This is a genomic window from Desulfovibrio legallii, from assembly GCF_900102485.1.
In the GTDB taxonomy this organism is placed as follows: domain Bacteria; phylum Desulfobacterota; class Desulfovibrionia; order Desulfovibrionales; family Desulfovibrionaceae; genus Desulfovibrio; species Desulfovibrio legallii_A.
On the sequence record NZ_FNBX01000003.1, the window covers coordinates 1 to 57671 of the forward strand.

The 57671-nt window shown below is 65.7% G+C and carries 34 protein-coding genes and 1 tRNA gene (1 of these 35 running past the window's edge); 16 read left to right on the forward strand and 19 right to left on the reverse strand.

Annotation, left to right across the window (positions count from 1 at the left end; genetic code table 11):
- From BLS55_RS02385 to ftsH, 6 genes are all read right to left on the reverse strand, one after another.
- The coding region (locus BLS55_RS02385; protein WP_143339500.1) for a transposase family protein at positions 1-267 on the reverse strand (267 nt) is incomplete at its 3' end.
- Positions 268-348: 81 nt separating this feature from the next.
- Positions 349-1701 carry a phosphoglucosamine mutase gene (gene glmM / locus BLS55_RS02390; protein ID WP_092152774.1) on the reverse strand — a complete coding sequence of 451 codons (1353 nt, stop codon included), beginning with the start codon at positions 1699-1701 and terminating at the stop codon, positions 349-351.
- A 21-nt stretch (positions 1702-1722) separates the two neighbouring features.
- A complete protein-coding gene (locus BLS55_RS02395) occupies positions 1723-2670 on the reverse strand; it encodes a CdaR family protein (protein WP_092152775.1) in 948 nt (315 codons plus the stop codon).
- Positions 2657-3394: a diadenylate cyclase CdaA gene (gene cdaA, locus BLS55_RS02400; RefSeq protein ID WP_092152776.1), complete on the reverse strand. Its 738-nt coding sequence runs from the start codon at positions 3392-3394 to the stop codon at positions 2657-2659. The genes BLS55_RS02395 and cdaA overlap by 14 nt, the downstream gene beginning before the upstream one ends.
- A gap of 118 nt (positions 3395-3512) precedes the next feature.
- On the reverse strand, positions 3513-4391 hold the full coding sequence (folP, locus tag BLS55_RS02405) for a dihydropteroate synthase (RefSeq protein WP_092152777.1): 879 nt from the start codon (positions 4389-4391) through the stop codon (positions 3513-3515).
- The gene (gene ftsH / locus BLS55_RS02410) at positions 4378-6393 is read right to left on the reverse strand and encodes an ATP-dependent zinc metalloprotease FtsH (protein WP_092152778.1); all 2016 of its coding nucleotides are present in this window, start codon (positions 6391-6393) and stop codon (positions 4378-4380) included. Before ftsH ends, folP begins: the two co-directional genes overlap by 14 nt.
- A gap of 400 nt (positions 6394-6793) precedes the next feature.
- Between ftsH and BLS55_RS02415 the strand changes: the two genes are divergently transcribed.
- Positions 6794-6887, forward strand: a tRNA-Sec gene (locus BLS55_RS02415).
- 113 nt (positions 6888-7000) lie between these two features.
- Here BLS55_RS02415 and BLS55_RS02420 read toward each other — a convergent pair.
- Together BLS55_RS02420 and ppk1 are read right to left on the reverse strand one after the other, a co-directional pair.
- Positions 7001-7927, reverse strand: a complete 927-nt coding sequence (locus BLS55_RS02420) for a Ppx/GppA phosphatase family protein (RefSeq protein ID WP_092152779.1) — start codon at positions 7925-7927, stop codon at positions 7001-7003.
- Complete coding sequence (gene ppk1, locus BLS55_RS02425) at positions 7924-10044, reverse strand: polyphosphate kinase 1 (RefSeq protein ID WP_092152951.1); 2121 nt, start codon at positions 10042-10044, stop codon at positions 7924-7926. Before ppk1 ends, BLS55_RS02420 begins: the two co-directional genes overlap by 4 nt.
- Before the next feature lie 333 nt (positions 10045-10377).
- On the opposite strand from ppk1, the gene BLS55_RS02430 reads away from it, so the two are divergent.
- Positions 10378-12135: a methyltransferase domain-containing protein gene (locus BLS55_RS02430; protein ID WP_180365373.1), complete on the forward strand. Its 1758-nt coding sequence runs from the start codon at positions 10378-10380 to the stop codon at positions 12133-12135.
- 445 nt (positions 12136-12580) lie between these two features.
- Here the strand turns inward: BLS55_RS02430 and BLS55_RS02435 are convergent, their stop codons facing one another.
- From BLS55_RS02435 to BLS55_RS02445, 3 genes are all read right to left on the reverse strand, one after another.
- Positions 12581-13744: a serine hydrolase domain-containing protein gene (locus BLS55_RS02435; RefSeq protein ID WP_180365374.1), complete on the reverse strand. Its 1164-nt coding sequence runs from the start codon at positions 13742-13744 to the stop codon at positions 12581-12583.
- 73 nt (positions 13745-13817) lie between these two features.
- On the reverse strand, positions 13818-17363 hold the full coding sequence (locus BLS55_RS02440; RefSeq protein ID WP_092152782.1) for an AMP-binding protein: 3546 nt from the start codon (positions 17361-17363) through the stop codon (positions 13818-13820).
- Positions 17360-34840 (reverse strand): non-ribosomal peptide synthetase, encoded by a 17481-nt coding sequence (locus tag BLS55_RS02445; protein WP_092152783.1) that lies wholly within the window; start codon positions 34838-34840, stop codon positions 17360-17362. Before BLS55_RS02445 ends, BLS55_RS02440 begins: the two co-directional genes overlap by 4 nt.
- 151 nt (positions 34841-34991) lie before the next feature.
- On the opposite strand from BLS55_RS02445, the gene BLS55_RS02450 reads away from it, so the two are divergent.
- From BLS55_RS02450 to BLS55_RS12055, 9 genes are all read left to right on the forward strand, one after another.
- Entirely contained in the window at positions 34992-36131 is a 1140-nt protein-coding gene (locus tag BLS55_RS02450; protein ID WP_092152784.1) for a KamA family radical SAM protein, read from the forward strand.
- A gap of 15 nt (positions 36132-36146) precedes the next feature.
- Complete coding sequence (locus tag BLS55_RS02455) at positions 36147-36854, forward strand: thioesterase II family protein (RefSeq protein WP_092152785.1); 708 nt, start codon at positions 36147-36149, stop codon at positions 36852-36854.
- 3 nt (positions 36855-36857) lie between these two features.
- Positions 36858-37598, forward strand: a complete 741-nt coding sequence (locus tag BLS55_RS02460) for a 4'-phosphopantetheinyl transferase family protein (RefSeq protein ID WP_092152786.1) — start codon at positions 36858-36860, stop codon at positions 37596-37598.
- 236 nt (positions 37599-37834) lie between these two features.
- A complete protein-coding gene (locus tag BLS55_RS02465; RefSeq protein ID WP_092152787.1) occupies positions 37835-38980 on the forward strand; it encodes an ABC transporter substrate binding protein in 1146 nt (381 codons plus the stop codon).
- Between the two features lie 21 nt (positions 38981-39001).
- Positions 39002-39625 (forward strand): YcjF family protein, encoded by a 624-nt coding sequence (locus BLS55_RS02470; protein WP_092152788.1) that lies wholly within the window; start codon positions 39002-39004, stop codon positions 39623-39625.
- A 131-nt stretch (positions 39626-39756) separates the two neighbouring features.
- Positions 39757-41442 carry an ATP-binding cassette domain-containing protein gene (locus BLS55_RS02475; RefSeq protein ID WP_092152789.1) on the forward strand — a complete coding sequence of 562 codons (1686 nt, stop codon included), beginning with the start codon at positions 39757-39759 and terminating at the stop codon, positions 41440-41442.
- Entirely contained in the window at positions 41439-41918 is a 480-nt protein-coding gene (locus BLS55_RS02480) for a hypothetical protein (RefSeq protein WP_092152790.1), read from the forward strand. Before BLS55_RS02475 ends, BLS55_RS02480 begins: the two co-directional genes overlap by 4 nt.
- A gap of 59 nt (positions 41919-41977) precedes the next feature.
- Positions 41978-43132: a prohibitin family protein gene (locus tag BLS55_RS02485; RefSeq protein ID WP_180365376.1), complete on the forward strand. Its 1155-nt coding sequence runs from the start codon at positions 41978-41980 to the stop codon at positions 43130-43132.
- A 10-nt stretch (positions 43133-43142) separates the two neighbouring features.
- Positions 43143-43313 (forward strand): hypothetical protein, encoded by a 171-nt coding sequence (locus BLS55_RS12055; RefSeq protein ID WP_180365372.1) that lies wholly within the window; start codon positions 43143-43145, stop codon positions 43311-43313.
- Positions 43314-43630: 317 nt separating this feature from the next.
- Here the strand turns inward: BLS55_RS12055 and BLS55_RS02490 are convergent, their stop codons facing one another.
- Positions 43631-44908 carry a BaiN/RdsA family NAD(P)/FAD-dependent oxidoreductase gene (locus tag BLS55_RS02490; protein WP_092152792.1) on the reverse strand — a complete coding sequence of 426 codons (1278 nt, stop codon included), beginning with the start codon at positions 44906-44908 and terminating at the stop codon, positions 43631-43633.
- Positions 44909-44966: 58 nt separating this feature from the next.
- Between BLS55_RS02490 and BLS55_RS02495 the strand changes: the two genes are divergently transcribed.
- Complete coding sequence (locus BLS55_RS02495) at positions 44967-45965, forward strand: YheT family hydrolase (protein WP_092152793.1); 999 nt, start codon at positions 44967-44969, stop codon at positions 45963-45965.
- 3 nt (positions 45966-45968) lie between these two features.
- Here BLS55_RS02495 and BLS55_RS02500 read toward each other — a convergent pair whose 3' ends face one another.
- Positions 45969-48287 (reverse strand): methyl-accepting chemotaxis protein, encoded by a 2319-nt coding sequence (locus tag BLS55_RS02500; protein WP_092152794.1) that lies wholly within the window; start codon positions 48285-48287, stop codon positions 45969-45971.
- 458 nt (positions 48288-48745) lie between these two features.
- Positions 48746-49825, reverse strand: a complete 1080-nt coding sequence (locus BLS55_RS02505) for a glycosyltransferase family protein (RefSeq protein WP_092152795.1) — start codon at positions 49823-49825, stop codon at positions 48746-48748.
- Between the two features lie 70 nt (positions 49826-49895).
- Between BLS55_RS02505 and BLS55_RS12060 the strand changes: the two genes are divergently transcribed.
- The 3 genes from BLS55_RS12060 to BLS55_RS02515 all read left to right on the forward strand — a co-directional run bounded on the left by BLS55_RS12060 (position 49896) and on the right by BLS55_RS02515 (position 51890).
- The gene (locus BLS55_RS12060) at positions 49896-50147 is read left to right on the forward strand and encodes a hypothetical protein (protein WP_180365377.1); all 252 of its coding nucleotides are present in this window, start codon (positions 49896-49898) and stop codon (positions 50145-50147) included.
- A gap of 121 nt (positions 50148-50268) precedes the next feature.
- Positions 50269-51306, forward strand: coding sequence for a glycosyltransferase (locus tag BLS55_RS02510; protein ID WP_092152952.1), 1038 nt, complete (start codon positions 50269-50271; stop codon positions 51304-51306).
- The gene (locus BLS55_RS02515; RefSeq protein ID WP_092152796.1) at positions 51303-51890 is read left to right on the forward strand and encodes a tetratricopeptide repeat protein; all 588 of its coding nucleotides are present in this window, start codon (positions 51303-51305) and stop codon (positions 51888-51890) included. The genes BLS55_RS02510 and BLS55_RS02515 overlap by 4 nt, the downstream gene beginning before the upstream one ends.
- 287 nt (positions 51891-52177) lie before the next feature.
- Here BLS55_RS02515 and BLS55_RS02520 read toward each other — a convergent pair whose 3' ends face one another.
- The 5 genes from BLS55_RS02520 to BLS55_RS02540 form a co-directional block, all read right to left on the reverse strand.
- Positions 52178-53149 carry a 2-hydroxyacid dehydrogenase gene (locus BLS55_RS02520; protein WP_092152953.1) on the reverse strand — a complete coding sequence of 324 codons (972 nt, stop codon included), beginning with the start codon at positions 53147-53149 and terminating at the stop codon, positions 52178-52180.
- A gap of 23 nt (positions 53150-53172) precedes the next feature.
- Positions 53173-53925 carry an amino acid ABC transporter ATP-binding protein gene (locus BLS55_RS02525; protein WP_092152797.1) on the reverse strand — a complete coding sequence of 251 codons (753 nt, stop codon included), beginning with the start codon at positions 53923-53925 and terminating at the stop codon, positions 53173-53175.
- Positions 53922-54599, reverse strand: coding sequence for a glutamate/aspartate ABC transporter permease GltK (gene gltK / locus BLS55_RS02530; protein WP_092152798.1), 678 nt, complete (start codon positions 54597-54599; stop codon positions 53922-53924). The genes BLS55_RS02525 and gltK overlap by 4 nt, the downstream gene beginning before the upstream one ends.
- Complete coding sequence (locus tag BLS55_RS02535) at positions 54592-55341, reverse strand: amino acid ABC transporter permease (protein ID WP_092152954.1); 750 nt, start codon at positions 55339-55341, stop codon at positions 54592-54594. Before BLS55_RS02535 ends, gltK begins: the two co-directional genes overlap by 8 nt.
- 270 nt (positions 55342-55611) lie before the next feature.
- The gene (locus tag BLS55_RS02540) at positions 55612-56520 is read right to left on the reverse strand and encodes a glutamate/aspartate ABC transporter substrate-binding protein (RefSeq protein ID WP_092152799.1); all 909 of its coding nucleotides are present in this window, start codon (positions 56518-56520) and stop codon (positions 55612-55614) included.
- A gap of 421 nt (positions 56521-56941) precedes the next feature.
- On the opposite strand from BLS55_RS02540, the gene BLS55_RS12365 reads away from it, so the two are divergent.
- Positions 56942-57671 carry the start of an ABC transporter permease gene (locus BLS55_RS12365; protein ID WP_180365378.1) on the forward strand. The gene runs 1832 nt beyond the window's last position, so 730 of the gene's 2562 nt are visible here — the first part of the coding sequence; its start codon is at positions 56942-56944; its stop codon lies beyond the right edge, outside the window.

Sequence of the window (57671 nt, forward strand, 5' to 3'; positions counted from 1 at the left end):
GACGCCATGCTCGGGGCAGTCCACTCGGGGAATCCGAGCATGCAGGAACGTCTTGAACTGGCACGTGTCCAGATGGCGCCAGACACGAGGCTCGGCATGGTCGCGGCAAGCCAGCTCTCGACCACAAGTAGGGCAAAACCAGCGAACACCAGGACCATGCTCCACGCGGATGTCTACCCGACCTTCCGCCGTGTCCAGTTCAACAGCCTCAACAAACCAGGGCTCGGTCAGCCCGAGAATCCGAAAATATAGGTCCGTATCCTTCATTGGTGCCCTCCGGGAAGGACATTAGCAGATCAGCTACCCACGGAAAACCCGGAAGAGCCAAAAACAAAAAGACGCGCGGGGTCAGCGCAGTTCGCGCTCCACCACGGCGGCCAGATCCTGAGCGTACTGCCGGACTTTGTCGGGATTTTCGCCTTCCACCATAACCCGGCACAGGGCCTCCGTGCCGGAATAGCGCAGCAGCACGCGGCCGCGGCCGGCCAGTTCCTTTTCCACCTGGGCCACGGCTTCGCCGATGGCCGGACGCTCCGCAAAGGGCAGGCGTTTTTCCACCCGCACGTTGACCAGGGTCTGGGGCAGGGGCGTGAGCAGCCCGGCCAGCTGTGAAAGGGGCTTCTCCTTCTCGCGCATAATGCGCAGAATCTGCAGGGCCGCCAGCAGGCCGTCGCCCGTGGTGCTGTAGCGGTGGAAAATCAGGTGGCCGGACTGCTCCCCACCCAGCATGGCCCCCTCGCGGCGCATGGCCTCCATGACGTACCTGTCGCCCACCTTGGTGCGCAGCAGCGTGCCGCCGTGCTCGCGCATAAAAATTTCCAGGGCCATATTGCTCATGGCCGTGGCCACCAGCAAATTGCCCGGCAGCTCCCCGCGGGCCATCATGGCCTGGGCGCACATGGCCATGAGCTGATCGCCGTCCAGAACGACGCCGTGCTCGTCCACCACAATAAGCCGATCGGCGTCGCCGTCCAGGGCCAGCCCCACGTCGGCCCGCACCTCGCGCACCTTGGCGGCCACCACTTCCGGGTGCAGGGAGCCGCAGTGCTCATTAATGTTGGTGCCGTTGGGCCCGGTGCCCAGGCGAAAAACCTCGGCCCCCAGCTCTTCCAGAGCCAGGGGGGCCACCTTGTAACTGGCACCGTTGGCGCAATCCACCACGATGCGCAGACCGGAGAGGGTCAGCTGCGGGGGAAAGCAGCTTTTGGTATAGACGATGTAGCGGCCCCCGGCGTCTTCGATCTTGGTGGCCCGCCCAACGCCGCGCGCGTCGGGGTACGGCCAGGCAAAGCCGGGATCCAGCACCATGGCGGCAATTTCGTCCTCGGTTTCGTCAGGCAGCTTGTAGCCTTCGGCGTCAAAGAACTTGATGCCGTTGTCCTGAAAAGGATTGTGCGAGGCGGAAATAACCACGCCCAGATCCGCGCGCATGCTGCGCGTGAGGAAGGAAATGGCCGGCGTGGGCAAAGGCCCGGTCATAATGACGTGCATGCCCGCGGCGCAGAGCCCGGCCGTGAGGGCCGATTCAAGCATATAACCCGAAAGGCGCGTATCCTTGCCGATGACCACCTTGTGCTGGTGCTCGCCCCGGCGGAAGCGCACCCCGGCGGCCAGGCCCAGGCGCAGGGCCACGTCCACAGTCATGGGGGCCGTGTTGACCGTGCCGCGCAGACCATCCGTGCCAAAAAGACGTTCAGCCATATTCTGCCTCTGGATTGCGGTCTAAGGTTTTTTCTCGGCGGGGTTCTTACGGGTCACCGTCGCTTCGTCCGTGACGGGATTGAGCAGGGTCATGCCTTCGGGCAGGCGGAAGCGCAGCTCCACATTTTTGCTCTCTCCGGGGTCCAGGTCCGGCGGGGTGACGCTGACCTCCAGCTGGCCGAGATATTTGCTGCTTTTGGCGAGCGCTTCGGGCACCTCCACCATAACGTTGACTTCGTCGGGCGTAACGGTATAAGCGCGGCGGTTCTCGCCGGAAACTTCAATTTTGCAGCGCCGGTTCACCACCGTACGGCCGCTGGTGATGGTGTACTGCACCCGCACGGAAGAGGGGTTGGCCGTGACCATGCCGGGCGTATCCAGCGGGATGGTCTGGTGCACAGTGGTGCCGGCGGCTTTGGGGTCCAGCATAATGGTCAGGGGCACGTTGGCGATGTCCTCCACCACGGCCTCGGGCCCGCGCAGCACCACGGTGGCCGGCGTCACGCTCACGTTTTCCACAGTAAGCGCCCCGCCTTTGAGGGGGGAATCCACAATGGCCCGCACGGGCACGCTGCGCTCCTGCAGATTGTCCGCTTTGATGACGATGCGCGGGGGCTGCACGTCAATGAGCTCAAAGGCGCGGAAGCCGGGGCCCAGGTGCTCAGCCGTAAGCGGCACCACGGTGGTGCCCTTTTTGATGTTGGAAAGGTTCACCGCCTGGATGAGCTTGCGCTGGGTAACGGAGCGCAGCAAGGTTTCCGGCCCGCGCAGGCGCACGGTAGCCTTGGTGATGAGGCCGTCGGTAATAACCAGGTTGGCGGGGATGCCGTAATAATCCAGGTTGACTTCAAACTGGGCCTCCAGCCTGTCGCGCACGCTGACCATGTACCACATGCCCACGGCGATGAGGACGGAAAGCAGAAACGACAGCAGGTGGGGCGGACGGCGGGAGGGGTCAGACGATTTCATTGAGCACCTGCCTCAAGCGGGCCGCGTCCAGGGCACGCACCAGCTCGCCCTTCATGGCCAGAGAAATTTCGCCCCGCTCTTCGGAAACCACAATGGCCACGGCGTCGCTTTCCCTGGTGATGCCCAGGGCCGCGCGGTGCCGGGTGCCGAAGCTCTGCCCTTTGGCCACGGCCAGGGGCAGGATGCAGGCCGCCGCCATAATCCGCCCGTGGCTCAGGATGACTGCGCCGTCGTGCAGCGGGGCCTTGGGATAAAAAATATTCATGAGCAGCCGCCGGGAAAGCTGCGCATCCACCCGCACGCCCTCCCGCTCAATCATATCGCCCAGGCGCATGCTGCGCTCCACCACAATCAGCGCGCCCACACGCAGGCGGGCCATTTCCACGCAGGCGGCCACCACCTCCTCCACCGCGTCCTGTTGCAGGCCGCGTTTGCGGAACAGATGGCTGGCCCCCATTTCGCCCAGGGCCTGGCGGATGTCGGACTGAAAAATAACGACAATCAGAATAAACAGGGAACTGAAAATGTGCTGCAGCAGCCAGGTGAGGGTGTACAGGCCCAGCATGTTGGAAACAAAATAGAGCACCGTGAGCAGGCCAAGCCCCGTGAGCACGGCCAGCGCACGCGAACTGCGCAGCATCTGAATGACCTGGTAGAGCAGCACGCTGACCACGGCAATGTCCATGGCATCGCGCCAGTCAAAGGCAATTTGCTCCAAACCCATAGTCGATCCTTACTGCGAAGTGAGGGGGAAGGTGGTCCCGTGGCCAGTGCCATACGCGCTCCGCGGCCCCATGTCCAGAGGCAGAGCGAACGCCCGCGCGGCACGACGGCTGGCCGGATTACGGCCTGGCGGTCAGGGCGGTGGCCACGGCAAGGCTGTGCCGCGCCGCCGCCACCCGGTGCACCCGGTGCCAGAAGACGCCCCGCGCCCGCAAAAGGGCCGTGGCCGTATCCGTGGCCGTGCCCCTGGCCGTGGCGGGAAGGCCCAGCAGGCCGCCGAACACGGATTTCATGGAAAGCCCCATGAGCACGGGACGGCCCAGGGCCAGCCAGTCTTCGGGGTGGGCCAGCAGGGTAAGGTTGTGCTCCAGCGTCTTGCCGAAGCCGATGCCAGGGTCCAGCACAATCCGGTTTTCCGGCAGCCCGGCGCGCACCAGGCGGTTCATTTCCCGCTCAAAAAACGCCGCAACCTCACGCCGCACATCCGTATAGCGCGGGTCGCGCTGCATGGTGTCGGGCCGCCCCTGGCTGTGCATGAGCACATAGCCGGGCCTGTACTGCACCAGCACGTCCAGCAGAGCCGGGTCAAAGGCGCAGGCCGAGATGTCGTTGATGATGGCCGCGCCCATGTCCAGCACGGCGGCCGCGGTGGCGGCGTGGTACGTATCCACGGAGAGGACGGCCGTGGGGGCCAGGCGGCGCAGCCCGGCCAGCACGGGCAAAAGACGGGCGAGCTCGTCCTGCGGCTCCACGGCGGCTGCGCCGGGGCGGGAGGACTCCGCGCCCAGGTCCAGGATATCCGCCCCCTGGGCCTGGAGCTTCAGGGCATGGGCCAGGCCCGCGGGTCCGGAAGGGTGCCGGCCGCCGTCATAAAAAGAATCGGGCGTGAGATTGACAATGCCCATGACGCCGAAGGGGGCGGGCGTGGTCAACGCCCTCCCCCCCATGATGTGCCAGGCCGCAGCCGTGACCACGGCTGCACCGTTATTTTTCGTCATTGCTTCCGGGCCCTTTGGTGTCGTGCGGCTGCGGGGCGTCGTCGGGGCCGTCGTGCCCTGCGGGGGCGGCAGTGTCCGGTTCCAGGGTAAAGTCCGCGTCCTTGGCGGGCGCTGCGGCCGCCTGGGGCTGGCCGTCGTGCCCTGCGGGGGCGTTGCCCTTGCCTTCCGGGGCGGCCGTTTTGATGGGCTTGCCGTTGCTGTCCAAAGGGGGCAGCTCCTTGTTATCCAGCAAAAGGTCAAGGTCTTCGCCGGTGATGGTTTCACGCTCCAGCAGGGCGGCGGCAATGCGGTGGAGGGTCTCCACATTGTCCTGCAGGAGTTTGAGGCAGCGACTGTGGGCTTCCTCCACAATGCGCTTGACTTCGGAATCCACCAGGCGGGCGGTGTCTTCGCTGAAATTCTTGTTCTGCACCCATTCGCGGCCGATGAAGACTTCCTCGCCCGTTTCGCCGATGGCGAGCGTGCCCACGGCTTCGCTCATGCCCCACTCGCAGACCATTTTGCGGGCCAGCTTGGTGACGCGCTCAATATCGTTGGAGGCGCCGGTGGTGATGTCGTCAAAAATGATTTCTTCCGCCACGCGGCCGCCCAGCAGCACCACCAGATTATTGCGCAGATACGAGCGCGAGTAGCCGTGGCGGTCTTCTTCCGGCAGCTGCATGGTCACACCCAGGGCCCGCCCACGCGGGATGATGGTGACCTTGTGCACCGGGTCGGATCCGGGCAGCAGACGCGCACACAGGGCGTGCCCGCCCTCGTGATAGGCGGTGATGCGCTTTTCTTCCTCCGAGAGAATCAGGCTGCGGCGCTCGCGGCCCATGAGCACTTTGTCCTTGGCGTACTCAAAATCGCGCATGTCCAGGCGCTCCTGATTGAGCTTAGCCGCCTGCAGGGCCGCCTCATTGACCAGATTTTCCAGATCCGCGCCGGAAAAGCCCGGCGTGCCGCGGGCCAGCACTTCCAGGTCCACATCGGCGGCCAGAGGGGTGCGCTTGGTGTGAACTTCAAGGATGCGGCGACGGCCGCGCAGGTCAGGGGTGGGCACCACCACCTGGCGGTCAAACCGGCCGGGGCGCAGCAGGGCCGGATCCAGCACGTCCGGACGGTTGGTAGCGGCGATGAGGATGACGCCCTCATTGCTTTCAAAGCCGTCCATCTCCACCAGGAGCTGGTTCAGGGTCTGTTCCCGCTCATCGTGACCACCGCCGAGGCCAGCGCCGCGCTGGCGGCCCACGGCGTCGATTTCGTCAATAAAGATAAGACACGGCGCGTTCTTTTTGCCCTGGACAAAGAGGTCGCGCACGCGCGAAGCGCCCACGCCCACAAACATCTCCACAAAATCCGAGCCGGAAATGGAAAAAAACGGCACGCCGGCCTCGCCCGCCACGGCGCGGGCCAGCAAGGTCTTGCCCGTGCCGGGAGGGCCCACCAGCAGCACGCCCTTGGGTATGCGCCCGCCCAGGCGGGTAAATTTTTTGGGGTTGGAGAGAAACTCCACCACTTCCTGGAGCTCTTCCTTGGCTTCGTCCACCCCGGCCACGTCGGCAAAAGTGACGCGCGCGCTGTCCTGGTTAAGCATGCGCGCGCGGGAGCGGCCGAAGCTCATGGCCTTGCCGCCGCCGCTCTGCATCTGACGCATGAAAAAAATCCATACGCCCACCAGCAGCAACATGGGGAACCAGGAAACCAGCAGGGTCATGTACCAGGGCTGCTCTTCCGGCGGCTCGGCCTTGACCTCAACCTTTTTCTCGATAAGCCGGTTGACCAGGCCCAGATCCTGCGGCGCATAAGTCTGCACGGTTTTGCCGTCCGCGGTCCTGCCGGTAAGGGTGTGCCCCTGAATGGTCACGGACATGACCTGTCCGTTATCCACCTGACTGAGGAAGTCAGAATACGGCACCCGCTGCATGACGCCCTGCGGCTGCTGGAACATATTGAAAAGCATGACCATCGCCAGGACGATAATCGCCCAGAGCATCAGGTTGCGGCTTATCTGGTTCAACATTGCCTCCGTAACGTTTTCCGTACGCGGGGGCGCACGGCCAAGGCCGGACAAACGGCCCGCACCCATAACGGGATACTACCTGTTTGCGCCCGGTGTCAAATGCCTTTGGGGCTTGGCAGCCGTGTGCGCGGCCCTGAGGGCTTATATAAGTCCGCAAGAGCGCTTGGCAATGCGTTGACCGCCAAAAGCCGCCGCATACGCGGCAAAGCTCCGTAAAAAGAGGACGCGCGGATTGTCCGCACGGCGCGGCGTAGGGGGTGAACGCCCCGCGGCCATATGCATGGACCGTACTGTGCGGCAACGGGCCGGTTCGGGCCTGCCTGTTTGGCCGCGGCCGCAAGGCCGCGCCAGGCCCCTTGCGCGGCACGGACTTTTTGCCTATATTTGGGGCTCATGCGGAGGCGTTTCGTCACCGGTGTGGCGCCCGGTCTTCAAAACCGGTGGCAGGCTTTACCGTCTGCGGTAGGTTCGACCCCTATGCGCCTCCGCCAATGAGCTTTTTGGCGGCCGCTTTCAGGGCGGGCGCAGACAGAAAGCCCCCCTCGCGCGCTGCTGCGATGGGGGGCTTTGCGTTCCCGGCTCCGCAGCCGGAAACGCCGCGGCCTTACGGTGCAATGGGGGCAGGTGGGCTCAGCGTCGGGCGCGCGTCCGCATGCAGGCACATATGCCGGACGATGCCGTCCACAAGGCCGATTTTGGGAATCGCAAACTGCATTACGCCCGCCGTATCCGCAGCTTTCAAAAAAATCTCCAGCGCGGGCACGATGACGTCCGCCCGATAGCTGTTGAGCCGGAACCTGGACATCCGCGCCTCCACGTCCAGGCCTTCCAGGGCGGCGTGCAGGGCGCGCAACTCCGCCACGCTGGTGAGGCGATCTTCCTTTTTATCAAGAAGTTTAGCGGCTTTATTAATATTCCCGCCCGTAGCAATGATGCTGCGGGGCCGCCATTCCGCCGCCAGGCGGCGCAGCTCGCGCGTAAAGCGGCGGCGCTCTTCCGCTGCCACAGCCCCGGCCAGCAGCCGCAGCGTGCCGAGCTGAAACGAGAAGGCCTCCACCAGCCGTCCGGCGCGGGCGAGGACCACCTCCGTGCTGCCGCCGCCCACATCTATATACAGGGCCGCCTCCCCCGTGCGCAGACAGCGGGAAAACACATTGGCCTCAAACAGAATTTCCGCTTCCTCAAGGCCGGAGACGATGCTCATCTCAAGCCCGGTGTCGTCCTTGACGGCGGCCAGCAGATCCAGCCCGTTAGCAGCGTCGCGCATGGCGCTGGTAGCGCAGATCCGGTAGTGGTCCACGCTATAGGCCCGCATCAGGTGCAGCAGGGCCAGCATAGCCTCACGAAAAAGCGTTTTTTTCTCTTCGGAAATGCGCCCTCGGGCAAACACGTCCGCCCCCAGCCGCAACGGGATGCGCAGGTAGGCGCACTTTTTTACCGCTTTGTCGGGCTGAAACCGACGCACATCGCTGATCAGGCAGCGCACGGCGTTGGACCCCACGTCCACCGCGGCCACAGTCTGCAGATTCATGGGCGCGCCCCCTTCCGGCTTGCAGCGCGCTTCCGGACGGCGGCTGACGCCCGCTCCTGAACGGCGGGCGCGCTCCGCCGCAGGTTTTTGCGGGCATAATAGTCATAGATCAGGGTCTGCGAACGACAGGGCACCGCCGTAAGGCCTGTATGGTATCTGTTGCAGCAGCCTTCATCAAGCGCCCTGGCCTTGACGTTGTCCGACCATTGTATGGCAAAAATATCCCGCAGGGTCCGCGCCAGCTGGGGGCAACGCACCGGGGCCGCAACCTCTATGCGCCGATCCAGGTTCCTGGGCATCCAATCCGCGCTGGAGATATAGACCTTTTCCTCCTCGTTATTGCAAAAGATGAGGATGCGGGCGTGCTCCAGAAATGTGTCCACAATGCTGACAGCCCAGATATTTTCGCTCAAACCCTGGGCCTGCGGCTTGAGGCAGCAGGCCCCGCGCACGATAAGCCGCACCTCCACGCCGGCGGCCCCGGCTTTGTACAGTAGACGGATCATGCCCTCGTCCGTAAGGCTGTTGAGCTTAAGAAAAATATACGCCGGCAGCCCGGCCTTAGCGTTTTTGATCTCCACTTCTACCAATCTGCGGAAAAAATTACGCATATTGTAGGGGGATACCACCAAATCTGTACACGCCAGCGGCTTGTGCGAGGCTTGCAGCACACTGAAGATGCGACGCGCGTCCTCGGCAAAGGCGGAATCGGCGGTGAGCAGGCCAACGTCGCTGTAGAGCCGGGCCGTATCTTCGTTAAAATTGCCGGTGCCGATATAGACGTATCCCCGTGTGCACCGGCCTTCGGCGCGCTCCACCAGCACCAGTTTGCAGTGCACCTTAAGATCCTTGAGGCTGTGGATGATGTGCACGCCCCCCTGCCGCAGCGCATCTACAGTCTTGACGTTGCGCTCCTCGTCAAAGCGGGCCAGCAGCTCCACAAAGGCCGTGACGCGCTTGCCGTTCTGGGCCGCGTTGATCAGCGCATTGATGACGCGGGACTGCTCTGCCGTGCGGTAGAGGGTGATGCTGATGGCCGTTACCTTGGGGTCTATGGCCGCTTCTCCCAAAAAATCTACCAGATGGTTGAAGGCATGGTAGGGGAAGTGCAGCAGCACGTCCTTCTTTTTGACTACCCGGAGGATGCTGGAAAACGGCTTCAGGTCAGGGTGCGCCAAAGGGGGCGGCACGTTGCTTTCCAGGTCAGGCCGTACGCGGGGAAAGTGCATCAGGCTGCGCATCATATGGTGCCTGCCGCCAGGATCGAGCTCGCTGTTCTTCAGGCTGAGTTTTGAGGTCAGCAGGACAAGCAGGTCTTCCGGCATGCCCCGATCATAGATCAGGCGCACAGGCCTGCCGCGCAGGCGGTGCTCCAGCCCTTCTTCCATTTTTTCGATCAGGCTTTTGGAGACGTCGTCGTCCAGTGAAAGCTCGGCGTCCCGCATCACCTTGAACGTATAGGCGGCAATAGACGTGTAGCTGAACATAAAAAAGATATTGTCCAGACAAAGGCGGATGATGTCGTCCACAAAAATGATGTCATGGCAGCCCGATGGGGAAGGCAGCTCCACAAAGCGGGGGCAGGCGGCGCTGACAGGGATGCGGAGGATGGCATAACGCGCTTTTTTCTTGTCCGTCGGGCACATTTTGACGGCGTGGTAGATGTGGCTGTCCTGCAGGAAGGGCAGCCTGGCGCTGCGGTTGAGGATCAGGGGCACGAGCTGCGGCTTGATGACGTCGGTAAAATAGGCGCGGCAAAAAATCTCTTGCCCGGTGGTCAGCCGACTCTCGTCCCGCATGCGGATGCCCTGCTCTTCCAGGGTCTTCACAACTTCCGCATAGGTAGCGGCAAAGGCCGCCTGCCCCGCGGCGACTTTTTCATTGACGCGGCGCAGGGCCTCCTGCGGGCTGAATCCGCCCATCAGCACCGGACGCCGCGCATCTCTGGCCCGGCACAGACGCACAAGGGCCGCCACCCGCACCCTGATGAATTCGTCCTGATTGCTGGAAAAGATGCCGAGAAAGCGCAGCCGCTGCACCAGCGGCGTAGCCGGATCTCTGGCTTCCTGCAGAATACGTTCATTGAAGCATAGCCAGCTCAGTTCACGATTGTTCATCTTTGCGCTGTCGTACATTCCCTGGCTCCATTGTTATACGTCTGCCAGGGCTTATAGGCGCGGATTGTGAACATTTGACGACAATACGGATACGATAACGCCAAACAGCCTACCGCCGTGCCGCGTTGCGCTTGGGCCCCGCACTGGGGCGCGCGCAGCCCGGATCTCACTGGAGGCGGGAATGCATGGCGGCCCCACAGCGGCATGGCCTTCGCGCCACGTCCGCGGGCCTCCGACGCGGCCGCTACAGGTTTTCCTTTGACAATGGCCGATTTTTTCCCAAAAGTACTGGGATATTCCCCCACGCGCCCGGCCAGGCGCAAAGGAGCCCGCATGGGATATTTCAGCAATATCAATGCAGAACTTCTGGAAAAAATCCCTGTCACTGCTGAAAGCGTACTGGAGATCGGCTGCGCCGGCGGCAGGTTCGGCGCGGCCTTTCTGGCGCGGCACCCTGGGGCCGTCTATGTGGGCGTGGAGCTCTCGGCCCCTGTGGCGGCAGAGGCCGCCCGCCGTCTGCCCACAGTGCTTGTCGGCGACATCGAAGAAGAGGCAACGGTAAAGGCGGCGGCGGCCGCCGCCCCGCCAGGGGGCTATGCAGTGCTGGTGCTGGGCGACGTTCTGGAACACCTGCGCGACCCTTGGCGCACGCTGGCCAGCCTGCGCGGCCTGCTGCGGCCGGATGGCCTCTGCGCGGCCTGCATCCCCAATGTGGCGCACTGGTCCGTCGCCCTGGCGCTCTTGCAAGGCCGGTGGAACTACGAAGAAAGCGGCCTTCTGGACCGCACCCATCTGCGCTTTTTTACCCTGGAATCCATAGCCGGGCTGTTCAAAAAAGCCGGCTTCGCCGCCCTGGAAGTCGCCCCCCGCATCCTGTGGCCGGAAAAAACCGCCCCGGCCCTGCAAGGCCTGAAGGCCGCCGCCGTGGGCCTTGGCCTTGATCCGGAAACCGTGCAGCGCAACGCCGCCGCCTACCAATGGTTGGTGCGGGGGTGCAACGCCGCGCCCCCACCGCCTTTGAGCGTGGCCGCGCTGGGGCTGCGGGAACAGGGCGGCGTCACCCGGGCGCGCGTTGACGCGCCCCTTTCGGCCCTGTCCACCCGCCCCGGCGTACGAGTGGCCTACGGACACGCCAGCTTGGAGCTGCCCGCGGACATGCGGCCCGGCGTATACATCTTTCACCGCTACTTTCTGCATGAGGCGGGCATGCAGCGCAGGCTGGAGGAGCTTATCGCCGCAGGCTGGGTCGTTATTTCGGAAATTGACGACGATCCCCACCACTGGCCGCAGTATGTGGATTCGGATTTTTACGCCTTTCGGGCGGTACACGCCGTCACCTGCAGCACGCCCCTCCTGGCGGATATGCTGCGTCCCTGCAACCCCAATATTTTTGTGCTGCCCAACGCCGCATCCCGTCTGGAGCCTTGCACCCAGGCCACCCCCAAGGACGGCGCGCGTTGCCGAATCTTTTTCGGGGCCTTCAATCGCCAGGAAGACTGGGCCGCCATGGCCCCTACCCTCTACCCCGCTCTGCGTGCCCTTGGCGAAGCCGTGGAGCTGGTTATGGTCAACGATCAGGACCTTTACGCCGACCTGCCCGCCGGCATCCCCAAAACCTTCCACCCGCGCCTGCGCCACCACGACTACATGCGCGTGCTGGCCAGCTGTGACCTGGCCCTGCTGCCCCTCAACGAAACTGCCTTCAACAAGTTCAAGTCTGACTTGAAGTTTGTGGAATGTTGCGCCGCGGGTGTCGTGCCCGTCTGCTCTCCCCTGGTCTACGCTTCCCGCCCAGAACACCGCGAAATCGGCGTCTTTGTTCCTCCGGAAGGCGATTGGGGCAAAGCCGTGCGGAACCTCTGCCGCAACCCGGACGACCTAGCCGCCCGCAAAAAGCGCGGCCTGGACTATGTGGCGCGCCAACGCATGTTCCACCACCAGACAGCAGCGCGCGAAGCCCTCTACCGCCGTCTGCTCCAGGCCCGTCCGCAGCTGGAGGCCCAGCGCCGCGCCCGCCTGGCCGCCTGGCGGGCGGCACAGAAAGAACATGAGGAAGGGGGGAACGCTGGCGTGGACAAAGGGAACATTTGAGCGCTGCCGGACTTCGCCCGTACCCGCGCCGCTGCTTCCTTCGTCGCAAACTGCAGCAGCACAGCATCGTCCTGAGCGGTCATTTGCCGGGCGCGGCTGTTGTCGGCCACGGAATCCAGAATAACAACAGGTTCCGGCCAACCGCCCAGGCCACCTTGAAAGAGGCTGAAAAAACTGCTGGAACGCACGGCCGTGGCGGCCGGCGGCCCCTCCATAGCGCAGATTAACTTTGAGAATCTGTGTTCTCAAAGTTTAAGGCACGCTCGTTTCGGCGCTTAACAGCGCAAATAAATTGCGCTTACGCCTCCACAGCGGGCGCCTGCTCACGCAGCCGCCAGGGAATTTCAAAGTTGAAATGCCCTGGGTGTGGAAGACCAGCCCTCGGAATGCGTTCGCCTCGGCGTGGGACAGGCGGCGTCAACAGTGAACCCGCTTCTTGCCTCAGTCATTGCGCGCGCCGCAGAGCGCGCAGCACGTCCACCGCCAGGGCCACGGCCAGGGGAGTGGCCTTTTCGTTATTCACGCTCACAGCTACGGCGCAGCGCGTTTGCCGGTCATACATATAGACCGTGCCGAAGCCGGGAAAGAGGCCCAACTTGCCCAGCACTTCCAACGGCGGATCCGTGAAGCGGAAAAAGGTGCAGCCGTCCAGTTCGCTGGTGCTGTAGCCTTCCTCCTGCACGGGGGACAGAGCCTCCTGGCCGTCGGGCAGGACCAGGGGCGCCAGGGGCAGTGTCGCAAATACGTCTTTTTGCAACATGCGGTCCAGATTGACAAGGCGCACCACATCTGCGGGCGTGGCCACAAGGTCGCCCGTGCCCAGGGCCACGGAAATGCTGGCCGCCAGGGGCAGACGGAACTGCCCGTTCAGGCGGGTGTAGCCGCAGGCCAGCCGGGGCGTTACGGCAGCGTCTTCCCCGACGACAAGGCCGCGCATGCCCAGGCCTTCCACAAACATTTTTCGCACCTGCGCCGCGTAGGTTTGCCCCGTGATTTTCTCCGTCAGAAGGGCCAGAATAACGTAGCCCGTATTGCAGTATGCCTGCCGCGTGCCCGGCGCAAAAGCCAGAGGCTCCTTGCCGGCCATACGCATGATTTCTTCAGCCGAAAAGGCGCGGGTCAGGTCGGCGCGCACAGGGGCAAGCTGCAGCATGTCCGCAAGGCCCGAAGTGTGTTCCAGCAAGTGCTGCACCGTAATGATCCCACCGTAGGGAAAGTCCGGAAAGAAACGGGACAAAGGCGTATGGGGGGCAAGCCTGCCCTCCTCCATAAGGCGGTGGATGAGGGCTGCCGTGTACACCTTGGTGACGGACCCGATTTTGCAGCGCGTTTCCGGGGTCATGGGCACGGCGTTTTCCAGGCAGGCGCTGCCAAAGGCGGCGCATATGGGCGTTTCTTCACCTTTGCGCAGCACGGCCAGCGAAAGCCCGGCTATTTCCGGTCGGGCGGCGTATGCCGCGCCCAGAGCATTGACCACGGCACGCGCCTTTGGGTGAGCATCCGGGCTGACGCCGCCGCGCGGCGCGCAGGAAGCCAGCAGGAGTACGCCGCACAGCAGGGGCCATAGCGGCGGCCAGGCGCGTTTGGCACGAGTATGGATAGTAGTCACTGTACTCTCCTTTCCGCCGGTGGTCCCGGACGGGATGCGCGCAGTGGGTGGGGGTTGCCCGGCTGCGAGCCGGTTACGGCGCGGGGGCGGCCCCTTGCGCAGGGTGAGCGCGGGCTTGAAAATATTCCAGAATTTGTTCGGCTACTCCGGCGGACAGCCCGGCGGAGAGCATGGTCTCGTGCGTGCCGTCCGTCCAGCGCAAGGCAATGTTCTCCTCTTTGAGAAAACGGCCCCAGCCCTGGTAGACGTCGTTCAGAACAATCTGCGGATTAGCGGCAAAATCCCTGGCGCGCAGAAAAAGGATTTTGCTGTCCGAAGGCGTGGGGCGCGCGTAACGGGCGGCGGCAATGGCGTTGCCGCGATAGGTCTGGAGCAGGTTGTCCATCTGCACGGCGCTGAAGCCCGTGGGCAAAAGGCCTGAAGTTTCGCCGCAGGCCACCAGATAGGCCAGCTGCTCCGCCCTGGGAAGGGCGCGCAGCTTTTGCGGATCAAAGCTGAAACTGTCTTTGAGCAAGGTCTGCAGCAGCTCCACATCGTCCTGGGCGGCCATTTGCCGGGCGCGGCTGTTGTCGGCCACGGAATCCAGAATAACGACGGGTTCCGGCCGGCCACCCAGGGCCGCATAGCGGCAGGCCGCTTCATAGGCCAGCAGCCCGCCGAAACTCCAGCCGCCAAAGACGATATTTTCATCCGTCACGTTAAGAATTTCGTCCAGATAATAGGCCGCAAGGCTTTCCACCCGCTGCAATTCGGTATTGAGGGGCACGCGCTCCGGGCTGAAGCCGGCGGCCTCCACGGCATAAACCGAAAAATGGCCGCTCAGGTGCCGAGCCAGGTCGCTGTAACAAAAGACGCTGCCGCCCACAGGATGGAACAGAAACAGATTTTTGCCGCCGGGGCGGCTGCAGAGCCGCAGCACCGGGCTGCGGCGTTTTTCCGCCTTGCCTTCCACCAGCGCCGCCAGCTCCGCGATGCTGGAATGACTGACCAATTCAGATACGGCAACGTGCACGCCCAGTTCTTTTTCCATCAGGGCAATGAGCCGGACAGAAAGGATGCTGTGCCCGCCCAGGCTGAAGAAGCCGGCTTCCGCATCCGTTACTTCCACGCCCAGCAGACGCCGCCACAGGGCGGCCAGGCGTTTTTCCACAGGGCCGCGCGGTGGGCGGCCCTCAGAGGCGGCTGCACGCCCCAAGGGCGACGGCAGGGCTTTTTTGTCCACCTTGCGGTTAAGGGAAAGGGGCAGCTCCGTCATGGGCACAATATATTCCGGCACGCAGTGGGCGGGCAGACGTTGCCGCAGGTAGGCGCGCAGCGCCTCCGGGTCCGCCGCGCCCACCACATAGGCGGCCAGCCCCACTTCCGCGCCGCTGCGAAAAACGTCCGCCGTCACGGCCGCCTGGCGCACGCCGGGAAAGTCCGCCAGGGCCGCCTCCACCTCCCCTGTTTCCACCCGGTTGCCCCGGATTTTGACCTGCTGGTCCAGGCGTCCCCGGTAATAAACCAGCCCCTCCCGCACAACGCCCTGATCGCCGGTCCGATACCAGGGGCGGCCCGCCGCGACGACGTAGCCCCCAGGGCCGCTTCCCCCGGCGTACCCCCGCGCCACGCCCGCGCCGCCGATCCACAATTCGCCCGTGGTCCCTTCCGGCAGGGGCGCGCCCCCGGCATCGCGCACGGCAACCTTCACCCCATCCAGGGGGCGGCCCACGGGAAACATGGCAAAATCTTTATGATTTTTATAGGTAATGCGCAGGGCCGTGCTGTCTACCGTGCACTCCGTGGGGCCGTACACATTGTAGAGCACTACGCCTTCGTGCCCGGGCAGGGCGTAAAATTTACGAACCAGATCGGGCCGCAGCACCTCTCCCGCCAGCAAGAGGGTCTTGAGGGGCAGCGCCAGCCCTTCCTGCGCCAGATAGTCCACCAGCACGCTGAAAAAGGCCGGGGTCATGTCGCAGAGTTCCAGGCCCCGCAGACGCACGCAGCGGCAAAAGGCGGCGGGATTTTTGCGCTCCTCGTCAGAGAGCGTGTACAAACTGTTGCCGCAAAACGGTCCCACAGCCAGTTGCTGGATGGAGGCGTCGAAGGAAAGGGGGGCCACCAGCCCCACCCGGCGGCAGCCCGCCGCCAGCGGCCGCAGGGCCCGAAAAATGTGCAGCAGGTTGCGGCGCTCCGCCACCACCCCCTTGGGCGCGCCTGTGGAGCCGCTGGTATAGACCAGATAGGCCGCCTGTTCCGGCCGTGCGGCGGGCAGCGCCGCCCCTTGCTGCGGCAAGGCGTCTGCACCGAAGAGCTCCGGCGCGCCCCCCTCGGCGCGCGCCCTGGTTCTGCGGAGCAGCACGTTGTAGCGAAAGGCCGCGTCTTCTGCGCCCGCCGCCGAGTCCGCAACGTCCTGCGCGCCCCAGTCCTGAGCGCAGGACGCAAAGGTCACGCTTACGGGCACGGGGCACTGCGCCGCCCACTGGGCAAAAAAACGGCGGGGCACAAAAAGCTCCTCCGAGGCGACAAAGCGCAACAGCCCGGCCGTGCTCCCCGTGGCAGCGGCGTATTCTTTCAGCGCGGCCTCCAGGGCGTCCTTCCGGTCCAGGTCGCGCACCGCGCCCACCAGCACCGCGCCTTCCTCGTTCAGCAGGGCCACGGCCTGGTCCAGCACGCGGCGCAGATAGTTGTAGCCGGGGAAATTTTCCACCACGCCGTTGAGCACAATGGCGTCAAACCGCCGCCCTTCCAGAAAGCCGCAGTCCACAGCCTCCATGCGATGGGCTTTGATCCGCGCGCGCACGTTGAAACGCGCCGCCCGGTCCAGCTCGTTGCGGGCCAGGTCTATGGCCGCATACTCGTCGGCGGCTGCCGCCAGGGCCCGCGCCACACGGCCGGAGCCGCTGCCCAGGTCCAGCACCCTGGGGCTTCGGCGGCCCGCAAGCCCGCACAAGCGCACCACGGCGTCGGCCATGCGATCCAGCACGGCAGGGGCATAGGGCCGGGCGTCTCTGTCCGTAAGCCAGCCCTGGTCGCTGCCGGGCGCGGCCAGGCTTTCCCAGTATTCCGTGCTGCTCAGAACCGAGGGCGGTTCCAGCGCCTGGGCGCTGTCCGGCGCGTCCAGGCACAGCACATGACGCACGGCGGGATTTCTGTAACGCAGGTATTCCGCCTCACGCAGATGGGCGGCGTCGGCAATAAGCAGACGGGCGGGCCGGAGCATAATTTCCTTGCGCGGCAGGGGCTGTTCCGGCTCCACGGGCGCATAAACCGCGCCCGCGCGCAACACGCCCAGGGCGGCGGCCAGATAGAGCGCCCCCCGTGCGCAAAGCACGCCCACCACGGCTTCCGGGCCGTAGTTGCGCCCCTGAATAAAAAGAGCCACCCGCGCGGAAAGGGCGTCCAGCTCCGCAAAGGTCAGGCTTGTGCCGCCGCCGACCAGGGCTTCTGCCTGCGGATCGCGCGCCGCCACAGCGCAAAAAAGCTCCTCTAGCCCGGCCTGCTCCGGCAGGCTCGTCCACGGCCCGGAAGGCGGCTCCGGCAACGCGGCAGCGTCATCGTGGGTGTAGAGCGGGCCGGACGTTGGGCCTTGCGGCTGCCGCGCGGGCGCGGCAAGGGTAAAATCCCCGATCTTCATGTAGTGTTCCCCTGAACGACGCCGGCCAAAAACTGCCGATAGCCAGCCAGCCACTGCCGCGCGTCGGCGTCGTCCACGCGGCGCGGGTCATACTCGAACTGCAGAAGCAATGCGCCCTGCGCCGCCGTTGCCGTGCAGAGCAGGTCGCAGACCGGCATGCCGCCGGCCACCACAGCGGCATCGCTTTCCTCTTCGCCCAGCCAGACGAAGCCTGCGCGCAGCTTGTCTTCCTGCGTCAGCTTCGCCGGGGGCGTTCCCGCCCGACGCAGGGCCGCCTGGGTGTCGGCCAAAAGGGCTTCCAGCTCCGTGTCTTCCGTCAGCACAAAGGGCACGGCCCCGTGCGGCGGCACGGCTACAAAGAACCGATCCTTGCCGCTGATCCGCCGCAGCAGCACGGCAAACAGGGAGAGCGGCGTCACGGCCGGGTCCAGGCCCTTTTGCCGGGCCAGATCCGCAAGCCCCGCGACCAGGTCGGCCTCCAACGTTGCGCGGCAGCGCTGACGTGGCGGGCCGGGCGGTTCCGGCGTGAAGGCCAGGGGCGCGTCCGCCGGGCCGGCAACCATAAGCCGCAGCAGACGCAGGCAGTCTCGGGCCATGCGGGCCACGTCCGCAGCGCTGAACAGATCCGCGTAGTATTCCAGGGCAAAGCCGATGGCCTGCCCCGTATCGCTGGCAAAGATGGAAAGATCTGTCTTGCTGGCGTGCTTGTTGAAGCGCAGGGTTTCAAACAGGCCCTGCCCTTGAGCCGCGAACTCGAAATTCATGTAGGAAAGGATGATTTCCGACAAGGGCGAGCGGTCCGGCCAGGCGGTCTGGCGCAGGTCCGTCAGCAGGCTGTTGAGTATGTAGCCCTGATGACGCAGGCCCGCGTTGCTCGTCTGCCGGGTCCGCCGCAGCAGGTCGGCCAGGGGCAGGGACGGATCCACGTCCAGGCGCAAAGGCAGCACGGCGGCCAGCATGCCCGCGGTATTCAGGTGTTCGCCCCGGCCGTCTACAGAAACGGCCAGCACAATGTCCCTCTGCCCGGTCCAGGCCTGGGCCAGGAAGCTCCAGGCGCAGAGGGCCACATGGTAGGGGGTGACCCCCTCCCGCCGGGCCAGGGCCTGCACCCCCGCCGTCAAATCCGGCGGCAGATCGAATTCGTACAGCCCGCCCCGGCCGGTATGTACGCGCGGGCGGGGATAGGCGGCTGGCAGGTCCAGACGGGGCAGATCCCCTGCATAGATGTTCCGCCAGTAGGTTGCGGCGGCCGTGTCCGGGTGATGGACCTGCCGCCAGGCCAGATCCTTCATCTGGGCGCCCACCGGTTCCAGGGACAGGCCGTGGTACAGGCGGTAGAGGTCGGCGTTGAGCAGGGAAATGGTCCTGCCGTCGGCCAGCGCGTGGTGCACGTCCAGATAAAGCACGCGCGGCCCCTGGTCCGGCACAAGGAGCACGGCGCGGAAGCCGCCCTCCCGCCGCAGATCAAAGGGGCGGAGGCAGGCGTCCTTATGGGCCAGATCTGGCAGGCGTTTTTCGTCCAGTGTGAAGCCGGTAAAGGGGTGGATGACCATTTGCGGCCGCTCGGCCTCAAAATCGCAGAAGCTGGTGCGCAGCACCTCATGCCGCTCCACCAGCCGCCCCAGGGCCGCTTCCAGCCGGGCTTGGTCCAGATCCGGCGGCATGACCAGAAAGGCGGGCAGGTTAAAGCCCAGGCCGCCTTCGCTGACCATATCCGCATACAGAATGGCCAGTTGCTCGTTGCCCACGGGATACTTTTCCCGCTGGGGCGCGAATTCCGGCGCGGCCGCGGCGGGGGCTTTGGCGGCCGCGTCGGAGCCGGAAAAAGCATGACCGGCCAGGGCGCGGTCCACAATGTCGCCCAGGGTGTCGCTTTCCAGCAGGTCGGCCACGCTCAGGCTGACACCCACCTCTTTTTCCAGCCGGGAAACCACGCGGGTGGCCGTAATGGAATCGCCGCCCAGGTCAAAAAAGTCGTCCTGGCGGGTCAGGGGCTGATCGTGCCCCAGGCAGTCCCGCAGCAATTCCAGCAGCCCCGCTTCGGAAAGATCCCCGACGGCGGTTCCCGGCGCTGCGGCGGCGAAAATGGCTTGCGGCCCGGACGTCGCCGCCCCCGTCAGCGGGTGCGCAGACGTCGTTTGTGCGGATGACGCTTGGGCGGATAACATTTGCGCGGATGCTGCTTGCGCCCCCAGCTCGCTCGCCGCCGCATCCGCCTTGGCGAGGGGCGCGCTCCAGGGCAAGGCGGCGGGGTCTTCCCCGCGCATGCCCACCACCACCGTGTCCCGACCCGCGGCCAGGGCCGCCTCCAGCACGTCCAGAGCCTGATCGGGATGCAGGGCAAGGGCGGCCTGCGGGGCATCTTTCCCTTCTCCACGGCGTTTTGTCCGGCGCGCGGCCATGCCCAAACCGGACCAGGCGTTCCAGCAGATGGCCAGGGCGGGCAGGCCCAGGCTGCGCCGGAAGCGGGCAAAAGCATTCAAAAAGGCGTTGGCGGCCGTGTAGTCGCTCTGGCCGGGCGCGCCCGTGAGGGCGGTGCGGGACGAGGCCAGCACAAAGAAGGCCGGGGCGTCCTGCAGGGTAGCCTGGTGCAGGTTCCAGGCTCCCGTCACTTTCGGGGCCAGCACGGCGGCATAGTCCTCCCGTTGTCGGGTAAGCAGATACCCTGCCCCCGGCAGACCCGCCGCGTGGATGACGCCGCGCACGGGCCCCAGGTCCGCCCGCGCCTGGGCCAGCGCTTTTTGCAGGCTGGCGGCGTCCGTCACGTCGCAGGCGTAAGCCGGGAAGCCTTCCCCCTCTGACATGGCCGCATCCGGCCTGATTGCGTCTGTTTGGACCGCGCCGCCGGCCTGACCTGCCCGGCGGGAAAGCAACGCCACCTTTGCCCCGCAACGTTGCCGCAACTGCCGGGCCAGGGTCAGCCCCATGCCGCCCAGCCCGCCGCTGATGACCACGCAGCCGCCCCGCAGCCGTTGGGAGAGGTCACGGTCGGCGGTCGGCGTCGGCAGGCCCGGCCCCAGCGGGACCAGCGCACGGACCTTAAGCCCGCCGTCGGCCGTGGCCAACGAAACGCCGCATGCCCGGCGCAGAACATTTTTGAGCGCGCCGGGGGCCAAAGCGCCCTGCTCCTGCTCCAGGTAGGCGCAGCGCAGGTGCGGTTCCTCCCAGGGCAGGCAGAGCTGCGGCCCCTGATACAGGGCCGTGCCGGGGGCCGTACCGCCAAAGGCCCCGCGCCCCAGCACCGTCACGCGCAAGGGGCGGCGCAGCCCGGCGCGGGCCGTTTCCTGCAGCAGTCGGCACAAAGGCCAGGCATCGTCTTCCGCCGGGGGCAGGCAGAACACCTGCGCCGTTTGCCTGTCCAGCATTTCCCGCGCCAGGGCGCGGGCGGCCTCTCTGGTTTGCGGCCAGGGGCGACGCAGGCCCGCCAGGTCCGACAGGCCCGGCCAATCCCGATCCAGGGTGGCGTCGGGCGCGGCCAGCAGCACTGCGGCCGCCGGAGCGCAGTCTTCCCCACAGGCGTCCGTCGCCATGCGCTCCGGATCGCGCACGTCCGCTGCGCGCCAGTCAAGGCCGTACAGTTCCGGGATGGCCGCCGGGCCGGGCTGAGGGCTGTCCTCCGGTGCAGGCTCCGGGCCGCTCAGGGGCGCAGCCGCAGGAACGGCCTGCACCGACGCTGATATGGGCGTTGATACGGGCGCGGTCGGCGGCCCATCCGAAGCTGGAGCCGTAGGGAATGCCGCCGCGCCGCCGCTCAGGGGCAGGAACAGCAGATCCCGCAGGACTGCCGCGGCCCGGCCGGAGGCATCCGCAAGCAGGCAGTCCGCCCGCAGGGCGTCCGCCCGGCGTTCCGTCACTGTTACCAGCGCCAGCGCCAGCGCGGGCAGGGGCCGGTAAAGCCGCACCTCGGCGCAGGCTGCGGGCACAAAACCCGGCGCGCCCCGTAAGGCCAGGCTTACGGCCACGTCCAGCATGGCCGGATGCCAGCGGAAAGACGCGCTGTCGCCCTGGAAGGCCGTCGGCAGCCGCAACCGGGCCGCCAGGGTGCGGCCGTCCGCCGCCGCCCAGGTCTGTTCCCGGCAGCGCCAGCGCTCGCTCACCCGCACCAGGGCCGGGCCGTCTTCCGCTTCCAGCGGACGCAGGCCGCGCATAAAATTTTCCGGGTCCAGCGTCGGAGGCGCAGCGGCTTTGTCCGCCCAAGGCCGCAGGCGTCCTCCGGCCGCCGTTTGCCACACGCCGTTTGCGGCATGGCGCAGCTCCACGCGCAGTTCCCCCTGCCGCTCCTGCGGGGCTGTCCGGACCAGCAGGGTCACGCGGCTGCCGGGGCCGCAGGTTACCGGCCTGCGCCAGCGCAGGTCTGTCAACAGCAGGGGCGCGGCCCCGCCCAGGCCGCCCAGCAGGTCCGGCAAAGCCATGCCCACCAGCACGGGCACGCCGTTGATGCAGTGCTCCCTGGCGGGCCAGAAGTCCGCCCTGTCCACGGCCAGCGCGCGGACCTCCCCCTCGGGCGTGGACACGGGCGCGGAAAGAAACCGGGCCGCAAACCGGGGCCAGAGCCTGCGCCGCTCCAAGGGCGTGGAGGGCAGGTGCAGCCGGTACAAGGGTTTATCCTGCGGCCAGAACAAGGTTTCCCCCGCCATAAAGGCCTGCGCCGCTTCCCGCGCAACCTCCGGCGCGGCAAAGCCTGCGCCCGGCCTGCGGGGGGGCGCGTTGCGTCGGCTTTCCCTCTCTCGCCCAGGATGCGCGCCCACATCCGTCACGGACAGCTCGTCGACCAGCTGGTCCAGCAGTTCCTGGCGGCTGTGCGCCGCCAGGGCCGTGCGTACGCGCAAATGTTCCCGCCCCTCCATCAAGGTGGCGGCCACGGCGTGCAGGGGCCAATCCGCATGGCGCAGCAGGGCCGCGTGCAGCTCGGCGGCGTAAGCGCGCAGACTTTCCGCGTCTGGCGCGGAAAGGGGCACGCACGCATAACCGCCGTCGTCCCTTGGCAAAGGGGCAGGCGGCTGTTCCGCCAGCACCACATGGGCGTTGACGCCGCTCAGGCCAAAAGAGCTTACGCCGCAACGCCAGGGCCGCTCCAGCGGCGGCAGGGGTTCCGGACGTTGCGGCACGCGCACGGGCGCGGCGGCAAAGTCAATGCGGGGGTTGGGCCGCATAAAATACGGCTGCGGCGGCACAACGCCCTGTTGCAGGCAGAGTACGGCCTTGGCCAGGCCAAGAGCCCCGGCGGCGGCGTCCAAATGGCCGAAGTTGCCTTTGACCGAGCCGACAAACGCCTTGCGCGCCGGATGGGCAGCCTCTTGTGGTTGCTGCGGCGCGGCGCTTTCCTCCCTGTTCTGCACGGTGGCCGCCGCAAGGGGCTCCGCGCAGGCCAGACGCAGGCCTTCGATCTCCACGGGGTCGCCCAGGGCTGTGGCCGTGCCGTGGGCCTCAAAAAAGTGCAGGTCCGTAGGACGCAGACCCGCTTCACGCGCGGCCTGGCCAATAACGGCGGCCTGGGCCGCCGGGTTGGGCGCGGCCATGCTGGAGGAACGGCCGTCCTGATTGACGGCGCTGCCAAGGATGACGGCGTGCACGGCGTCCTTGTCCCGCAGCGCCTGCTCCAGAGGCTTGAGCACGAAAACCGCCGCGCCCTCGCCCGCGCCCACGCCGTCGGCGTCGGCGTCAAAGGCGCGCGTGCGGCCCGAAGGGGCCTCAATGGCAAAAGGCGCGTCCGTTTTGATCGGCAAATCCAGAAGGTGCGCCCCGCCCGTCAGGGCCACGTCGCACTCCCCTGCCTGCAGGCTGCGGCAGGCCTGGTGCAAGGCCGTCAGGGCCGAGGAGCAGGCCGTATCCACGCACGCGGCGGGGCCGCGCCAGTTTTTCAGATAACTCAGCCGGGCCGCCGTATTGGATGGCACGTTGAGCAGATAGATCTGCTCAGCCTGTTCGGGAAAAGCGCGGGTTACGGCGTTCTGGAACAGGCGCACGGGGCTTGCGCCCACAAACACGCCCACCCTGCCGTCCTGCAGGGCCGCGCCGCCGTAGCCCGCGTCGTCCAGAGCGCGCAGGGCCGTTTCCAGAAAAAGCCGCTGCTGCGGATCCAGCAGGCTCGCATCGTGGGGCGCAAGGCCCAGCCTGCGGCAGTCAAAAGAGGAAATATCCGAAAGATAGGCGGCCTCGCGCAGTTTCTCCGGCGCAAAGGGCAGGCCCGCGGCCTCAAAAATCTGCCGCACTTCCTCGCGTCGGCTTTCCGGCAAAGGCACGGTCTTGTCCGCGCCCGCGCGCAGGTCGCTCCAGAGCTGTGCCGCATCTGCATAGTCCGCCAGGCGCACGGCCAGGCCGATAACGGCCACCGGCCCGGCATGACGCGCCTGCGGGGCCGCAGCAGCGGGCTGGTGGGCGCTTTCCGGCGGCGCTTTTTTGCCCGCAGCGCGCAGAATATGCTGCGCCTGCGCCAGCATGCTGCTTGCGGCAAACAGTCCGGCCAGGCTGAACACGCCGGGCCAGCGTTTTTCCAGCAGGGCGTGCAGCCGCACCAGCAAGAGTGAATTGCCGCCCGCCGCAAAAAAGCCCTGGTCCGGGCCGGGCGTCACCTCCGGCATGACCGCGCGCCAGACGGCCCGCACCTCGGCCAGAACGGCCGCTTCCCGCGCATCCCGCCCGCCCTGCCCGGTCTGCCCGATTTGGGCATCCGTCCTTTGCGGCGCGGCGGCCTTGCCAGCCTTGGGCGCATCGTCCCCCAGGGGGCGGCCCTGCAGCCGTTTGCGGTCGGCCTTGCCGGACGGGCTCAGCGGGATGCTCTCCACCACAAAACAGCGCGCCGGGTGCATGTAAAGCGGCAAAATGCCAGCCAGCTCCGCTCGCAAAGGGCTAAGCGCCAGGCGCGCCCCGGCCTGGGGCAGCAAAAAGGCTTCCAGCGCGGCATAGCCGCCCAGACTGCCCACCCGCGCCACAGCCTGAGCCACGCCTGCGCAGCGGCCCAGGGCCGCCTCCACTTCGCCCAGCTCCATGCGGAAGCCGCGAATTTTCACCTGATCGTCGTTGCGGCCCAGGTATTCCAGCTGTCCATCCGCATTCCAGCGGCCCAGATCGCCCGTGCGGTACATGCGCCCGCCGGGCGTGAAGGGATCGGGCAAAAAGCTCCGGGCCGTAAGGTCTGGCCGCTGCAGATAGCCCTGGGCCACCTGCACGCCCGCGATGTACAGCTCGCCGCTGACGCCAATGGGCACGGGCCGTTGCCGACCGTCCAGCACATGCATGCGGGTGTTGGCCACGGGCCGTCCGATGGGCGGCGCATGGGGGGGCGTGGGCCGACAAGGCTGCCAGGTCACATCAATGGCGGCTTCTGTGGGGCCGTAAAGATTGTGCAGTTCCGCCCCAAGCAGGGCGTTGTGCCGGGCCGCCAGCTCGCGCGGCAAAGCCTCTCCGCTGACGAAAACATAGCGCAGGCTCGCCAGTCGGGGCAGGTCTGCGGGGTACAGATCCAGGTGGTCCAGAAAGGCCCGCAGCATGGAGGGCACAAAATGCAGCACTGTTACCCGGCGGGTCTCCACGGCAGCCACGATGGCGGCAGGGTTCATTTCTCCGCCCGGTTCCAGCAGGGCGAGACCCGCCCCCTGCCAAGACCACCATAAAAGTTCCCACAGCGAAACATCGAACGTGACGGCGGTTTTTTGCAGCACCACATCGCCGGGACCGATGGGAAAGCGGGCCTGCATCCAGCCCAGACGGTTGCACAGGGCGCGCTGTTGCGTGGGCACGGCCTTGGGCCTGCCCGTGGACCCGGAGGTGAAAATGACGTAGCTGACGGCCTCCGGTCCTGTGGGGGGCCGCTGCCGCCGGGGGGGCGCGCCCTCCCCCGCCGTTGCGGCGGCTTTGAAAATGGCCGCGTCAGGCGTAAGCACGGGCCGCCCGCAGGCCTGAAAGGCGGCCGCCAGATGCGGCGCGCAGACAATGGCGCAGGGGCCCAGATCTTCCAGCATGCCGGCCAGGCGTTCCGGCGGCGTATCTGCGGACAGGGGCACATAGGCCGCGCCCAGACGCAGCACGGCAAATACGCAGACCAGCATGGGCAGCGACCGCTCAAAGCAGACGCCGACATAATCTCCGCGCCGCAGGCCATGGTCTTCCAGCCAGGCGGCCAGGGCTTCCGTCTGGGCGTCAAAGGCCGCATAGGTGACCGTCCGGCCTGAGGCTTCCAGCACAGCCGGGGCCGTGGGCGCGCGCGCAACGATGGCGGCAAAGCGGCTGTCGGGGGCGCTTTCCAGGTCCAGGGCTTCTTCCGTGGCGTTCCAGGCGGCAAGGCGGGCGCGTTCCGCATCCGGCAGTATTTCCAGTTCGGCCAGGGGTGCCTGCCCGGCCTGCAAAGCCGCGTCCGCCAGCACAAGCAGGCGTTGGGCCATAAGGGCGACGCTTTCCGGCCGGAACAGAGCCGTGCTGTATTCCAGATGCAGGTCGCAGCCGCCGTCGGGCCGTTCCCGAAAATACAGGCTCAGGTCAAACTTGCTGGCGCTGTGGGGCAGTTCCACGGGGGTCAGCCGCAGGGGCGGGCGGCCCCAGTGCGCCCAGGCGGCGCCCTCCAGAGCCACAAAGACGTCAAAAAGCGGATTGCGCGCCGGGTCGCGCGTTTCTTCCAGGGCCTCCACCAGGCGCTCAAAGGGGCAGGGCTGGGCCGCCAGGGCCTGCCGCAGATTGCCGTCCACCGCCCGCGCCAGGCTGTCGAAGCCCTGTGCGGCGTCCACCTGGGCGCGCACGACCAGGGTATTGACCAGCAGCCCCACCAGGCCCTGGGTTTCCTCCCGCTCCCGGTTGGCCGCCGGAAAGCCCAGCAGCATGTCCGTCTGGCCGGTATGGCGGTAAAGCCAGGCGGCCGTCAGGGCCAGCAGCACGGCAAAAACCGTTGTGCCCCGTTCCCGCGCCAGGGCCTTCAGGGCCAGGCTGCGGTCCCGGCCCAGGTCCAGAACGTGCACGCCGCCTTCCAGGCCGCGCACAGCGGGCCGGGGAAAGTCCAGGGGCAGGCGCAGGCGTTCCGGCAGGGGGGTCAGGCTGTTTTGCAAAGCCGCAAATTCCGGGCTTGCCGCTGTTTCCTGTTCCGCAGCCCAAAGGACGCAGCTGGCGTAATCCAGCGGCAGCGGCCGCCAGTCCGGGGCTGTGCCGTCGCGCGCGGCGGCGTAGGCCGCGTTGAGTTCACGGAGGACGATTTCCGCCGACCAGCCGTCGAAAATGGCGTGGTGGAAGCAGAACAGCAGCGTTTGGCAGTCCTGCGCCTCACGGAACAGAAGCGCCCGCACCAGGGGTTTGTCCGCGCCCAGGTTCAGTTGCACGGCGGCATAGGCCGCTGCCGTGAAAGATTCGTCCCGCACTTCCAGGCGCAGACCGCCGGGGGGGGCCAGGGTCTGTTCCGGCGCGTCCGCCGCCAGGCGCAGGCGCAGGGCATCGTGGCGCGTTTCCAGCAAGGTCAGCGCCTGTTGCAGGATTGCCGGATCCAGGGGCGCGGCCGGACGAGCCGCAAAGGGGATCACATAGGCCGCGCCGCCGTGCAGCCGCTGCAAAAACCAGATCCGCCGCTGGGCCGGCGACAAGGGATAGCGCTCCCGCGCGGGCGCGCGGGGAATGGGCCGCGCTGTTCGCACCGGGTTCAGGCGCGCGGCCAGGGCGCGGGGACTGGGGTAGGACAGGATGTCCTTGATGTTTGCGGCCAGGCCCAGGTTCTTGTGCAGCCAGGCCAGCAGACGCATGGCCAGCAGGCTGTGCCCGCCCAGCGCGAAAAAGTCCGCGTCCGCATCGGGCAAGGGGCAGTCCAGCACGGCGGCGTAGCCCCGGCGCACCTCCAGCGTCAGATCCGCCGCCCCTTCGGCGGGTTCCGGCGCGCCCGTCCGTGCGGCGGCCCGCACCTCTGGCCGCACTGCGGCCTCGGCAACAGCGGTTTCGGGCCGGTTTTCTGGGGCGTCGGCCATGCTCCGCAACGCGGTCTGGGCCGCTTCTTCCAGCATGCGGCAGGGCACGGCGGCAAGATCCGCGGCCCCGGCGGCCGTTTCCAGCGTCCGGCGCAGCCCTTCCCGCAGGGCGTGGACCCGCTCTGCGGGAAGACGCAGGGGATCGTACAAAAAGCGGCAGCGCAGCCGCGTGCCGGGGATGACGGTAATGCCCAGCGGATAGGGAATTTTTTCAAATCCCTGCACATCTTCCAGGCGCACAGCGCCATGGAGAAAGGCGGTATCCAAAGGATAATTTTCAAAGACCATCAGGTGGTCCAGCAACTCCCCTTTGCCGCTCCGGTTCAGAGCGGCCAGGGGCAGGTGGCCGTGGCGCATCTGTTCCAGCCCCTGCGCGCCGACCGCCGCAAGCGGCGCACCGAGCGCCTCCCCTGCCCGCCAGCGCACCCGCAGCGGCAGGGTGCGGACAAACAGCCCAACGGCCCGGTCCATGCCTTCCAGCTCTGCCGGACGGCCGGAGGTGACCACGCCGAAGACCACATCCCGACGCGCGGCGTTGACCGCGTGCAGCACGAAGGCCCAGCAGGTCTGCACCAGAGTGGAAAGGGTCACGGCCGCGTTTCTGGCCAGGCTTTCCAGCCGCGCGCTCTGGGCGGCGGCAAGGGCGAACTCCTCGCTGACGGGGTCCACGGCGTTTGCCCCCGGCGCTTCCGGCGGCGCGTCGGCCTTGGGCGGCAGCACGCCCGTGGGGCCGACAAAATCCCGCAGCAGGCCCGCCCAATAGTCGGTGGCCGCCCGCGCGTCGTAAGCGGCCAGCCAGCGCGGATAGGCTTCCGGGTCCGGGGGGGGCGGCAGAGGCGCGGCCTGCCCTTCTCCGGCCGCATAGAGAACGAACAGCTCCCGCAGCAAAACGCCCATGCACCAGCCGTCCATCAGCACATGGTGGAAGCACCAGGAAAAGACCGTGCGCCCTTGCGGCAACTGAAAAAACTGGGCGTGCAGCAGCGGCCCCCGGCTCAGGTTGAAGCCCCGCATCCGCCGCGCGCGCAGCAGGCTTTCCAGCTCCGCGCTGGCCGCCGTTTCCGGCAGATGCGCAAGGTCGTGGAACTCCAATCCGGTGCGGGCCTCGCGCAGGAGCACACGATAAAAATCTCCCACATGCAGCGCGGGAAACAGGGAGCGCAGGGCCGCGTGCCGCGCGGGCAGCTTCCGCCAGGCCTGCACCAAGGTCGGGATATCCAGCGGCCCACTGCAATAAAAGACCACCTGCTGCGTATAAACGTCGTTGCCCGGCAACAGCGTTTGGTACAGCAGGGGTTCCTGACCGGGGTGGGGCCGGGAGATGCGCTCCACCTCCGCCGGCGTGCAGCCGCAGGCGTCCTGCACGGCCGCCAGATCGGCTTCAGATGGGAATCCAGACCGGGCGCGCAAGGCCTGCGTCCAGGCGGCGAGCAGAGTCTCCACCCAGGCTGCGGACAGAACTTGCGGGTGGAACCAGGCCTCCAGATGCAGCGCGCCGTCAGCCGCCAGCCAGACGGTCAGCTCCAGGGGCGCTTCCGGCGCGTAGTCCGGGGGCAACAGTTCGGGCAGGGCTCCGGGCAAGAGCGCCGCCAGGGGCGGGGCGTCCTCGCCTTCCTGATCATTGTGCGCCAGCTGACCGAGATAATTGCAGGTTATCTGAGGACGGCGGTCTAAAGCCTGCGGGGCCGCCGCCCGCAGCCAGCCGTAGGCCACGCAGGCGCGCGGCGAAAAATGCCGCGCAAGCCACGGGGCCACAGCCGCGCGGGCCGGGGCGTAGTCGGCGGCCGGGGCCAGAGGCATGGGGCAGACAGCCGTAAACCAGCCCAGGCTGCGGCTCAGGTCCGCGCCGGGCAGAAGGTCGCTGCGCCCGTGACTTTCCAGGTCAAGGCGGACGGCCTCCCGCTGGCCGACGGCGTACAGGGCCTGGGCCAGAGCCGCAAGCAGGTCGGCAAGAACCGCAGTCCCGCCTCCGGCGTCCTCCGCCGCCCCTTTGCCGGACGTATACTCCGGCAGCCGCGCGCCGCGCCGGCAGCGCTCTGCCGCCCTGTCCTGCGCCTGGGGATTGCGCGCGCAAAGCGCGCCTGTGGGCGCTGTGCAGACCTGGGTCCACAAGGCCTGCTGCGCTTCTGTGGGAAAGACGCCCGCTTCCGCCAGGCGGGCCGTTTCCAAGGCATGCCGGGCAAAGCCGCAGCCTTCGGGCGCAAGGCGGCCCGTGCCGCAGAAATGCGTCCAGCTTTCGCGCAACACGCCGCAGGAAACGGCGTCCAGCACCAGGTGGTGACCCAAAAGCAGCAAAAAACGCCGCGCGCCCCTTTCCAGCAGCAGGGCCGTCAGAACTTTGCCCGCCGCCGGGTCCAGATCCGGCGTCATTTCGCTCACGGCCCGGCGCAGCAGCGGCAGCCAGGCCGCGTCAGCCTCCGCGCGCTTCCGGCGCAGGGAAATGGCCTGGGGCCGCGCCAGCGCCACGGCCTGCTCCGGCGTAAAGGCCAGACGCAGGACTTCGTGCTCTTGCGGCAGGCCGCCCAGCCAGGCTTCCGCCGCGGCGCTCGGAACGTCCGCCGCCACGGGCAGCGGCAACAGCATGCGGAAGGACCGCCATTGTTCGCCCAGGGCCGCAAGCATGCGGCGCGGCAGGGGCGGCAGGAGCACGCGGCTGCCGGGCGCAAGCGGGGCCGACGCTTGCGGGAGAACCGCCGGAGCAGCCGTCAGTCGGGCGCAAAGATCCGCAAAACGGGGCGTGCGCAGAAAATCCGGCGCGGTAAGGGCCGTTACCCCCTGACGCCGCAGCAGACCGGTAAGCTGAATGGCTTTGATGGAATCGCCGCCGTCCTGAAAAAAATCGCTTTCTTCACCCACGGAGGCGGCGCTGGCCGGCAGCAGAATGCGCGCCCAGGCGCTGGCCAGCATGTTGCGGGCGGCGCGGCCGACCTCGTCCTGAACTTCATGGCGAACCGAATGGCTGGCCGGGCGGCTAACCGCATCATTGGCAGAATCAGAAGAAGACGCAGGGGACAGGCCGGGGGCTGCGGCCTGGCAAGGGCGGGGCGCATGGTTGGCGTCCTGGCCGTGCGCTGCCCGGCGCTCAGGGCCATCGTCCAGATCGCGGGCAAGGGCTGCGGCCAGTTCTTCAAGCAGCTCCGGCCCGTCCGGGAGGCGAGCCGCGTCGTATTCCAGCACCAGACGGCAGTCCGGACCGGTTTGCAGGGTAAAAGCGCCTGCAAATTTGCCTGCCCGCAGCACGGGTTCCAGCCGCCGCAGCTCAAGCCCCACGGCCGTCACGGATTCCTGGACCGCGTGCGTCGCCAGAAATTCGGGCACAAAGCCGGGCAGCGGGCAGCGGCCGTGGGCGGCTGCGGCGCGCAGTTGTTCCGCCGCGGCGGCGACAAGGCTGGCCAGAGCCTGCGGACCGCAAGCCGGGCAATCCTCGCCAGCCCCCAGCCGCAGAGGTACGGTACTGACGTAAAAACCGGCGGTCTGCGCTTCCTCCGGGGTTTCGCGCAGGCCCACGGGCACGCCCAGCAGGGCCGCCGCGCGCCCATAGCGCCGGCAAAGAAAACGCCCGGCCAGCGCGGCGAAGCAGGCCAGCGCGCTGGCCCCGCAGCGCCGGGCCAGGGCTTCCAGCCCAGCCGCCGTGGGGGGCGGCAGGTCCAGGCCGGTCATGGCTCCCTGCCGGGCGGCGGGCGGCGCGGTTTCCGGCAAAAGGGGCGGCACGGGCGGCTCCAGCACGGCGCGCCAGTGGGCCGCATCCGCCGTCTGGGCCGCAGAGCGGGCATATGCGGCCTCTTTTTGGCAGAAGGCCGCCTGGGTGGACAGCAAGCCCGGCGGCGCGGCCTCCCCGCGCAGATGGGCGAGCGCGTTGCGCAGCAGCATGTCCAGGGTTGCGCCGTCGCCGGCCACATGGTGCAGCAGCAGCAAAACCCGCACGGCGTGGGGCAGACGCACGGCCAGCAGACGCACAGGCGGCGCGGACCGCAGATCAAAAGGCGCGTGGATGCGGGCGTCGCACAGCGCCTCTGCGGCCGCCGCGTCGGCGCAGTGCGCCCATTCCAGCGCGACGTCCGCGTCCTTAAGTCCAAAATGGGGCTGGTCTATTTCTCCTTCCAGGACGCACCGCAGCAATTCCTGGTTGTTAACGGCCCGGCGCAGCCCCTCCAGGAAATCCTCAGTCCGGGGGCCGCGCGCTTCCAGCAGCAGGGGCATGTGGTAGTCGGCCGCGTCGGGGTGGGCCTCCTGATAAGCCCACAAGCGGTATTGGCCAGCGTTCAGGGGGGCTTGCGCGCACGGGCGGTCCGCAGCCCGCGCGTCCTCCCGGCGCAGCAGGGCGGCCAGATCCGCCAGGCTGGCGCAGGCCGCCAGACTGCGGTAGGAAATATCAGCCTGAAACTGTTTGTGGATTTCGCGCAGCAGGGCCATGCCGTTGAGACTGTTGCCGCCCTGCTCGAAAAAACTTTTTTCCGGGTCGCAGGCCCGGCCCAGCACACGCTCGCAGACCGCCCGCAGACGCGGATCAAAAGGACGCGCGCTTGCAGGCCCGCCGGACAGCCCATCGGCGCGTTCGCCAGAGCATTCGGCGGGCAGATCGCCGGAGCGCTCCGCCCCAGGCTCTGGGGAGGGACGTTGCGCGGCCAGCGCCTGTAAGGCCTTGCGGTCGATTTTGCCTGTGGCTGCCGTGGGCATGGCCGCAAGAACGCGCCAGACGGAGGGCAGCATATAGTGCGGCAGGTGGGCGCGGCTCCAGGCTATGACGCCGTTGCTGGCGGCCCCTGGGCGCAGCACCAGAAAGGCGGCCAGGGTTGTCTGCCCCGCGCTGTCCGGCACGGGCAGCACCGCGGCCTGGGCCACCTCCGGGCAGGTTTCCAGCAGAAAGGCCGCCTCCGCCGGTTCCACCCGGTTGCCGCGCACCTTTACCTGGTCGTCGGCCCGGCCCGCCAGCAGCAGTGCGCCCTGCGGAGACCAGCGCGCCAGGTCGCCGGAGGCGTAGGCCCGTTCCTCCCCTTCCGCCGGGGGGCGAAAGCGCTGTGCGGTCAGTTCCGGGTTGCGGTGATAGCCCAGGGCCAGGCTGGCCCCGCCGATCCAGAGTTCGCCCAGCATGCCTGCGGGCAGCCGCCGCCCCCGCGCATCCCGGATGGACACGCTGACATTGGGCAAGGGCCGCCCCGCGCTGAGGGGGGGCTGCGCGGCGGGGTCCACCTTCCCCATGCTGGCGCAGACGCAGGCTTCCGTGGGGCCGTAGGCGTTGAAATAGCGCAGAGAGCTGGCATACCGCAGGGCGTCTGCGGCCACGGGCGGTTCGCCCGCTGTGATAAGCGCCCGCAGCGAGGGCAGAGGCTCGCCCTCGAACAGGTTCAGGTAGGAAGGCGGCAGAGTGGCCACGGTAATGCCGTTATCCTTCAAGTATTGCTTGAAGGACCAGGGCGCGCTGCGGCGCTGCTCGCCTACGGGATAAAGGCAGGCCCCGGAAAGCAGGGCCATAAAAATTTCCGACAGCGAGGCGTCGAAGATGGGCGGCGCGAACAGCAGGACGCGGTCTTCGGCGCTCAGGCCCAGCAGCTCCATCTGCCCCTGGATCATGTTGGCAAAGCCCCCGTGCGGGACCAACACGCCCTTGGGCCGCCCTGTAGAACCGGAGGTATAGATGAGGTACGCGCCTTCCGCCGGCTCCGGCGGCTCCGGCAGCGCTAACGGTTCCGACAGGGGCGCAATGCCCCCCGCCGCGTTCCAGAAGTCCTGATCTTCCGGGTCCAGGGGGCCGCAGCGCAGAGCGGGGCCGGCGTCTTCCAGAATATAGGCCAGCCGTTCCGGCGCGCTTTGCGGATCCACAGGCAGGTACACGGCCCCCAGGCGCTGGATGCCCAGGATGGTGGCGGCCAGATGCAGGGTGCGCCCGGCAGCCACGGCCACAATGTTCCCGCGCCCCACCCCCGCCGCTGCAAGCCTGCGGGCCCGGCGCAGAGAATCCTCCCGCAGCTCCGCGTAACTGCAGACGCGGCCCGCCTCGTCCTTTACGGCCGGCCGTCGGGCGCAGCGGGCCGCTACGGCGTCGAAAAGTGCGGGCAGAGAGCAGAGGGCATACTGTCGTCGGGGGCCGCGCTCCCAGCGGGTCAGTTCCTGTTGTTCCGCGTCCAGCAGATAGTTCAGATCCGGCAGATCCGCCCCGGCGGCCAGCTGGCAGAGCAGGCTTTCCAGGCGCGCCACAAAGCGTTCCACATCCTGTTCCGTCAAGTGGTTGCGGCTGCTGCGCACGGTAAGGGAGTACAGCTCGGAACGCGGCTCCCGCATAACCAGCATGCCCAGCAGCACGGGCTCCTTGGGGCTGTGGCGTTGTTCCGCCGCCAGAATGGGAAATTCCGGCGTGCCGGGGGGCGTATTGGGCAAAAAATTAACAAAAGCGTCCGCCAGGAAGGAAAAATTTTTGCCCTCCAGACGGCGGGCCGCCAACTGGTAAGGTGTGCGCACATGGCGGTAAAAAGTGGCGTTTTGCGCGGCGACGGCCGCCAGCAGCCCGGCGAAGCCGTTTTTCCCGCCCACATCCAGCAAAAGGGGCGGCAGCGCCATCAGGGCCCCCTGCCGCCGATGGAGCGTCTTGCGCTCGCCGAAAGCCGTGGGCCCAAGCACCACTACCTGCTCTTCCCCGCCCATAAAGGAAACAGCCAGCGCGTAAAGCGCGGTAAAAAGCACCGCAGGGCTGACCTTGTGGGCGGCCATGAGCGCTGTGGCCGCACGGGAGGCCGCCGCGCTGAGAAGAAATTTTTTGTGGCGGCTTGCCCCCAGCACATCGGGCTTGCCGGGCAGAGGGGGCAGAATGCGTTTTTCGGGCAGGGCAGCCAGGTGCTGTTCCCAGAAGGCCATATCCCTGGCAAAGCGTGGGGAGGCGAAGTGGGCTTGTTCCTCGCGCCAGGCCGCATCGCAGGGGGCGGGTTCGCCCAGGTCCAGGGCCTGCCCGCGCGTCAGGGCGGAGTAACTGTCCGCAATGGTGGACATATGGAAGAAGAACCCCAGGCCGTCCAGCACCAGGTGGGAGCATTTAAAGGCAAAGACGCTTTGATCTGCGCCCGTGCGCACCAGAGCGTAGCGGATGAGGGGGTTTTCCACGGGTTCTTCAAAAAAAGCGTCGATCAGCCGGTCGGCTTCTTCGGCAGGGTCGGGCGCGCGGCTCGCGTCCAGCACGCGGAAGTCCGGATCCGCCCCTTCGCCGGGCGCAAAGCAAGGCTCGTCGCCGTCCTCGCGCAGAACGGCCGCAGGCAGGGGCGTCCAGTGCAAAGCCTGGCGCACGGCCTCGCGCAGCCGGCGCGCGTCGGGCAGCGCGCCCACATAGAAGCAGCCGCGGATGGAGGTTTCCGCATAATCGGTCAGGGCCATCCTGGCGGACAGCCACAATTCCCGCTGGCACGCGGTTAATGGAACCCTGGCGGGCGAACCGAGTGCGTCTGCGGGCGCGTTCCGGGATGAGATGGGGGCTGTGCCGTGCCGTTGTTCCGGATCCGCCGCCTGTAGGGGCTTTATCGCCATGCGTACCTCGCCGTATAGTGCAAAATAGCGCATAAAACGTGTAATGGCAAGGTTTATATATACAATGGAACCCGATTGTCCTATACTGCCTTACCCGCTAAAAGATTGGGCGCCGTCGCCCCCTCCGTCGGCCCATGCTCCCTTTCTGAACCGTGTTCTACTATGCCGTGAGCGAGGCCATGCCATGTCCCAGGCGCCCTGCTGGAAAAATCTGGATTGGAAAAAAGAACTGACCAACAACGTGCGCAGCGTGGATCAGCTCAAAGCCTACGTCGCCTTTGATCCGGATGAGGAAGCGGCCCTGCGCCAGGTGGCCGCGCTGCATCCCATAAACATTCCGCGCTACTACCTAAGCCTGATCAATTTTGATGACCCCCGCGACCCCATCCGCCGGATGTGCTTTCCCAGCGCTGACGAGCTGGTGGTGGCCGGGGCCATGGGCGCCACCACCACAGACCCCTACGGCGACGACAAGCACGACAAAGGCAACGGCGTGCTGCACAAATACGACTGCACCGCCCTGCTGATCACCACAGAGCGTTGCGCCATGCACTGCCGCCACTGCTTCCGGCGGCGCATGGTGGGGCATTCCCCCCGCGAAACCCTGCGCCAGTTTGCCGGAGCCCTCGACTATATAGCCGCGCACAAAGAGATCAACAATGTCATTCTCTCCGGCGGCGACCCGCTGACCCTGGACACCCCCGTTCTGGAAACCATGCTGGAGGGTCTGGCAAGCCTGGACCATGTGGCCTTTGCACGCATCGGCACACGCGTGCCCGTCACCTATCCCCTGCGGCTTTTTGACCAAAGCCTGACGGACGCCCTGCGCCGCTTTGCCGCGCGCAAGGGGCTGTATATCGCTACCCACTACAACCACCCGCGCGAAATCACCCCCACCTCAGCGGCGGCCATTGAGCGCATCCGGCTGTGCGGGGCCGTCGTCAACAATCAGGCCGTGCTGCTGCGCGGCGTCAACGACAGCGCGGACACGCTGGCGGAGCTCATGAACGGCCTGCTCGCCATCGGCGTCAACCCTTATTATGTCTACCAGTGCATGCCCGTGGCGCGCGTGCGGCACCATTTTCAACTGCCGCTCAAAGAAGGCGTCGCCCTGGTGGACCAGGCCAGGGCCATGCTCAGCGGCTACGGCAAACGCTTTAAATACATCATCGGTCACGACATCGGCAAACTGGAAATCTGCGGCAGAGACGGGGATACGCTCATTCTCAAGCAGCTCCACGCCCGCAGCGGCCACGCGGAGCAAGCCTCGCGCATGCTGCTGCTGCCCCTGGACGACGCCCTGGGGTGGGTGGATTTTGACTGACGGACGCCCAGCCCCATGACGGACATCACGCTGTTCTGCTTTCCTCACGCCGGGGGCGGCGCGCACTGCTATGCGCCTTTGGGCCCTTGCCTGCCCGCCGCCGTGGACCTGCGCCCCCTGGAGCCGCCAGGGCGTGGCCGCCGCGCGCGCGAACCCCTGTGCAGCGATCTGGAGGCTATGGCCAGCGACCTTTTTACCCGCATGGCGCCCGTGGCTCGCCAGGGGCCCTATGCCCTGTTCGGGCACAGCATGGGCGGGCTGCTGGCCTATCTTTGCGCCGGGCGGGCCGTTGCGGCTGGGCTGCCCCCGCCCCTGGGGCTGTTTCTTTCTGCCGCGGCCGCGCCGGGCCGAGGGGACGTCAGCCTGCCCCGCCCCGTGGCCGCCCTGCCCTCCGCGCTTCTTTGGGAATGGCTGCTGGCCATGGGCGGCACGCCGCCGGAGGTGACCGCCTCTGCGGCCTTTCGCCAGTATCTGGAGCCGGTGCTCCGCGCCGATTTTGCGGCCCTGGAAAACTGGCGGCAGACGCCCGGCATGCGCCTTGAAGCGCCCATCACCGTGTTCCTCGGCACGGAGGACAGGATCACGCGGGAAGACGCCCTGGCCTGGGCGCCCCTGACCAGCGGCCCTTGCCGGGTTTACAGCTTTCCGGGCGGACATTTTTATCTGCGGGAGCACTGGACGGCCCTGGCCGGACATATGGCCCGCGCCCTGGGGGTGGAATAAGCCGTGCGGGCGTGGGATTTTTTGACGGCCCCCCTGCCGGCCCCGCCCGTGCGCGGCGTGTTGTGCCTGGGGCTTTATCTGGACGACCCGGCAGACTGGATTGCAGCCTGCGCCCCCCTGGCGGCGGAGGAAGAAAACCGCGCCGCCGACCGCTTTGTGCAGCCCTGGGACGCGGCGCGCCACCTGGCGGGCAGGGTGCTGACGCGGCGCATGCTGGGCGCGGCCCTTGGCCGACGGCTGACAGCGCCCCTGCCGCGCACGGCGCAGGGCAAGCCCTTCTGCCCGGACGTCGGGCTGGAATTTTCCCTTAGTCATGCGGGGCACATGGTTTGGGCGGCCTTTTGCCGCCAGGCCCCCGTAGGCGTCGACGTGGAAGAAATACGCCCCCTGCCGGATCTTGACGACCTTGCGGCGCAACTGCATCCGGAAGAAAACGCGCAATTGCGCGCCCTGCCCCCGGCCCTCCGCCAGGCCGCCTTTTACCGGTGCTGGACGCGCAAAGAGGCCGTGCTCAAAGCCCTGGGCACGGGGCTTTTTCTGCCCTTGGCGGACTTTCAGACGGATGTGGGAGAAGCGGAAGCGGACTGGCTGCTTTTCTTGCCGCGAGCTGCAGCGGCCTTTAATCCCGCGCCGGACGCCGGGCCGCCCCGCTGGACCTGCCGCGACCTGCCCGCACCCCCCGGCTACGCCTGCGCCGTGGCGGCCATGACGCCGAAAGCGGCCGTGCATGTCCACCATTGTTGAGCGACGGCGGCCCGCCCCAAAATTCCTGTGGACGCCGCCGCTTTGCTTTTGTTATTGTGGTGCAAGATGCATCCGGCGCGGCATCCGCGTCCCGATCTTTCGGGCTGCGGACGCGGCAGGAGCAAACCAGCCGGAGAGGGCGCGGCTTGCCGAACAGGCCAGGGGGCGTCGGGGAAGGCAGGGGGCAAAGCGCCCCGCACGCCCCAACCGCCGTGCGGAGGGACCGCAAAGACACTATGAGCAGCCGGCGCAAAATTTTTGGCATGCTGGGGGCCGCACGCCTGCTGTGCACCGCTCTGCTCTGCTGCGCCGCGCTGCTGGGCGGCGCGCTTTGCGGCCGGGACAGCGCCTGGGCCGAATATGCGGCGGCCGTTGCGCCGTCAGCCGGGCCGGCCGGGCTCAAGACCATTGCCTATTTCGAAGCCGGACCCTACTGGGAATTTGCGCTGCTGGAAAAAGAAATCCGCTCCGCCCTGCAGGCTCGCGGCCTGCTGGGGCATTTTGATTTTCCCGCCGTCCTGCGCTTCAGCCCCGGCTGGGACGCCCCGCAAGGGGCTTACCGCGAGGCGGCCCGCAAGATTATGCAGAATCCCCAGGTGGACGCCGTCATCAGCATGGGCACCGAGGCCACCAAGGCCCTGCTGGCGGAAAACAACGGCGCAACGCCCATTATGGCTGTGGACGTGGCGGACCCTGCGGGTGCGGGCATTGTGGACCCTGAAACCGGCAAGGGCGCAAAAAATCTTGCCATCCGCTATATCAAAGATAAATGGTTCAAGGTTTTCGCCCTGTTCCACGAAGCTCTGCCCTTTCACAAACTGGGCATTATGTACCACGACAGCCCAGAGGGCCTTTCCTATTCCAACGTGCGCGAAGCCCGCGAGGTAGCGCGCGAGCGGGGCTTCAGCCTGGTGGAATATCCCTTGCTGGACAAGGCGGAAAGCCCGGAAGCCTGCGCGCGCGGCGTCCGCAGGCTGCTGCAGGAAAACGTGGACGCCTTCTACATTTCTGCCCTCAACTGTTTTGACTGGACCCAGGCCGACCCGCAACCCCTGTTTGATCTGCTGGCGGCCAGGGGGGTGAAAACCTTTGCACGGGACGGCAGCGTGCATGTGCGGCGCGGCGCGCTCATGGGGCTTTCCACCCTGGATTACGCGCCCCTGGGGAGATTTTATGCGGACCAGCTGGCCGCGCAACTGGGCCTGCTGCCGCCTGACGCCCCGCTGGAAGCGGCGGCCTACACGCCGAAAATTGCGCTGAACCTGGTTACGGCCAACCGGCTGGGCCTGGATTTGCCTTTGCTGCTGCTTATCTCCGCCGACGAACTTTTTGACGCCACTCTGGCGGGCGTCGACGCCGCGCCAGCCCTGCCATACCCATGAACCAACCAAACGAGGTTGCCCATGACGACAGAACAGGAATCCAAGATTGACGGCACGGAAGAACAGTCCGCCCCTTCGGCGGAAAACGCCGCCGGCGCGCCGCCCACGCAGGAAGCCGTGGACGCTCTCATCCGCAAACGGGTATACGGCGCCATAGGCATCGGTTTTGTGCCCGTGCCGCTGGTGGATTTTCTGGGGCTTACCGCCCTGCAGCTGGAGATGGTCCACGCCCTGACCAAGGCCTATGGCCTGGAATTCAAAAAGGAACGCGCCAAGTCCATCATTTCTTCCCTGCTGAGCGGCGTGCTGACCACGGCCTGCGTGCCCCTGGCGGCTTCACTGTTCAAGAGCATCCCCGTGGTGGGCTATACCGCAGGCGCGGCTTCCATCAGCATTCTGGGCGGGGCCACCACCTACGCTCTGGGCCGGGTTTTCGACCGCCACTTCCGCAAGGGCGGCAACCTGGTGGACTTTAACGCTGAAGAAGCCAAAACCTACTTTAAGGACAAGGTGGAAGAAGGCAAAAGCATGGTGGGCGCCATGAAGAAAAAGTTTAAAAAAGCTCCGGAGGGCGCGGCTGGCCCGGTGGCGGAAGCCACCGTGGAGACCACGGCCCAAAAGCCCGGGGACGCGGCCAACGCTTAACGCAAAGCCCCCGCGCAATGCCGCCTTTGCCCAGCGCGAACCGCGGCCCGCGGCGCGCTTTCCCCTTGCGGACGCGCCGCAGGGGGCGAGGTGCCGCGCCCTGCGACACTGTTATCTGAACAAGGCCCCCCATGCTGCATGTGAACGACTCGCTTTTTCTGAAACTGGTTCGGGACCAGGCCGGGGATGAAGGCGGCAGGCTGACGGCCGCCTGCCTCGCCTCCGGCGTCATGCAGGGGCTGGCCGTTTTTGCAGTGCTGCAAGGGCTGCAGGAGCTTTCCGACGACGGTTTGCGCCTGCACACGTTTTTGGGGTTTCTTGCGGCTTTGGGCGGCTTTTATTTTCTGTTCCGCTACATCACGGGGCGCTCCGCCCAGTTGGCGTTGCGCGGCGTCATGCGCTGGCGCATGCGCATCGCCTCCAAGCTGCGCGGCATATCCCTGCCCGGTTACGAGGCGCTGGACCAGAACCGCATCCAGGCCGCCCTGCTGGACGGACGCGAAATGGTGGTGGAAGCCGCCCGCATGCTTACGGCCGCCGCGGCCAACACCGTCATGCTGGTTCTGGCTTTTTTGAAAATGGGCACGGTTTCCCTGTCCGGCACTGTGGGCGTTTTTCTGATCCTGGGGCTGGGGCTGTGGATTTTTTTGCGCCTGATCCGCAGCGTGCAGGAACATATGGGCCCGGCGCTGCGGGCGGACCAGCGCTTCAGCGCCAGCCTGCGCGATCTGTACGCCGGTTTTTCCCAGCTCAAGATGCACAAGCCCAAGACCACGGAGCTGTTCGGCGAACAGATCATCCCCGATCTGGACAAAGCCTCACGGGCCCGGGACGCCACGGAGCGCCGCCACGCTTTGGGCATTTCGTTCTTTGCTATGTTCAACCTCCTCATTCTTGGGCTGGTTCTTTTTCTTATGCCCGGCATTCTGGGGCTTTCTTCCGACGATGCGGCCACCCTGCTGGTGCTCTGCATGTTCAGCCTGAGCCCGCTCATGAGCCTGGTGACCTTTGTGCCGCTGCTGACCAAGGTGGAGCTGAGCCTGCGCGAACTGGCCGAGGTGGAAGCCATGGTGGACGCCGCCGCCGAACCCTTTGAAGCCCAGGGCGTCAGCGCGCGCTGGCAGCAGCCGGACCCGGCGACGCCCCCTTTTCACAGCCTGTCCCTGCACCAGGTGCGCTTTGACTACCATGATAGGCACGGCGCGCGTCTTTTCGGCATTGTGGCGGAAGATTTCAGCCTGCGGCGGGGCGAAATGGTTTTTATCCGCGGCGGCAACGGCTCGGGCAAATCCACTTTCCTCAAGGTGCTGGCCGGGCTCTATGCGTCCCAGGACGGAAAAATACTCCTGAATGGAATCCCGCTTGCGGATGTGGATATGGCGGCCTACCGCAACCTGTTTACCGTGCTGCCGACGGAATATCATCTGTTTGCACGGCCGCTGGGCCTGGGAAACGACGTCACGCGCTTTACCGCGGCACTGCGCGCCGTGCGGCTGGAGAACAAGGTGCGCCTGCTTGCGGACGGCGCCTTTTCCACCCTGGATCTTTCCGCCGGGCAGCGCAAGCGTCTGGCCCTGGCCTGCGCCCTGGCGGAAGGACGCGAAGTGTTTCTATTTGACGAGGTGGCCGCGGATTTTGACCCTGGCTTCCGCAAGTATTTTTATGAAGAACTGCTGCCCGACCTGATCCGCCGTGGCGGCACGGTGCTGGCCATCTCGCACGACGACCGCTACTTCCATGTGGCGGACAGGGTACTGACCATGAGCGAAGGCCGTTTTGTTGCGGAGCCGGCGGCCCTGCCGGAGGGGACGGCATGAGGGCGCTGTTGAGCCTTGCGGCGATGGTCTGCTGCCTGGGCCTTGCCCTGACAGCGCCGGCCAGAGATATTGCAGAAGCGACCAACCTTCAGGTGGTGCGCAACCTGTATGAGGAGGTGCGCAAAACCCGGGCCTCGGAGATCAACGCCAGCGAAAACACCCAGGCCATTGTTGACCGGCTGCAGTGCTATGAACGTAACCATGATTACGGACAGCGCATTCAGATCTGTAACAATGCCTATATAAAACGCATTATCTATCTGGCGCGCATGAGCATCCATTCCCGGCCAGACCTGGGGAAATTCGTGCAGCATGTGGGCATGTGCCCCATCCAATACAATCTCTGCATGGGCCAGACCCAAAACGACAAAGAACGCTGCATTCTGTTTGAGCGGCAGTGCATTGACCATACGCTGGACGTTTTCTGGCGCGGTTCGGCGCAATACACGCAACAAACCTACCGGTTGGACCAATGAAGAATCTTTGTGCCAGTATCCGAAACGCGGCGCGCCGCCATCGGATAAAAATTCTTTGCGTGGGTTTCGTACTGCTTCTTGTGTTCTTTTTTCTCTGGCCGCGCATGGTCATTTCCATCCGGCCGGGCGAACTGGGGGTGCTGTATTCCCGCTTCAGCGGCGGCACGCAGATGAACAGAACATATGGAGAAGGTCTGCACTTTATTCTTCCCTGGAACATCCTGTATGTTTACGACGTGCGCGTGCAGGAGGAAACGCAAAACATAGAAGTGCTTACCCTGGACGGCCTGACCATTAATGTGCAGGCTTCCCTGCGCTTTCAGCTTATCCGCGCCCGGCTGCCCACGCTGCATCAGGACATCGGTCCCCGCTACCGCGAAAAAGTGGTCATCCCCATCATGAACTCGTCCGTGCGCCAGACCATCGGCAGCTATCGGCCCGATGACCTCTACGCCACCGCCCGCCAGCAGCTGCAGGACCAGATGCTGGTAGACGCCGTGGAGGAAATGGGGCGCATTCCCATTCTCATCCAGGGTTTTGTGGTCAAAAGCATTACCCTGCCAGAGGTGCTGCGTCAGGCCATTGAGCGCAAGCTGGTGGCGGAACAGGACTACCTGCGCTATAAATATCTGCTGCTGGAGGCCGCGCAGGAAGCCAAACGCAAAGCCATTGAAGGCGAAGGCATCCGCGCCTATCAGGAGCTGATCAACCGGAATATGACCCCGGAATTCCTGCGCTATGAGGGCATCCGGGCCACCAGAGACTTGGCGCTCTCCACCAACGCCAAGATAGTGGTAATCGGCGGCAAGGACGGCCTGCCCGTCATTCTCAACACAGAGACGCCCGGCGGGGCCGGCGCTGCCGCCGCAACGCCGCAAGAAGCCCCCCAGGCGGCCCCCTCCGCGCAGGAAAAAACGGCAGGCGCGCCTTCTCCATTGGCGCTCCCCGCGGAGCGCAAGGGCGTCCAGCCGGGCGCTGCGGGGGCGGGATCTCCACGCTCGGACTTGTCCCGGCCTGTTTCTGACAGGCCCCAGGCCGCCGCGCCGACCGGCCCGCGTTCACTGCCGCCCCTGCCCCAAGCCGCGCCAACGGGCCTTCCGCCGCAGTCCGGCGGTCTGAGCTGGATAGCCCCCGGCGAAAGCCTCACGGACTTTATCCACCGGCTGGACAACACCCTGCTGCGGCCCCGCGCTACGGACGCCGTGCGACAGTAAGGAGGCCCCCGTGTATCTGATCGTGCTTATCGTCTTGGTGCTGAGTCTGCTGCTGGGCCTGCTGGGCAGCAATTCCCGGCTGGGCTTCTGGGGCATATTTTTTGCCAGCCTGCTGCTCACGCCCTTGGTGGGTCTGCTGCTGGTCATTGCGGCTTCCGGTCCTAGAGCAGGTAAACTTTGAGAATCTGCGTTCTCAAAGTTTACAGCACGCTCGTTTCGGCGCTTAACAGCGCAAATAAATTGCGCTTACGCCTCCACAGCGGGCGTCTCTCACGCAGCCGCCAGGGCATTTCAAAGTTAAAATGCCCTAAAAATTCCACCAGAGTCTGAAGGCCGCGTTCCGCGCAGACCGGGAGGAACCACGCGGAAGGGAACATACGCGGTAGGGTCAGAATTTTTCGCGTCTTCCCAGAGCCAGGCGGGCGGCCTGGGTTGTCCTGGCGCATCAATAACGCTAACCGCATGCTTTCATACGGCAAATGCGACGTGCACGCCGCATCAGGGCCGCAGCAGCCGCGCCGCCGCGTTTGCCGCCAGCGCGCCGCTGGCCCAGGCCCAGTGCAGGTTGTAGCCGCCGAGCAGCCCGGTGACGTCCAGCACCTCGCCCGCCATAAAAAGCCCTGGCAGATGACGGCTTTGCAGGGTCTGCGGGGCAAGGCCCTCCAGCGCCACGCCCCCGACGCAGACTTCGGCCTGCTTCAGGCCCGCCAGGCCCGTGGGCCGCACCGTATGGGCGTGCACCGCAACAACAAGGGCCTGCCGCGCAGCGCGAGAAAGCTCGGCGATTTTACGGCGTGCCGCATCTGGCGGCAGCAGCGCATCCGCCAACCGCTGGGGCAGACAACGGCGCAGCAGGCCGCGCGGGGTCTGTCCGCCGACGCCGGGCTGATCAAAAAGATCCGCAAGCCGCGCCTGGGGCAAAAAATCCAGCAGAATTTCCTGCCCCGCCTCCCAGAACAGCGAGGCCTTGAGCGCTGCCGGGCCGCTCAGGCCCGTGTGGGTGCAGAGCAGGTCGTCTTCAAAGCTGCGCGCTTGCTGGCCGGGGCTTCCGGGCAGGCGCAGGCGCACGGGCAGGCTCAGGCCAGCCAGCGCGGGCAAGGGAGAATCCGGCCCCAGCAAAAACGGCGTCAGGGCCGGACGGGGCGGCACAACGCGGTGCCCCAGCGCCGCCGCCAGGCCATAGCCCAGGCCGCAGCCCCCCACCTTGGGCGCGGCCGGGCTGCCCGCCGTCAACGCCAGCGCCCGGGCCCGCCAGACGCCCCCGGGCGTGGTTGCGAAAAATCCCCCCGGCCCTGCCGCAATGTCGCTCACCGGCGTGCGGCAAAGCAGACGGCAGCCCCGCGCCCGGCAGTCTTCCGCCAGCGCGGCGACCAGCCGTTGGGCGGGTACCTTCAGGAACAGCCGCCCGTGATGGCGTTCCTCAAAAGGCAGCCCCCAGCCGCGCACCAGCCGCAAAAGACGCTCCGGCGTAAAGGCCCGCAGGGCCGGGACGCAAAAAGCGCCCTCCTCCGCGCCGTTGCCGCAGCGGTAGTCCGCAGGGCTGACGCGCCGGTTGCCGAAATTGGCCTTGCCGCCGCCGCAGACGGCCAGCTTTCGCCCAGGCGCGGCGTTCCGCTCCAGCAGCGTCACCCGCAGACCGCGCCCGGCGGCCTCGCGCGCGCACATGAGCCCGGCGGCCCCGCCGCCCACTACCAGCAAATCGGTTTCGCGCTCCGGCTCCCGCTCCTGGTTTGACAGGCCGTGCGGCCCGGGGCTATGGGGGGAAAAAACAGTCATGCGGCCACGGTATACGAGGCCGCCCGCGCTGCCAAGTCCCTCTTGCCGAGGTTGCTTCATGCCCATTGTCCCTTCCGCTTATCAGGCGCCCGCGCCTGTGCGCAACGGCCACGTCAACACCATCTGGCCCGTGCTGTTCCGTCCGCATCCTCCCCTGGCGGCGGGGGTTCGCCGCGTGCGACTGGACACTCCGGACGGCGATTTTCTGGATCTTGACCTTCACCCCTCCCAGGGCCCGGACGGCCGCGAGCGCCCCTTTGGCCAAGGGCGCGGCCTGGCCATCCTTTCGCACGGGCTGGAGGGCAACAGCCGCCGCAAATATGTGCTCGGCATGGCCAATATGCTGCGGGCCGAAGGCTTTGACTGCCTGGCCTGGAACATGCGCTCCTGCTCCGGCGCGTCCAACAGCACCAGCCGCCTGTACCATATGGGGGAAATTGAAGACCTCGGCGCGGTCGTCCGCTATGCCGAAAGTTTTGACCGTCCGCTTCTGCTGGCGGGCTTCAGCATGGGCGGCAACCAGATCTGCCGCTACCTGGGGCGCGGCCCGGTTTCGCCCCTTTTGCGTCTGGCCGTGGCCGTATCCGTGCCCTGCGATCTGCCCGCCGCAGCCCCGGTCATGGACAGCCCGGCCTGCCGCCTGTACATGTGGTATTTTTTGCGTACCCTGCGCCGCAAGGTGCGGGAAAAAGCGGCCCGCTTCCCCGGCTACCCCTCTGTGAAGGGGCTGGAGCGCATCCGCACCTTTGCGGCCTTTGACCAGCGCTTCACCGCGCCCACTTTCGGCTTTGCCTCGGCGCAGGACTACTGGGAGAAAAACGCCGTGCTGCCCGACCTGCCGCAGATCCGCGTGCCCACCTTTCTGCTGCTGGCGGCGGACGACCCTTTCTGCGCGCCCTCGTGCTACCCGTGGGAAACCGCTCGGCAGAACTCCAGCCTCTACCTGGAGGTAGCCCCCCACGGCGGGCATGTGGGCTTTGTGCAAAAAGGCCCCCTCTACTACAGCGAGGCGCGGGCGCGGGATTTTGTACGCCGCCTGTGGACGGAACGCCCCTGAAGGCTACCCGTCAGCCCGCAGGGCGGCGATGAGCTTTTCCAGCTCCTGCGCCTGGCGGGCCAGGTCGTTCACAGCCGCGGCGCACTGGGCCATGGCCTGATCCGTTTCTGTGGCGATGCCGCTGATGGCGCTGATGGCCCGGTTGATTTCCTCAGAGGAGGCGGACTGCTGCTCCGCCGCCGCTGCAATGGAATGGACCTGATCCCCGGCCATGCCCACCAGGTGCAGAATTTCCTCCATGGCTTCGCCGGAATGCCGGGCCATGCCCGTGGCCTCGGTCACGCGGGCCACGGAGCTTTCCATCTGGGCCACGGCATCAGCAGTGCCGCTTTGGATGCCGCCGATGGCCTCGCGCACTTCGGTAGTGGCATGGGCCGTTTTTTCCGCCAGTTTGCGCACCTCGTCGGCCACCACAGCAAAGCCGCGTCCGGCTTCTCCAGCCCGGGCGGCTTCAATGGCCGCGTTAAGGGCCAGCAGGTTGGTCTGGTCGGCAATGTCCGAAATTACGCCCATAATGGTCCCGATACTCTGAGCCTGCTGCCCCAGATTCTGCATGATGTCCGTCAGCCGCCCGGATTCGTCGCGGATGCCCTGCACCGCCCCGGTCACGGAGGCCACCAGGTCGGCCCCGTCCTGGGCCTTCTGCTTTACCGCGTCGGCGCTTTCGGAGGTGGCCCCGGCATTGCGCGCCACCTCCAGAATGGTGGCGTTCATCTCCTCCACAGCGGCGGCCGTATCCTGGACGCGGTGGCTCTGCTCGCGCGCGCCCGAACTGGATTTGCCAATCTGGGCCGAAAGCTGCTGCGAGGCTTGGGCCATGCGCTCCACCACCTGCCGCGCCTCTGCGGCTGCGCGGGCAATGGCGACATTCTGCGCCTCAATGCGGTTCTTCTGGGAATAGATTTCCGTCAGGTCGGTCCAGAAGGATATGGCCCCTAGCAGCGTGCCGTCCAGATCATAGAAGGGCGTGGTGTTGACAGCCACGCGCAGTTGGTGCCCAGAAGGAGTGGTGTAGTCAAATTCTCCGGACAGGGCCTTGCGTCCCTCAATGGCTTTGTCCGAGATGGTCTTTGCCGTTGCGTCGTTGCGGAAAAACGCGCCGGAGCGCTGCCCCAGATACGACTCCGGAGGGCCGTCCTTTTCCAGCAGGCCGCACATGGGGGCGTTGACCCAGATCATGGTGAAATCCGGCCCCACGATGCCGCAAGGGGTGGGGATGCCGTCCAGCACCCCCTGAGAGAAGCCCAGGCGTTTTTTCAGCTCTTCCACCATGGCGCGCAGGTTGTCGGCAAAGACGGCCATTTCCGCCCGAAAGCGCCCTTCCAGCTGCGCTTTAAAGTCGCCCGCGGCAATGCGGTCGGCAAATTCCGTCAGCGCGCGCAAAGGGGCAAACACCAGCCGCCGGTTCACCGCGCCCAGCACCAGCGTCATAAGCACAATGGCCCCCAGGCCCACCAGCAGCAGCACCTTGCGCTGGGCCGCGGCCGGGGCCGCAAGCTCCGCTTCGTAGGCGCTCATGCACACCAGCCATTTCGTGGCGGGCACTGTGGCCACAAACAGAAATTTATCCTCGCCCTGCCAGGGATAGTAGATAATGCCCTTGCCCTTGCGCAGCGCCTGGCGCACGAAGTCCTCGCCGGAAAGATCCTTGAGCAGCAGGGATTTTTCCGTACTGTGGGCAATAATGCGGCCGGAAGCGTCCAGCATAAAGCCGTAACCCCGCTTGCCGAGCTTGATGGGATCTACCGTATCAGCGGTAAAGGCGTTCCAGCGGGGGCACACGGCCACGGCCCCCAGCAGAGCGCCGTCAGCGTCGCGCACGGCTTTGGCGGTCACATAAACGAGCGTGTCGCCGGAGGTGGCCTTCATGACGCCGCGGCTGAAGGCCACGGGCTTGCCGCTGAAAATGGCCTTGCTGTAGTCGCGGTCAAAGCGATCGCCCCCGGCCAGGGATTTGCCTTCGGCGTTTTGTCCGGCCACGATTTTGCCTTTGGCGTCAAAGACAAAAAACGACCAGTATTGCGGAAAGGCCTTCACATAGGAGGCCATAAGCCCCTGCGCCGCCGTTGCGGAACCGCCGCGCAGAGCCGCGCGCACTACCTCCTGTTCCGCCAGGGAGGACGCCACGTCCACCGATTGCTGGATAGCGTTTTCCGCCGCGCGGGCAACGATAGTGGCGGTCTGCTCCAGCGCCTCGCTCTGGAGATCGGAAACCATATGGTAAGAGGCCTTGGACACATACGCCACCAGCACGCCGATAACAAGGATAAGGGCAAGGGTGCTGGCCAGGGCGCTGATGGTTGTGATGCGGAGCTGTCGCATAAGGGTCTCGCTGTCGTCGGAGGGTGCGCCCGGAACGGGCAGAGGCAGGAGGCGAAGAGGCTGTCGAGGGGTGCGGCTTGGGGGCCGCGGCGTCAGCGTGCGCCTTCTGTAAGGACACATCGTTATGGCGGCCAATAACTTTAGGGGCCTTGCTGGAAAAATTTCCCCGCCGTATAGCACGATATAAAAAGAAAAGGCTATAATTTGTCAATAGGACATTTCAATTTTGAAATGTCGTAGCGGCTGCGCAAGAGACGCTCGCCGTGAGGCGTAAGCGCAAGTTATTTGCGCTGTTAAGCGCCGAAACACGCGTGCCGTAACCATTGCGCATGCCTGTTCTCGGAGGGAATCTGCTCTGGTCAGACAGAAAAATCCGTCGACGGCAAGACGGCGCTGCCCCCTGCCGCACGTTGCGGCGCGGCCTGCGCCTGGAAGGCCCGCCCCGGCGATAAGGCCGCCTACTCCTGCACGCGCGGTTCCCCGGCAAGGGGGAGCGAGCCGTTGCGGATAAAGTGGTCCACCAGCCCGAAAACGGTTTCATTGCCGCAGAAGCGGCCTGTGGCGATGGCGGCCCGGAAGGCGGGAAGCCGGGCCTCAAAACGGCGCAGCAGGTCTGGCGTAAGGCTGAGCATGTCCGCCTGCATGCCATAGCCCAGGCGCTCAATGTAGAGGGCGTTAAAGCGTTGCTCAACCATGGCCTTAAGGGGCAGGGTCAGGATCGGTTTGCCCAGGTGCAGGGCCTCGCCCATAAGGGTATGGCCGCCGCCCTGGATAACGTAGGCGCAGCCTTCCAGCAGACGCAGGAAGCCCTCCTCGCTTTTGCGCATAAACACCACATTGCCTTCCCGGCCTTCGGTACGGTCGTAGCCATAGACGTAGCAGGTTCTGTCCGTGGCGGTGCGCAGAAAATCCACCAACGCGCGGTGGGTGGAGTTGCTCTGGTACACCAGCACATGCCCCGCATCGTGGGGCCGCAGAGCCAGCACGCTCTCCCGCAGGATGGGCGGCGCAATGCGGGCTTTGTACTGCGGCAGCACCGACGGGGCGTAAAAGGAAATGATCAGATTCTCCGCCGTGGGCCGGAAGAGATACCGGGGCGTAAGCCCCTGGATGCAGGCATCCCACCACATGTCCCTTGGCAGATCGTGGCGGCAACAGGTAATGACGTGCTGGTGGTCCAGGGTCAGACAGGGCAGGCCGGCGCGTTCCGCAGCGCGAGGCACAAAGTATTCCAGGTCCGTCATGCAGACGTCCGGGCGGAATTCGTCAATAATGTTTGTGACCTGAGCAATATACCGCTGCCGGTGCCAGAGCAGGGGCAGCGCCCGGCGCACCGTGGCCGTCAGATCCACGCGGTAATTTTTAAAGACCGTGCCCAGGTTGGGGATGCGGCGCACCTGAAACTCCGGCTCAAGCACCTTGGGCGCATCGTCGTTGGCCACAAACAGAAATTCGTGCCGCTGCAGGCGGCGAGCAATGGTAAGACCGCGCATGGCGTGGCCGTGGCCGGTGCCGTGGATGCCGTAAAGTACGCGCATAGTGCTCCTTCGTCGCCCCGCGGCGACGCGGGAGAGCCTACCAACGGGCACGGCCCGGCGTCAACGCGCCTTGAAGGCCGCCGGGGATTTTCCCGACTTTTTGCCCGCCAGCGTAAAAAGCGCCAGCGCGGCCAGCACAATGCCGCCGCCTGCAAAGGCGAGCGCCTTTCTTGTGGAGAACGTCTATAATCTTGCTATGTTGTGTGCCACCGCCGGGACAGCAGCCTTTGTGATCAGGACGTTTCCGTTGCGCCTTGAAGGAAGTACAGGCCTGCCGTACCGCATACTGGCGGAATTTCCTGATGTGCAACGCCAAGGCTGAAACGCCCTGGGTGTGCCAGCCGCCCCCACAATCACATCGCCAGCCGCTGATGCGGGACGACGCCTGCCTTGACGCCCCGCACGCCCTTCTCTACCATATCCGCATACAAAAGGGCGTTTCCATGGACATTTTTACCGCGGCAACTTCTTCGGGGCTTGTCTGCAACGTCACCATCCCCGTGTTCAACCGGCCGGCGGCTACCCAGGCCGCCATAGAGGCGCTGGGCCGCACGGCGCGGGACGTGCCCTTTTGCATTACGGTAGTGGACAACGGCAGTGAGCCCGATCTGGTGCGCAGCCTGCAACTCTGGCGGGAAGAAGGCCGCATCGACCGCCTCTTCCTGCTGCCGCGCAATATGGGCGTGGCCTGCGCCGCCAATGTGGGCTGGGAGCTGGTGGATGCCCCCCTGTACATGAAGCTGGACAACGATACGGCCATCATCCGGCGGCACTGGCTGCGGGATCTGCTGGCCCTCTGGCGGCACGGGCGGCAGCCCTCCACCCTGGGCGGAGCCTTCAACCGAGAAATGCTGCGCAAAATGCCCGGCGGCCTGGTCACCCTTGAAGGGGAGCTGGGCCTCTGCGCGGACAACCTGCCGGGTCAGGCCATCCTCATTCCCTGCGCCGTTGCGGAACAGCTGGGCCGCTGGAACGAGGAATACGGCCTCTACGGCGGCGAAGACGGCGATTACGGCCTGCGCATGCGTTGCGCCGGGCTGCCGCAATACTACTATCTGGGGCCGGACTATTTTCAGAATCTGCGGGAGGAGGCCGACGCAGCCGACGTTTATGCGGCGCGCGGCATAGACAAGCGCCGCCTGCACCGCGAGCTGGTCCTGCGCGACAATCTCGGCATGGGCCGCCTGCTGCTCAACAAACTGCTCTATGAGGCGGGCCTGCGCTCCCTCAAGCCCCTGCGCCGCTATGCCGTGGACGACGTGGACGCCGCAGGCCGCGTCACCCTGCGGGAACGGCCGGAATACAAGGCGCTGCAACGGGATCTGCATAAGGCCGCCGCCGCGGTCAGCGCCCGATTCCGCGCCCATATCCTGAGCTTTGGCTTCAATGCAGAAGAGCGCGCCTTTATGGACGTGCTGCTGCGGCGGCACGGCCAGGGCGGAACACGCAACCTCCCCCCCACGGAACGAGGAGACGCATGAACATCAGCCACATCCGCCTGACCCTGGGACGGGTCAAAACCAGCTGTGCCCGCCGCGATCCGGAGCGCGCGCTGGATCTGGCTCTGTCGGCCCTGGAGGCCTTGGACGGGCAAACGCCGCCCACGGACCTGCGCGGCGATATCCGCACCGCCGTCACCACCCTGGCGACGGACCCGGACGTGAAGGCCCACGCGCCCGAACCCCTGGCCTATCAACCCGGGGACGAACAGGCCCTGGCCCGCAGGCTGCGCGCCGTGCGGGACGCCATAAAGGCGGCCAAAGAGCGGGAAGACTATGAGGCGACCCTGCAGCGCAAGCTGCAGCTGGACCGCTGTTTCAAAGACGGCAAAGCCTTTCTGGCCGAAGGCAAGCCCTCGGAAGCGGACGCCTGCTTTGCTGAAGCCCTGCGCTTTTACCGGGATGAGACGGCCATCTTCGGCATGATGGCCAAGGCCATGATGGAGGCCGGGGAATATGTGCGCGCGCTGGGGCACATCCGGGCCGGGCTCAAAGCGGCCCCAGGCAATGCCGCCCTGAGCCAAATGGCCGAAGAATGCGCCCGCCTGCGGCAGCCGGAGCCCTGACCCCTGACCGGGGTGCCGTGCGCCGCCCGGCCAGAGCAAAGAACCTTTGAGACCAGGCATTCTCAAGGTTTACGATACGCTCGTTCCGGCGCGTAACAGCGCAAATGAATTGCGCTTACGCCTACACGGCGCGCGCCTGCCCGCGCAGCCCCCTACGGCATTTCAAAATTGAAATGCCGTAGGGCGTCCTCACAAGGAAAAATTTTTTGCAGGAGATGGCAGCGCAGGGGAAAGGGGCCCTTTTGTGAGCAACGGCCCCCTTTCCCCACCAAAAGCCCTTGCTTCGCTCAGCCCTGCCGGGCCTCTGGGTTCAGGCAGTCCGGGGGCACGCGGCCTTCCAGAGCGGCGAAGATTTTTTCCGCGCAGCTGTTGCCCATGCTGATGAAGCCGTCCATGGTGGTGGCGCCCTTGTGCGGCGTGAGCAGCACGTTGGGGAAATCGCGCAGACCGGGATGGATCTGGGGTTCGCATTCAAACACGTCCAGTCCGGCCCCGGCTATGCCGCCTTCTTTCAGCGCTGCAACCAGGGCGTCTTCATCCACCACCGGGCCGCGCGCCGTATTGATGAGGATGGCGTGCCGGGGCATGAGCTCCAGCTCGCGCTTTCCAATATAGTGGCGGGTTTCGGCAGTGAGGGGCACATGCAGGCTTATAAAGTCCGCGGCGGCCAGAAGATCGTCCTTTTCCAGGAATTGCGCGCCGGTCTGCGCTTCAAAGTCGGGTTTGGGCCGATGAGCGGTATAGAGCAGCCGCATGCCGAAGCCGGCGGCCCGCCGGGCCACGGCCTGGGCGATGCGCCCGCTGCCCACCAAGCCCAGGGTTTTGCCGCTGACCCTGTGGCCGATTTTAAGCAAAAGGCCCCAGGGCTGCTGGCCGCTGCGCACAAAGGCGTCGCACTCGTGCAGGCGGCGGGCCACGCCCAGCATAAGGGCCATGGCCAGGTCGGCCGTATCGTCCGTGACCAGGCCGGGGTTGTGGGTCACCCAGATACCGTGGCGGGTAGCGGCGGCCACATCCACATGGTCAAAGCCTACGCCGTAACAGGCGATGATTTTACAGGTGGGGGCCAGGGCCGCCACAACCTCCGCGTCCAGGGGCAGCACCGGGGCGATAATGCCGTCCCGGCCTTTGACGGCCCGGCAGAGGGCCGCATGGTCAAGGCCGCCCAGGGGGCCTATCTCCACCGTGCAGCGGGTTTGCAGCAGGGCCACGGATTCCGGCACGATGGCGCGGACCACATAAATATTGGGCTGAGACATAAACTGATCGTAATCCATTATTGTTAATGTGCAATGATGCTGGCCAGAAAGTCCTTGGCCCTCTGCGTCTGCGGCGCTTCAAAAAAGCGCTCCTTGGGGGTGTCTTCCAAGATCTGGCCGTCCTCCATAAAGAGCACCCGGTGGGCCACCTTGCGGGCGAAGCCCATCTCATGGGTCACCACCATCATGGTCATGCCCTCGTAGGCCAGCTCCACCATAACGTCCAGCACTTCGTTGATCATTTCCGGGTCCAAGGCCGAGGTGGGCTCGTCAAAAAGCATGGCCACCGGGTCCATGCACAGGGCGCGGGCAATGGCCACCCGCTGCTGCTGACCGCCGGAAAGCTGGGAAGGATACTTCTTCATCTGCGATTCCAGGCCCACCCTTTTGAGCAGGGCGGCGGCCTTTTCCATGGATTCCTCCTTCTTGCGCCTGAGCACCTTTTCCTGCGCCAGCATAAGATTGTGCAGAATGTTCAGGTGGGGGAAGAGCTCAAAGTGCTGAAAAACCATGCCCACATGGCTGCGCAGGGCTGCCAGATTGGTTTTTTTGTTGGTGACTTCCGTGCCGTTGACAAAGATCTGCCCTTCCTGCACGGGCTCCAGACCATTGACCGTCTTGATAAGCGTGGACTTGCCGGAGCCTGAAGGCCCGCAAACCACCACCACTTCGCCCTTGTTGATGCGGGTGGTGCAGTTGCGCAGCACGTTGAAGTCGCCGTACCACTTGGAAACGGCATTCATGATGATGACGGGTTCGTTCGGAGGGTTGCTCATACTTTCATTCTCTTTTTTACCGTGGTCACGGCCAGGGAAACGCAGAAACAGACCACAAAGTAGCCCGCGCCCGCCAGCAGCACCATGTTGATTTCAAAGCCCGTGGTTTTGCCGATATTGGTCGCCGTGCGGAAAAAGTCCGCCAGGCCGATGATATAGACCAGGGACGTATCCTGAAACAGAATCATGCCCTGGGTAAGCAGCAAGGGCGTCATAACGCGGAAGGCCTGGGGCAGAATCACATAGATCAGCGCCTGAGACTTGGTCATGCCCAGGGCCAGGGCCGCTGCGCCCTGCCCGGCGGAGACGCTGCGCATGCCCGCCCGGATGATTTCCGCATAATAGGCCGCCTCAAAGGCGCTGAAGGCCACAATGGCCGAAACCAGGCGGATGTCCGTCTGGGGCGAAAGGCCGAGCACGCTGCTCAGAAGCTGCGGCACGATGAGGTAGAACCACAGCAGCACCATAACCAGAGGAACGGAGCGGAAGCAGTTTACATAGGCGGCCGCCAGCCAGCGGAAGGGCGCAAAAACGGAGATGCGCGCCACCGCCAGCAGGGTGCCCAGAACCATGCCCATGACCACGGCCGTAACCGTGATTTTGAGCGTAACCAGCGCGCCCTTGGCCAGCAGAGGCAGGCTTTGGGCAATCATACTCCAGCCGAAATCAAGCATTTTTGCCTCCCATGCTCATGGAGGGCAGCCGCATTTTGTTTTCCAGCAGCTTCATGGCCCGCATGACCACAAAATTCAGCAACACATAGGCCAGGGTCACGGCGATGAAGGATTCATAGGCATAGCCGGAAAATTCCAGCAGCCGGTTGGCCTGGGAGGTCAGCTCCACCAGGCCGATGGTAGACGCCACGGCGGTGTTTTTGACCATATTAAGCATTTCTGAGGTGAGCGGCGGGATGATGATCCGGTAGGCGTTGGGCAAAAGCACGTACCGATAGGTCTGCGGCAACGTAAGGCCCAGGGCCAGGGCGGCGGAACGCTGCCCGCTGGAAAGGGCCTGGATGCCCGAACGCACCTGCTCACAGACGCGCGCGCCGGTAAAAAAGCCCAACGCACAGGTGGACAGAATAAAAAATTGGATATTCGGATTGAGCTCGGCCTTGAACCACACGCTCAAATCGTGCGGCAGGAGGTCCGGCGCGCCCAGATACCAGATGAAAAACTGGACGATAAGAGGAATATTGCGAAAAACGGCCACATATGCGGCCCCAATGGCGCGAAAAAAGCGGCTGGGCAGGGTGCGCAGAATGCCGAACAGCGATCCGGCCGTAAAAGCCACAATCCACGCACAGACAAACAGGGCCGCCGTGGTCAGAAAACCGTCCACCAGCCAGCTGAAGTAGGTCACGTTGCCGAACGGCGCCTGCTCAAAAAAAATGCCCCAGTTCCAATTTGCCTGCATGGGTCGGTCCCGGTTGAAAAAAACAATGTCGTACAAAGGGCGCCGCGCCGAAGGGCGCGCAGCGCTTGCAAAGCGCCAGGGCATTGTGCAACTTGGAAATGCCGTGACGGCTGCGTAAGAGACGCCCGCCGTGGAGGCGCAAGCGCAATTTATTTGCGCCGTTAAGCGCCGGGACGAGCGTGCCTTAAACTTTGAGAATACCTATTCGCAACGGTAATCTGCTCTAAGGAAAGCGCGCGGGCCGGGGGAACCGACCCGCGCGCTGCACGGTTAATCCAGGGCCTTGTCGTTGGGCGTTTTGAACAGCGCCTTCATTTCTTTGGACATTTCAAAGTTCATGTTCATGCCCTTGGGCGGGATGGGCTGCATGAACCAGCGCTGATAGGATTTTTCCGCCACGCCGGAAAGCTGCATCTCGGCGATGACGTCATCCACCAGCTTCTTGAAGGGGGCGTCGCCCTTGCGCACCATGCAGCCGTAGGCTTCATAGCTCTGGGGCGTGCCCACAATGGCCCACTGGGCGGGGTTTTTGGCCTTGGCGCGCTCGCCGGCCAGCAGGGCGTCGTCAATAAAGAAAGCCACGGCGCGGCCCGATTCCACGGTGCGGAAGGCGTCGCCGTGGTCTTTGACGCTGATGATGTGGATGCCCATTTTCTTTTCGTCGTTCATCTTGTTCAGCAGCTTCTCAGAGGTGGTGCCGGCAGTGACGGCCACATTCTTGCCCTTGAGGTCGGCAAAGTCTTTGATGCCGGAATTTTTGTCCACCAGAAGGCGTGTGCCCACGATGAAGAAGGTGTTGGAGAAGGCAACCTGCTGCTGGCGCTCCAGGTTGTTGGTGGTGGAGCCGCATTCAAAATCAAAGGTGCCGTTCTGCAGCAGGGGGATGCGGTTCTGCGAGGTGATGGGGACGTAGCGCACCTTGAGGTTGGGCATGCTCAGCTTTTTCTTGACGGCGGCCACGATCTTGTCGGAGTAATCCTGGGCGTAGCCCACCACGTTCTGCTGCAGGTCATAATACGAAAAGGGCACGGAAGATTCCCGATGCCCCACCGTAATAATGCCGGTATCCTTAATTTTTTTCAGGGTGCCGGTCAATTCCTCGGCCTGGGTTCCGCCGCTCTGCGCGGGAACGAGCAGCAGCGCCGCCAAAGCGGCCAGGGCAAATTTTTTCCAGTTCATGGATGCCTCCTCAAAGATGACGTTGCCGGCAAAGGGCGCGCCCCCTGCCGTGCGGCACAGCCTTCCGCCGAAGCGCCCGACGGGCGGCCCTGCGCCGTACATACCCCACAAAGTGCCATGTTGAAAGAAAAAGCACAACAACCCGCCCTCCGTGGGCGGCTGCTGCAGCGCCGGCGTCGGCCCTCTTTCTTCTTTGTCAGTGTCCTGAATTGACGCTGCCTTGTCAATATGTTGCCAATCTGCAGACTTAGAGATTTTTTTCTCAATTGACAGCAGCCTGTTCCTTTGTGCGCGCACGGTGCGCCGCGAACCGTGCCGGACGCCGCGGCTCGACCTGCACGTTTTTTTCTGCTACTCACTACCACTAGCGACTGTCGGTTCCCTGCGCTCGCCGTCCCCCCAACCTCAACCTGGATACGCCATGGATACCACCGCCCTGCCCCCGGCCCCCGCCTTTTCCTTCAGACGCATGGCCGGCCTGGACCAGGCCCTGCTGCTTACGGACGACGAGTGGCGTCGCCTGGACCGCCTGGATCCCAAAATCTGGATGGCCCTGAGCTGCCCCACGGACGGGCTGGAATTTGACGCCGCAACCCTGCACCTTCTGGATGGCGACGGCGACGGGCGCATCCGTGCCGCCGACCTGCTGGCTGCCGTGGCCTGGCTCTGCCCACGGGTCAAGAGCCCCGCGCGCCTGCAGGAACGCGCCGCCCTTCTGCCTGTGGACAACCTGCGTGAAGACACTCCCGAAGGCGCGGAGGTGCTGGCCGCCGCCCGTCTGGTGCTGGCCAGGTCCGGGGCCGAAGACGCCCCGACGGTTTCGCGAGAGGCCGTTGCAACGGCCCTGGCCGCCGCCGCCGAATACCCTTTCAACGGCGACGGCGTGCTGCCGCCCTGCTCCGTGGCGCAGGATGCGCCTGAGGTGGCCCGCTTCATTTCCCTGGGGCTGGCCGTTGTGGGCGGCAAGCGTGATGATTCCGGCCTGCCCGGCCTGGATCTGCCCCTGGCGGAGGAGGTCAGCGCCAGGCTGCAGCAGGCGCGCGACTGGCGCGCGGCCGTGCATGCGGCGGACCTGCCCCTGGGCGCGGCCACGGCCGAGGCCTGGACGCTGCTCCAAAAGCTCGCGCCCAAAATCGACGATTATTTTACCC

Excerpts from the sequence above, each read along its gene's own strand:
- glmM (WP_092152774.1), bottom strand. The coding sequence starts at position 1,701 with ATGGCTGAACGTCTTTTTGGCACGGATGGTCTGCGCGGCACGGTCAAC.
- BLS55_RS02395 (WP_092152775.1), bottom strand. The coding sequence starts at position 2,670 with ATGAAATCGTCTGACCCCTCCCGCCGTCCGCCCCACCTGCTGTCGTTT.
- cdaA (WP_092152776.1), bottom strand. The coding sequence starts at position 3,394 with ATGGGTTTGGAGCAAATTGCCTTTGACTGGCGCGATGCCATGGACATT.
- folP (WP_092152777.1), bottom strand. The coding sequence starts at position 4,391 with ATGACGAAAAATAACGGTGCAGCCGTGGTCACGGCTGCGGCCTGGCAC.
- BLS55_RS02420 (WP_092152779.1), bottom strand. The coding sequence starts at position 7,927 with ATGAATCTGCAGACTGTGGCCGCGGTGGACGTGGGGTCCAACGCCGTG.
- ppk1 (WP_092152951.1), bottom strand. The coding sequence starts at position 10,044 with ATGAACAATCGTGAACTGAGCTGGCTATGCTTCAATGAACGTATTCTG.
- BLS55_RS02430 (WP_180365373.1), top strand. The coding sequence starts at position 10,378 with ATGGGATATTTCAGCAATATCAATGCAGAACTTCTGGAAAAAATCCCT.
- BLS55_RS02440 (WP_092152782.1), bottom strand. The coding sequence starts at position 17,363 with ATGAAGATCGGGGATTTTACCCTTGCCGCGCCCGCGCGGCAGCCGCAA.
- BLS55_RS02445 (WP_092152783.1), bottom strand. The coding sequence starts at position 34,840 with ATGCGCTATTTTGCACTATACGGCGAGGTACGCATGGCGATAAAGCCC.
- BLS55_RS02450 (WP_092152784.1), top strand. The coding sequence starts at position 34,992 with ATGTCCCAGGCGCCCTGCTGGAAAAATCTGGATTGGAAAAAAGAACTG.
- BLS55_RS02455 (WP_092152785.1), top strand. The coding sequence starts at position 36,147 with ATGACGGACATCACGCTGTTCTGCTTTCCTCACGCCGGGGGCGGCGCG.
- BLS55_RS02465 (WP_092152787.1), top strand. The coding sequence starts at position 37,835 with ATGAGCAGCCGGCGCAAAATTTTTGGCATGCTGGGGGCCGCACGCCTG.
- BLS55_RS02470 (WP_092152788.1), top strand. The coding sequence starts at position 39,002 with ATGACGACAGAACAGGAATCCAAGATTGACGGCACGGAAGAACAGTCC.
- BLS55_RS02475 (WP_092152789.1), top strand. The coding sequence starts at position 39,757 with ATGCTGCATGTGAACGACTCGCTTTTTCTGAAACTGGTTCGGGACCAG.
- BLS55_RS02480 (WP_092152790.1), top strand. The coding sequence starts at position 41,439 with ATGAGGGCGCTGTTGAGCCTTGCGGCGATGGTCTGCTGCCTGGGCCTT.
- BLS55_RS02490 (WP_092152792.1), bottom strand. The coding sequence starts at position 44,908 with ATGACTGTTTTTTCCCCCCATAGCCCCGGGCCGCACGGCCTGTCAAAC.
- BLS55_RS02495 (WP_092152793.1), top strand. The coding sequence starts at position 44,967 with ATGCCCATTGTCCCTTCCGCTTATCAGGCGCCCGCGCCTGTGCGCAAC.
- BLS55_RS02500 (WP_092152794.1), bottom strand. The coding sequence starts at position 48,287 with ATGCGACAGCTCCGCATCACAACCATCAGCGCCCTGGCCAGCACCCTT.
- BLS55_RS02505 (WP_092152795.1), bottom strand. The coding sequence starts at position 49,825 with ATGCGCGTACTTTACGGCATCCACGGCACCGGCCACGGCCACGCCATG.
- BLS55_RS02510 (WP_092152952.1), top strand. The coding sequence starts at position 50,269 with ATGGACATTTTTACCGCGGCAACTTCTTCGGGGCTTGTCTGCAACGTC.
- BLS55_RS02515 (WP_092152796.1), top strand. The coding sequence starts at position 51,303 with ATGAACATCAGCCACATCCGCCTGACCCTGGGACGGGTCAAAACCAGC.
- BLS55_RS02520 (WP_092152953.1), bottom strand. The coding sequence starts at position 53,149 with ATGTCTCAGCCCAATATTTATGTGGTCCGCGCCATCGTGCCGGAATCC.
- BLS55_RS02525 (WP_092152797.1), bottom strand. The coding sequence starts at position 53,925 with ATGAGCAACCCTCCGAACGAACCCGTCATCATCATGAATGCCGTTTCC.
- gltK (WP_092152798.1), bottom strand. The coding sequence starts at position 54,599 with ATGCTTGATTTCGGCTGGAGTATGATTGCCCAAAGCCTGCCTCTGCTG.
- BLS55_RS02535 (WP_092152954.1), bottom strand. The coding sequence starts at position 55,341 with ATGCAGGCAAATTGGAACTGGGGCATTTTTTTTGAGCAGGCGCCGTTC.
- BLS55_RS02540 (WP_092152799.1), bottom strand. The coding sequence starts at position 56,520 with ATGAACTGGAAAAAATTTGCCCTGGCCGCTTTGGCGGCGCTGCTGCTC.